The sequence below is a fragment of the Actinomadura oligospora ATCC 43269 genome, assembly GCF_000518265.1.
GTDB lineage: Bacteria > Actinomycetota > Actinomycetes > Streptosporangiales > Streptosporangiaceae > Spirillospora > Spirillospora oligospora.
The window spans coordinates 1-57,671 of the sequence record NZ_JADG01000023.1 but is presented as its reverse complement, the minus strand read 5'-3'; the positions used below and the strand labels follow the sequence as shown (position 1 = coordinate 57,671).

Here is a 57,671-nt window from a genome sequence, read left to right as displayed (position 1 = left end):
GCGCGCCGAGCGCGAGGCCCATCAGCGCGTACACCTCGCTGTACCGGTAACCCTGCTGGACGGCCAGACGGCGTGAGCGTTCGTGCAGGTCGTGGGCGCGGCCCCAGTCGCGCGCGAGCAGCGCCAGGCGGCCGAGCCCGGACAGCCGCTCGGACACCTCGGCGCGCAGCCCCAGGTCGGCGGCGATGCCGAGGCCCTCGTTCTGGAGCCGTCCGGCCTCGTCGTAGTCGCCGCGGACCTCGGCCAGCGTCGCCAGCGGCAGGACGGTCTGGAGCTCGCCCCAGCGGTCGCCGAGGTCGCGGAACAGCGCGGCGGCGCGTCCTCCGGCCTCGGCGATCTCGCCGAGGGCGCCCGCGTTCATCGCGTGGATGGCGCGCAGGGCCAGGGCGGCGGCGGTCCCCCAGCGGTCGCCGGTCTCGGTGAACAGCTCCTGCGCACGCGCGTTGACCTCGCGGCTCGCGTCAGGGCGTCCGGCGTGGAACAGGCCGTACGCGTAGAGCCAGACGGCGCGTCCGGAACCGTGCGGTCGAGCGGCGATCGTGTCGCCGGTGAGCGGAGCGCACGCCGTGTGGTCGCCGGTGAGCAGGGCGAACGCTGTGTGCAGCAGGCCGCCGGGCTCGTGCTCGGCCAGGACGCCGCGGGCCTCGTGGAACCGGCCGCGCAGCAGCCACCACCAGGTCAGCGCGGTCGCCAGGCGGCGGGCGTCGTCAGGGGACGCACCGTCCAGCGCGGCGCGGAGGTTGGCGGCGTCGGCGTCGAGGCGGGCCAGCCACGCGCGCTGGCCGGGGCCGCGCAGGAGGGGCTCGGCGGTCTCGGCGAGGGCGAGGTAGTGGCGGAGGTGCCGGTCGCGGGTGGCGGCGAGTTCCTCGGCCTCGTCCAGGCGCTCGAGCGCGTACGCGGCGACCGACTCCAGGAGCCGGTAGCGCGGGCCGTCCGGGCCTTCGGCCATGACGACGAGCGAGCGGTCCACCAGGCGGGTGACCAGGCCGAGCACCTCGTCCGGGTGGACGCCGCCGCCCGCGCAGACCGCCTCGGCGGCGGCCGGGTCGCAGCCGTCGCGGTGCACGGCGAGGCGGCTCAGCACGATCCGCTCGGACGGGGTGAGCAGCTCCCAGCTCCAGTCGATCACGGCGCGGAGGGTGCGCTGCCGGGCGGGCACGCCGCGCCGCTCGGCCGCCACGACGCGGAACCGGTCGCCGAGGCGGGCCGCCAGCTCGCGGGCGCCGAGGGCGCGGACACGGGTCGCGGCGAGTTCGAGCGCGAGCGGGATGCCGTCCAGGCGGCGGCAGATCTCGGCGACGGCGGCGCGGTCCCGGTCGAGCGAGAAGCCCGGCGCGGACGCGGCGGCGCGCTCGGCGAACAGCCGGACGGCGTCGTCCTCGGCGAGCGGTTCGACCTGGTAGACGGTCTCGCCGTCCACGGCCAGGGGTTCCCGGCTGGTCGCGAGGACGCGCAGGCCGGGCGCGGCGGCCAGCAGGGACGCGACGAGGCCGGCGGCGTCCTCGACCACGTGCTCGCAGTTGTCCAGGACGAGCAGGACGCGCCGGTCGCGCAGCGCGGCGGCGAGCCGTCCGGCGGGGTCGGCGGCGGCTCCCCACGCGCCCGCCGTGCCCGGGAGCTCGTCCCGGACGCCGAGGACGGCCGCGATGTGCTGCGCCAGGTCGGCGACACCGCCCTGCTGCGCGGTCAGCTCGATCAGCCAGGTGCCGTCGGGCTGCGCCGCGCCGCGGGCGGACTCGACGGCCAGGCGCGTCTTGCCGACTCCGCCCGGCCCGACCAGCGTGACCAGGCGCGTCGTGTCGAGGAGGCGGACGACGTCGGCGAGGCACTCGTCGCGTCCGACGAGGCCGGTGAGGTGGCCGGGCAGGTTCGTCGCGGCGGGGGTCCGGTACGGGGTGGGCGCGAGGGACGGGTCCTGCTTCAGGATCGCCTCTTGCAGGGCCGTCACGTCGGGGCCGGGGTCGACGCCCAGCTCGTCCGCGAGGAGTTCGCGCAGGCCGGTGAGGGACGCGAGGGCCTCGCCTTGGCGTCCGGCCAGGTACAGGGCCTTCGCGTGGACGGCCCGCAGGCGCTCCCGCAGCGGATGCCGCGTCACCAGGTCGGCCAGTTCCCCGGCGAGGAGGAGGTGTTCTCCGGCGGCAAGGCGCGCCTCGGCGTGCTCCTCCAGGACGTCGAGCCGCTGATCGTCGAGGCGGTCGGCGGCCGTCCGCGCGAACTCCTCGTCCGCGACGTCGGCGAACGCCGGGCCGCGCCACAGGCCGAGGGCTTCGGAGAGGACGGCCGCCCGTTCGCGTGGGTCGTCCATCGTGCGCGCGCGTTCGGCGAGGGAGGTGAAGCGCTCGGAGTCCACAGAAGCGGAATCCAGGTTCAGCCGGTATCCGGCCGCCTCGCGGACGACCCGTTCCCGCCCCAGCACGCGCCGCAGCATCGACACCTTCGCCTGGAGGGCGTTGGCGGGGTTCCCGGGCGGACGGTCGCCCCAGAGATCGTCGATCAGCCGGTCGGCGGAGACCGCCGTGCCCGGCCGGACGAGCAGGTCGGCGAGCAGCGCCCGCACCTTCGCCTCCGGGATCGCGACGGGCGTCCCCGCGTCGTCCCACACCGCTACCGGACCAAGCACCCCAAACTGCACCTCAGCACCCTATTCGGATCGGCCATCAGCCGTCCGTCAGCGCTCCCGAAGTCGCCCCGGGCACTGTCGTCACGTCCACCTGAGGAGGCGACGACATGGTCAACACACAGACGAGCGCACCGCTCACCGAACTGGCGCCCGCCGCGCGGCGGCTGCCGATGTCACCCCTGCTGGCCCTGGCCACGGCGGTCTTCATCACCAGCCTGACCGAGACGCTGCCCGCCGGGCTGCTGCCCGCGATGGGCGCGGGACTCGGCGTCGGCGAGTCCGCCGCCGGGCAGACCGTGACGATCTACGCGCTCGGGACGGCCCTGACCGCCGCGCCCCTCACCGCCGCCACGGCGGCCTGGCGGCGCAAGCGGCTGCTGCTCACGACCGTCGCCGGGTTCGCCGTCGCGAACGGCGTCACGGCGGTCTCGTCCGACTACACGCTGACGATGGTCGCCCGGTTCGCGGCCGGGATCGCGGCGGGCCTGGCCTGGGCGCTGCTCGCCGGGTACGCGCGCCGGCTCGCGCCGCCCGGGCAGGAGGGCCGCGCGATCGCCGTCGCGATGGCCGGGATCCCGGTCGCGCTGTCCCTGGGCGTCCCCGCGGGCACGTTCCTCGGCTCGGCGCTCGGCTGGCGGACGGCGTTCTGGACGATGACCGCGCTCACGGTCGTCCTGGTCGGCTGGATCGCCGCGTCCGTGCCGGACGCCCCGGGACGGCGGCGCGGATCCGGGGAGCCGGGGCAGCGGGTGCTGCGCGTCCCGGGCGTCGCGCCGGTCCTGGCCGTCACGCTGGTCTACGTCCTCGCGCACACCGTCCTGTACGCCTACGTCTCCGCCTTCCTGGACCGCCTGGGCATGGGCGGCTCGACCGACGCGGTGCTGCTGGTGTTCGGCGGCGCGTCCCTGCTGAGCATCGCGGTCGTCGGGGCCCGGATCCACCGGCACCTGCGGCTGCTGTCGATCGCGAGCGTGCTGCTGGTGGCCGTGGCCGCCGCCGTCCTCGCGCTGCTGTCCGGCTCGGCCGTCCTGGTCTACGTCGCGGCGGCCCTGTGGGGCCTCGGCTGGGGCGGCGCGCCGACGCTGCTCCAGACCGCCGCCGGGACCGCTGGCGGCAAGGCCGGGGACGGCGCGGCCGACGCCGCCCAGGCGCTGCTGGTCACCCTCTGGAACGTGGCCATGGCGGGCGGCGGCGTCGCGGGCGGCGTCCTGCTCGACCGGTTCGGCGCGGCCGCGCTGCCCTGGACCGCCCTCGTCCTGCTCGTCCCGGTGCTCGCGGTGGTCGTCATCGCCCGCCGGGACGCCTTCCCCACCCGCTGACACGGAACATCAACGAAAGGCATCAAGGCCATGCTGAACGACACCCTGCTCTCCCCCGCCCGCGTCGGCCGCACCAGCCTGCGGAACCGGCTGGTCATGGCCCCGATGACGCGCAACCGCGCGGACGCCGACGGCGTGCCCGGCGCGCTGATGGAGTCCTACTACCGGCAGCGCGCGACCGCCGGGCTGATCGTCGCCGAGGCCGCCACGCCGAACGCGGTCGGGCTGACCTACCCGAACATCCCGGCGATCCACGGCCCGGCGCACGTGACCGGCTGGCGCGGCGTGACCGGGGCCGTCCGGGACGAGGGCGGACGGATGTTCCTGCAGATCCAGCACGGCGGACGCGTCGGGCACCCCGACAACAGCGGCCTGCACCCGATCGCGCCCTCACCCGTCCCGCTGCCGGACACGATCCACACGCCGTCCGGGCCGCAGCCCGCCGTCGTCCCCCGCGAGATGACCGGGGACGACATCCGCCGCACGGTGGAGGACTTCGCCGCCGCCGCGCGCAACGCGATCGACGCGGGGTTCGACGGCGTGGAGGTCCACTCGGCGAACGGCTACCTCCTGCACCAGTTCCTCGGCTCCAACACCAACCTGCGGACCGACGGGTACGGAGGCCCGGTCGAGAACCGGATCCGGTTCACGCTGGAGGTCACCCGGGCCGTCGTGGACGCCGTCGGAGCCGACCGCGTCGGCGTCCGGATCTCCCCCGGGGTCACCGCGAACGACCTGCGCGAGGACGACACCGGCGAGCTGTACCCGGCGCTCGTCCGGGAGCTCGCCGCGATCGGCCCGGCCTACCTGCACGTCGTGTACGCCGACCCGGACGCGCCGGTCTTCCAGGCCGTCCGCGAGCTGTGGCCGACCGTCCTGATCGCGAACCCGCAGCTGGGCGAGCTCACCACCGAGGAGGTCACGGCGAAGGCCGAGCGGCTCGTGGCGGCGGGCGCCGACCTGGTCGCGCTCGGCCGTCCGTTCCTCGCGAACCCGGACCTGGTCGAGCGGCTGCGCCTCGGCGCGCCGCTCAACCCGGTCCGGGACGCCTACCTCATGTACACGGGCGGGGCGACCGGTTACACCGACTACCCGGCCCTCGCGGAGATCCCCGCCGCGCTCGCGGGATGACCCCACGCCGCGCGGGCGGCGGAGGTCACGCCGGACGGGCGAGGCAGAGCGAGAAATCGCCCGCCTCGTCCGTCCAGAACTCGGCGAGCCGCAGCCCGGCCGCGCCGAGTTCGGACTCCAGGCGCTCGCGGCGGAACTTGGCGGAGATCTCGGTGCGCATCTCCTCGTCCTTCGCGAACGCGCAGGTCAGGTCGAGCGCGCCGATCCGGACGGTCTGGTCGTGCACCGACCGCAGCCGCATCTCGATCCACTCGTCCGCCGCGTTCCAGACCGCGCGATGCTCGAACGCGTCCGGGTCGAAGTCGGCGTCCAGCTCCCGGTTGATCACGCGCAGGACGTTCTTGTTGAACTCCGCCGTCACCCCCGCCGCGTCGTCGTAGGCGCGGACGAGCCGCTCCTCGTCCTTGACCAGGTCACAGCCCAGCAGCAGCGCGTCGTCCGGCCCCATGGTGGCGCGCAGGCCGCCGAGGAACCCGATGCGGGCGGCGGGCGGCATGTTCCCGATCGTCCCGCCGAGGAACGCGATCAGGCGGCGTCCACCGGTCGGCAGCAGGTTCAGGTGGTGCTCGTAGTCGGCGACCACGGGCCGGACGGTCAGCCCTGGGTAGTCGGCGGCGATCGCGGCGGCGGCGTCGCCGAGGAAGTCGCCGGACACGTCCACCGGGACGTAGCCCTCCAGCGTCCCGGCGAGCGCCGTGAGCAGCAGCCGGGTCTTCTCGCCCGAGCCCGCGCCCAGCTCCAGCAGCGTCGTGGCGCCGGTCAGGGAGGCGATCTCCCCGGCGCGCGCCGTCAGGATCTCCCGCTCGCGGCGGGTCGGGTAGTACTCGTCGAGCCGGGTGATGTCCTCGAACAGGGCGCTGCCGCGCTCGTCGTAGAACCACTTCGGCGGCAGCGTCCTGGGGCTCGCGGCGAGCCCCTCGGTGACGTCCCGGCGCAGCGACTTGGCGAGGTCGTCGGGCGTGAGGAACAGATCCACGGAATCTCCAGACTTGTGGGAGCGGGAAGCGAAGGTCACAGGGGCAGGATCCGGACGCCGGACGCGAGGTCCGCGACGACCAGCGAGCCGTCCGGGACGCGCTGCCAGGAGGGGTCGGCGTCCAGCGGCTCGGACGCGATCCACAGCGCGTCCGGCCTCTCACCGGCGGACTCGGCGCGGACGAACAGGGAGTCGCCCCGCGCGGTCGCCGCGAGCGACGTCCCGTCGGACGCCAGCAGGTTGAACCGGCCGGACGTGAGCCCGTTCACGGCCTGGACGGTCGAGGCGAGCCCGTCCGCGAGGGACGCGCCCTCCCGCCAGTGCCGGGCCGCGAGGGCGAACAGCAGGGCCGAGTCCACGGGGGCGCGGGCGTCGGGGACCTCGGCGAGGTCCCCGGCCAGCTCGCGCAGCTTGGCCTCGACCCCGTCGAAGCCCTCGACCTTGCCGTTGTGGCTGAACAGGCGCGTCCCGGCGCGGAACGGCTGGGCGCACGACTCGTCCACGGGGAAGCCGGTCGTCGCCGACCGGAGCGCGACGACGGCGCATGATGACGACACCGCGCGCGCGACCTCGCGGAACGAGGCGTCGGTCCAGATGGGCTGGGACCGGCGGAACCGGAACGCCTCATGGGCATGGCCCTCATGGGCAGGACCGTCGTGCGAAGGGTCTTCGCCCGCCGGGCCCGGCTGGTACCAGCCGATGCCGTAGCCGTCCGCGTTGAGCAGGTTCCCGCTCGTCATGCGCGGCGCGTACGACTGGTGCTCCATGCTGTGCTCCCCCGCGTACACGAGGTCGTGCAGCGGACGGGCCGGGCCGAGGTATCCGAGATGACGGCACATCAGAGGGACCTCGCACAACGGAAGCCGCTGAAGATCTGGCGGCGGATCGGGTAGTCCCAGTTGCGGAACGTCCCGCGCACGGCGAGTGGGTGTGTCGCCCAGGAGCCCCCTCGCAGAACCTTGTAATCAGGCCCGAAGAAGACTTCTGAGTACTCCTTGTAGGGGAACGACTCGAAACCGGGGTAGCCGTGGAAGTCCGAGGACGTCCACTCCCACACATCCCCGAGGAGCTTGCGCACGCCGTAGGCGGACGCACCTGACGCGTAGGTTCCGGCCTCGGTCGGGTGCAGAAGCCGCTGACCGAGGTTGGCGCGTCCCTCTTCCCATGAGTCACCCCACGGGTAGCGGCGAGACCGGCCCGCTTCGGGGTCGTGCCTAGCGGCCTTCTCCCATTCGGCCTCCGTGGGCAGTCGCTTGCCCGCCCATCGCGCGTACGCGTCCGCCTCGTACCAGCACACGTGCTGGACGGCCTCGTTCGGCGGGACGGTCTCGACGCGTCCGAAACGGCGTCGCACCCAGGAGGAACCTTCGCGCGTCCAGAACGCGGGCGCGCGTTTGCCGGAGGAGTTCCGCCAGTCCCATCCGGCGTCCGTCCACCAGCGGCGCTCGTCGTACCCGCCGTCCTCGATGAACCGCTGGTAGTCGGCGTTGGTGACCGGCTCGGTGTCGATGTAGTAGGCGGGCAGGTCCACGACGTGCCCGGGACGCTCGTTGTCGTAGGCCCACGGATCGTCCGAGGCGCCCATGACGAACGGCCCCGCCGGGACCAGCACCTCCGCCGCCGGGACGAGCGAGACCGGCAGGTCCGGGGCCGCGCGGTCGAGCAGCGCGCCGTCGCCCTTGCGGAGCTGGTGCGTCGCGAGCATGGTCTCGTCGTGCTGGTGCTCGTGCTGGACGACCATCCCGTACACGAACCCGCCCGAGGTCAGCGGGTTCGCCGGGTCGAAGGCCACCTTCTCCAGCGAGTCGAGCACCTTCGTCCGGACCTGGGCGATGTACGCGCGCGCGTCGTCCGGCGACAGCAGCGGCAGCGTGGGCCGCTCGGAGCGCGGGTGCTCGAACGCGTCGTACAGCGTGTCGATCTCGGGGCGCATCGGGGTGATCCCGGCGGTGGCGCGCAGCAGCCACAGTTCCTCGTAGTTGCCGACGTGCGCCAGGTCCCAGACCAGTGGCGACATCAGCGGCGAGACCTGCTCGACCAGCTCGCCGTGGGTCAGCGCCCCGGTCGTCAGGCCGAGGCTGCGGTCGCGGGCGGCGGTCAGCTCGGTCGCCACCAGCTCCTTCAGGGCGTCCTCGTCGAGGGCGGCGCCGGGGGCGGTGAGTGGGGTCAGCATCGGGAGGTCTCCTCGGCGAACGCGGGGCTCAGGCCCCGCTCGACGTAGCGGTCGGCGTAGTCGGCCACGACCGGGACCAGCGCGGACGCGCCCATCCGGGGCAGCGCGGACAGCGCGGCCTCGAAGCACGCGCGCGCCGCGTCCGCGATCACCGGCTCGGCGAGCCCGCGCCGCGCGGCGGCCCCCCACCAGTCGGGTCCGGCCCCGTTGAGACGGGCGGTCCTCTCCGGAACGCGGGCGGCCTCGGCGAAGCGGGCCGTGGCGGCCTCGGCGGCGGCGGACGCGCGCGGGTCGTCCAGCAGCGCGGTCGCGACGGCGACCGGAACGGTCCAGTACGGCTCGGGCAGCGCGTCGATCATCCGCAGCTCCAGCCAGCCGCGCGGGCGCACCGGCGGGAACAGCGTGGACAGGTGGTACTCCAGGTCCCGCAGGGTCGGCTCGCCCTTGTCGAGCCACTCGCCGAAGGTCAGGCCGGGGTCGCTGGTCCAGCTGTCCCCCGGCCCGCGCACGAGCATGACCCGCGCGGCCAGCGCGTACCGGGTCCAGGCGTCGGCGGGGCTCTCGGCGGCGTCGCGCAGCACCGACGCGGTGCGGCACGGGTCCAGCTCGGCCCAGATGGCCTGCCGGGTGGACGCCCAGCCGGTGCGCCGCCCGGCGCGTCGCGGCGAGTTGGCGAAGGCGGCGACCAGCACCGGGCCGAGCGCGTGCACCAGCCGCCAGCGCCGGGCGGCGTCCGCCTCGTCCGCGCCGATGTCCAGGTTGACCTGCACGGACGCGGTGGAGCACATCATCTGCGGGCCGGCCTCGGTGAAGCCGCGCGCGATGTAGTAGTCGCGCTGGCAGAGGTACCGGGGGTGCTCGGCCTGGAACCCGGGCGGCCGGTGCGGGTCGACGCCGTGGCCGGTGAGGACCAGCCCGGCGGGCGCCAGCGCGTCCCGGATGTGGGCGATGTCGGCGGCCAGCGCGTCGTGCAGGGACGCGAGGCCGGGGAAGGGGGCCGAGCTGAGTTCCAGCTGGCCACCGGGCTCGTAGGTGACTTTGCTGCCGCCGGGCGGGGGCCCGGACCCCTCGACGGCGGCGCGGACGGACGCGGCCGGGACCGGGGCCCCGGGATCGCGCGGATCGGTGACGAACCATTCGGTCTCGGCCCCGACGGTGCCGGGGGGCCCGGTCTTGAAGCAGGTCCCGACGACGTGCCGTCGGACGTCGTCCGGATGCAGGCGGCGGAAATTCTCGATCACAGGTTCGAATCCTTCCCTGCTGAAACGGATCAGGAATCATGTGATTCAGGTAACAATCCCCAAACCGACACCAAACAGGCAGGAAGCGCCGCCGTGCACGGAGATCGGAAGCCGCCCCGCAGCCGCCCCGGCCGCCCCCAGCCGCCCCTGGAGCGGTTCCGCGACACACCGGACCCCCGCATCGCACCCATTTCCGGAATGCACTAGAGTCCCGACTCCCACCGGTCCGTCCTGAGCCACTGCCCCCTTCGCCGGACGGCCGCCGGTCGGCTCCCATCGGCTCGCCAGAGCCTGCCCACCAGGGCGGCCCACAACGGAGGTCACATGCGCGGGGATCCCGGTTCCCTGTACGACGCGCACGCCGCCCGCCTGTACGCGCACGCCTGGTCGCTCCTCGGCGACGACGCGGCGGCGGCGGTGAACGACGCGTTCGTGGCCGCCGTCCGGCATCCGCCGCGCGGCGACGTCGTGCTCTGGATGTACGCGCTGTCCCGCACGGCGGCCCGGTCCCGCGGCGCGTTCGACCGGCCCTGGCATGTCGCGGCCGGGGCCGCCGACCCGCTGCTGCGCGCCGCCGCCGCGCTCCGCGCCGAGCAGCGCGAGGCGCTGCTGCTGGACGCGGACGAGTGGCTGGAGATCCCGGACATCGCGCACGTCCTCGGGCTCGCGCCCGACACCGTCCGGCAGATGCTGCACACCGCCCGCGCCCGGCTCGAACGCGGCGTCCTGGACGCGCTGATGCGCGGCGAGATCGGCGACGGCACGGCCGCGGCCGAGGTGATCGCGGCGTTCGAGAAGGGCACGCTGCCCCGCCTGCTGGCCCGCCGCGCCCCGGAGGGCCTGCCCGGCGCCCTGCGCGACGAGGTGCTGGAGTCCTACGAGCGCGAGGCGGACGAGCCGTCCCCGACCACGACGTCGCCGAGCCCGCTCGTCGTGATCGGCCCGGCCGCGCTCGGCGCGCCCGCCGAGGGCACCGACGCCCACCGGACGGCCACCGCGACCAGGCGGCGTTCCCGCCGGACGTTCGGCGTGGTCGCGGGCATCGCGGCCTCGGCCGCCGCCGTGTCCGGCCTGTTCGCGTCCTGGTCGTCGGTGCGCGGCCACGGCGACGGGACGATCGTCCCGTCCGCGCGGACCGACCGCACCGCCTCGGTGACCAACGCGACCGGCCCGTCCGCGAGCGGGACGGCCCCCGGCCCGAACGGCACCGAGCGGACGATCGGGACCAGCCCCTCGGGAGCACCCGAGGACGGCACTACGGGCACCGCGTCCGTGCCGCCGCAGGCGGGCGGATCGCCGTCCACGCCCGCGACGCCTCCGGCCGACGGCCGAGGGCGCAGTGACACCCCGTCCAGCCCGTCCGGGCCGGGGACGGGTGGCACGCCTCCGCAGACCACCCCGCCGTCCACGCCGCCGGACGGCAGCACCCCGCCGACCGACCCGGGGACGACCGGCCCGACCACGCCGCCGTCCTCACCGCCGGACGACCAGCCTGAGCCGAGCCCCGCGCCCAGCCCCGACACGCCCACCCCGGCCCCGGACGCCGACTGACCCACGCACCGAAAACGCCCCCGCCGACCGGCGGGGGCGTTCGGCGTTCCCAAGGTCAGGCCGCACAGAACGAGCAGCACGACCCGGCGTTCGCAGGCCCCACGGTCACCGGAACGGCGGTCCGGCGCGGCGGGGGCGTTCGCGTTTCCGGAGGTCAGGCCGGGGTGGGGACGGGGAGGGGGGTTCGGCGGGCGGCGTGGCGGCGGCGGGCGTAGGCGGCGGAGGTCGCCGACATCGCGGGGCCGGGGCCGATCTTGGCGAGCGCGGGGAGCGTGAACCGGAGGCGGCGGTCGCGCCGCGCCATCAGCGCGCCCAGCGTGATGCCCGTGCCCATCGCGACGACGTGGCCGACGGCGGCCACGTCCAGGCTGGTCAGGCCCTCGAACAGGTACGGGGACAGGGTGGCCAGGGCACCGGCGGCCAGGATGCGCCGCACCCGCCCCGGGCCGAACAGGATCGTGGCGACCAGCGCGGCCGACAGCACATAGGACGGCCCGACGTCGCTGATCTCGCGGACCGAGGCGCCCACCGAGCCGAGCGCCAGCCGGACGGCCGCCATCCCCTCGCTGACCAGCGTCCCCGCCACGTGCGCGGCGACGACCAGCAGGACGGCGCGCAGGTTGCCGAACCGGCGCGCGAGGGGGAAGAGGCCGAGCGCCATCGTCACGAGCTGGACGATCTGCGCGGACCGTTCGCCCTCGGCGACGAAGGCGGAGGTGAGCAGCGTGCCGACCGGATTCCAGGACAGGTTGTCGAGGTTGGTGCTGGCCCACGCGATCAGCGACGCGCGAGCGGGCTCGGTGAGCAGGGACACCTGCACGAACCCGGTCGAGGCGAACAGGACGAGGAACAGGAGCGGCATCGGGTACCGCCGGAGGAAGCCACCCATCACGCTCGGCAGGCTAGTTCCGCCGCGCCGGTGGTACGGCCCATACCGGGAAAACCTCCGCACGAACGCACCGCGCGGCCAGTCCCGCCTCCCTGATCCCGCCACGGTCACCGCACCCCCGCCGACCTCGCGCGTCGTGCCGCGTCCCCTCCGAGGGCGGAGGGGGAACGCGGCACGGACGCGCGGATCGTCCAGGGTTAGGAGGCTGTGGCGATCCAGATAGGTTTCCGGCGGGATCAGCCGACGGCGACGCCCTCGACCGGGCTCTCGCCCTTCCGGACGGCCAGGGCGGCCAGCACCGCGACGGCGGCCACGATGCCCGCGACGGTCAGCGAGCTCTGGAAGCCGTCCATGAAGGCCAGGTGGCTGCCGTTGGTGATCGCGTGCGCGGCCGGTTCCGGAGTGCCCGGCGGGACGGGCGCGACGCCCTGCGAGACCAGGCCGGTCTGGCCCGCGAGCTGGTGCGCCGCCGGGGCCGGGACGCCCGCGCCGGTCAGCCGGTCGGTGAGCACGTTGCCGACCTTGGTGGACAGCAGCACGCCGAGCACCGAGGTGCCGAGCACGCCGCCGAGCTGCGAGGCGGTCTGCTGGAGGCCGCCCGCGACCCCGGCGAGGTGCGCGGGGGCGTTGCCGACGATGGCCTCGGTCCCCGCGACGATCACCATGCCGAACGCGAGCCCGACCAGGACGAACCAGGGCCAGATCTGGTTGTAGGGGGCGTCCACGCCGATCCGGGAGAGGCCGAACATCGCGGCGGCGGTGAACGCCATGCCGAGCGCCAGCGGCACCCGGGGACCGAACCGGCTGGTCAGGAACCCGGCGATGGGCGAGGCGACGATGAAGATGCCGGTCATCGGCAGCATCCGGACGCCGGACTGGACCGGGGTCATGCCGTGCACGGCCTGCATGTAGAGCGTGATGAAGAAGATCGTCCCGAACATCGCGAAGAAGCCGAGCACGATCAGCAGGGTCGCGGCCGACAGCGACACCGAGCGGAACAGCGAGAGCGGCAGCACCGGGCTCTTGGCGCGCAGCTCGTTCACCACGAACGCGACCATCAGCACGGCCGCCGCGCCGAACGACGCGAGCGGGGTGGTGTGCCCGAAGCCGTGCTCACCGGCCTTGATCAGGCCCCAGACCAGGAAGAACAGGGACCCGGTGAGCAGCGCGACGCCGGGCAGGTCGAACGACCCGGCGGCCTCCTCGTCCTTCGACTCGCGGATCACCCAGAGGCCGGTCACCAGCGCGATCACGCCGAGCGGGGCGTTGAGGAAGAACACCGACTCCCAGTTGACGTGCTCGACCAGCAGGCCGCCGACGATCGGGCCGCCCGCGATGGAGATGCCGACCGTGGAGCCCCAGATGCCGATCGCGGCGTTCAGCCGCTCGGGCGGGAAGGTGTTGCGCAGCAGGGCGAGGCTGGCCGGTTGCAGGAGCGCCCCCGCGAAGCCCTGCACGACGCGCCAGAACACGACCATGCCGAGCCCGCCGGACAGCCCGATGGCGAGCGAGGCGACGGCGAACCCGACCACCCCGGCGAGGAAGGTGCGCTTGCGGCCGAACCGGTCGGCGATCTTCCCGGCCGGGATCAGCGAGACGGCCAGGGCGAGCAGGTAGGCGTTGGTGACCCACTGCAGGCCGGACAGCGAGGCGTGCAGGTCACGGGCGATGGCGGGGTTGGCCACCGAGACGACCGTCGCGTCCAGGCCGACCATCATCACGCCGAGCGCGACCGCGACCAGCGTCAGCCAGGGGTGGCCGTGGCCCGGACGGGCCCGGGCCGGTGTGTCGACCGGTGGACGGAGGATTTCGGCGCTCGATGTCTGTGCCATGAGGAGTCCTTGGTGAGGAGGTTGGTAGCGTTAAACTGTCATGATGTGACACATGTCGTCAAGCGCCATGCTTCACCTCATGACGTAAGACACATGCTGACACAATCCTGGACGGAGGTCGGATGTCCCGCTACAATCCGGCCATGACCGCGCCCGCTCCCGAGACCCACCCCACCCCGCCTCCCGGACGGCGCGAACGCAAGAAGCAGGCGACCCGCGAGGCCCTCCTGGACGCGGCGTTCCGGCTGTTCGGCGAGAAGGGGTACGAGGCCACCACGGTCGAGGAGATCGCCGACGCCGTGGACGTGTCGGCCCGCACCTTCTTCCGCTACTTCGCCTCCAAGGAGGACGTGGCGCTGACCTCGCAGGAGGAGCAGTTCTACGCGGTCCTCGACGCGTTCGCCCAGCGTCCTCCGGAGGAGTCGGTGCTGACCGCGATGCGGATCGCCGGGACCCTCCTGGTGGAGGCCCTGGAGGCCGAGGGCGGGGCCGACCGGCCCATGTCCCGGTTCGACTGCCTCATGCGGCTCACCGAGGAGAGCCCCGGGCTGCGGGCCGGCAGCATGGAGCGCACCCGCCGCAAGAACGACGAGATGACCCGCGTGATCGCCGCCCGGATGGGCGCCGACCCCGAGACCGACCTGCGGCCCCGGATGTTCGCCGCGATGGTCTCGACCGCGTTCATGGTCTCCGCCGACGTCTACCGCACGGGCCTCGACGGCTACGGCTCGTTCACCGAGGTCCTCGACGCCGCCTTCGAGGTCCTGGAGAAGGGCTTCGGGAACTGCTGATCCCTCGGGCCCGCGCTCGGTGATCCCACGGGCCCGCGTTCGGTGATCCGCTGGTCTCGCGCCCGGTGCCGCCGAACCCGGGGCCCGCTGTCTCTGGGGATCGCTACGATCGCGCCCCATGCGCGTTGATCGTCACGATTTCTCCGAAGAGACCATCTCGTCCGCGTTGGCGGCCGTTCCGGACGACCTGGACCGGGAGACCAAGCTCGCCCAGTACGGCGGCCCGACCGGCATCGAGATGCTCGCCGACTCCCTGCTGGACTACGCGGCGGCGCGGACGGCCGGGCTCGACCCGCGCGTGGAGACCCGCGAGACCTGGCTCGCGTTGTCCTCGGCCGCCGAGCTGTACCGGGACTACGCGCGCGCCCAGACCGTCCCGGTCGGCGGCTCGGTCCGCGCCTGGGTCGAGTACCTCGGTGTCGGGTTCGGCTTCACGCAGGAGTACGAGGAGTCCCTGAGCGCCGTCGACTGGGTCCAGGCGTACCGGGTCGCGGTCGCCGCCGGCGACGACGGCCTCCTCGGCACGCTGTACGGGCTGGTCGAGGCCCTCCCCGAGAAGGAGGACGAGTTCCCCTTCATGCGGGCCCTCCGCGTCTTCTGGGACGAGGGCCCGGCCGAGGACTACCCGGACACGCCCGAGGGCGCCATGCTGCGCGCGATCGCCGAGGGCGACGCCGCCGCGTTCAACGCCGCCCTGGTCACGGCGCTGGAGAAGCACCGCGAGCTCGCCGGGCGGAGGCCGCGCGACCTGATCGCCTGGGGCCCGCTGGCCCTGGCGGCGCTCGCGCACGAGGCCGGTCTGCCGATCGAGGTCGAGTCCGGCTACCTGCCCGTCCGGCTGATCACGCGCGCGGGGCCGAGGAAGCCCGGCGCGGACGGCCCGGTCGCGCGCCCCGACTTCGACGCCGACCGTGCCGCGAAGTGGCTGGAGGGCCGCGAAAAGCGCGCCCGGAACCGGGTGGAGCACGCGTTCAGCCCGTCCGTCCTGGTCCAGTACCGCTTCAAGGCCATGGAGGACGCCGGGAGCGGCGAGCTGCTGGCGCTCACGTTCCGCTCTGTCCTCGACCCGCGCGCCGAGGACCCCGCGTACGCGAAGGCGCTGGTCCTGGCGAGCGAGGCTCACGCGGCGGCGTTCCGGCTGGCGTCGGTGCCGCAGGGCACGCCGATCGCGGTCACACTCGACGGACGTACCGACGAGCTGCCCGCGTCCGGACCGGTCGATGACGCGAACGACTGGACGTACGCGCGGGCCGTCGCGCTCGCCTGGACCGTCCGGTCGCAGGCGGATCTCGCGATCCTGGCCGCCTTCGACTCCGGCGACCTCCGCACCAGGGTCCAGCACACGGGCTCGTACGCGCGCGCGTGTCACGCCGTCCTGCGGGGCGAGGACCCGCGTCCGCACATGCGGACGGCACTGGCGAAAACGTCCGGCGACGACTGGTGGGAATGCCTGTCCAACCCCCGGTTCCGCCTGCTGGACCGCATCCTCGAAGACGACGCGGACGGTTTCAACGCCGTCCTCGCCGAGGCGCTCGGGCTCTTCGCCGACTTCTACAGCGCGGGCGACCGCATCGGCGATCCGGACGGGCAGCTGAACTTCGAGGCGCTCGGGCTGGCCTGCCTCGCGCACGACCGGGGCATCCCGGTGCGGGTCGAGTCCGACTTCCTCCCGCGCGCCGTCGTCGAGGGCCTCAGCCCGCGGTGAGGACCAGGCCGCTGGTCGGGACGCCGGTCCCGGCCGTGACCAGCACGTTCGTCACGTCCGGGACCTGGTTCACCGAGGTGCCCCGGACCTGGCGGACGCCCTCGGCGATGCCGTTCATGCCGTGGATGTAGGCCTCGCCGAGCTGGCCGCCGTGCGGGTTCACCGGCAGCCGTCCGCCGAGTTCGATGCCGCCGTCCTTGAGGAAGTCCTTGGCCTCGCCGCGTCCGCAGAACCCCAGCTCCTCCAGCTGGATCAGGACGAACGGGGTGAAGTGGTCGTACAGGATCGCGGTCTGGACGTCGTCCGGCCCGAGTCCCGCCTGCCGCCACAGCTGCTCGCCGACCCTGCCCATCGCGGGCAGGGTCGCGATGTCGCCGCTGTAGTAGGAGAACATCATCATCTGGCCGGGGCCGGTGCCCTGCGCCGCGCCCGCGATCAGGACGGGACGGTTCGGCAGGTCACGGGCGCGTTCGGCGGTGGTGACGACGATCGCCTGCCCGCCGTCCGACTCCTGGCAGCAGTCGAGCAGGTGCAGCGGCTCGACGATCCACCGGGACGCCTGGTGCTCCTCCAGGGTGATCGGACGGCCGTGGAACCACGCCTTCGGGTTCGTCGCGGCGTGCCCGCGCATGGCGACGGCGACGCGTCCGAAGTCCTCGCTGGTCGCGCCGTACTCGTGCATGTAGCGGCGGGCCTGCATGGCGACCCACGCGGCCGGGGTCGCGAACCCGTACGGCAGGTGCCAGGAGAACTCCATGCCGAGCGAGCCCGCGCCGCCGCCCTTGTTGGCCTGCCCGAACCGGTGCCCGGACCGTTCGTTGAACGCCCGGTAGCAGACCACGACGTCCGCCTGCCCGGTCGCGACGGCCATCGCGGCGTGCGCGACGGTGCCGCAGGCCGCGCCGCCGCCGTAGTCCACGCGGGAGAAGAACCGCAGGGACGGGATGCCGAGCTCGCGCTGGACGGCGATCTCCGCGTTCGCGTCGGCGGTGAAGGTGACCAGGCCGTCCACGTCGGCGGGGGTCAGGCCCGCGTCGGTGATCGCGGCGAGGCACGCCTCGGCGGCCAGGCGCAGCTCCGAGCGGCCGGAGTCCTTGGAGAACTCGGTCGCGCCGATCCCGGCGATCGCCGCCTTGCCGGACAGGCTCACCGCGCCTCCCCCTCTGTGAACGTGACGGTCGCGGTCAGGTGGTCGCCGAGGCTGACCGCTCCGCGCACCGTGAGCGTGCGGTCGTCGGCGCGTTCGCCGGTGAGCGTCAGCGTGTCGCCCGCGTAGGCCGGGACGCCGAGCCGCACGCGGATGCTCTCCAGCTCCCCGCCCGGGACGGTCTCCAGCGCGAACCGCTGGACGAGTCCGATCGACGTCAGGATGTTGACGAAGATGTCCTTCGAGCCCTGCGCGCGGGCCAGCTCGGTGTCGTGGTGGACGGGTGTGAAGTCGCGCGTCGCGAGCGCGGTCGCGATGACGAACGTCGGGGTCAGCTCGATACGCAGCCCGTCCGGTTCCGCCTCCTCCGCCGGTGGTTCCGGGTCGGGGGCGTCCGACGGGGTCCATTGCGGGAGGACGAGTTCGTCGTCCATGTGCTGGAAGACGACGCGGACGGGCATGTCCACCTCGACCTCGGACGGCTCGCAGCCGATCACGTTGCCGAGGATCCGGACGCCCTCCTCCAGTTCGACGACCGCGACCACGTAGGGCGGGGTGCGGCCGGGGACGGGCGGATGGTGGTGGACGACGAAGCTGTGCACGACGCCGCGTCCGCTCGCCTTGGTGTACGTCCGGTTCGTGGAGTGGCACTCCGGGCACATCGGGCCGGGCGGATGCCGCAGCGCGCCGCAGTCGGCGCAGCTCTGGACACGCAGCTCGCCGTCGTCCACGCCGTCCCAGAAGTACCGGGTGTCGAGGCCGATCGTGGGCCGCAGCGGGTACTTCCCGGGCTTCGCGCCGGACGGCCTGCCGCCCCCGCCGCGTCGCTTCGGCTGGAACTTCAGCACCCGGAACAGCATCTCGGCGACGCGCCGGTCGTCCTCGTCGTACCAGGACTGGAACCACGTCACGAAGTAGCCCTCGCCCATGGCGGTCCGCTTCGGCCCCGCGACGCCGCCGAACCGCATGGTCGAGCGCAGCCGCTCACCGACCTTCACATACCGGTCGTAGGTCTGGTCGCAGTTGGTAGCGACGACGCCGGTGTAGCCGTTCTCGTTGAGCAGGCGGAGCGGGTCGTCCGCGACCGATCCGGCCTTCTTCGCGCCGAGCCCCGGCATCGACCAGACCTGGATCATCGCGGGCGGGGCCACGTCCTCCCAGGCCCCGGACGCGTCGCCGAGCGCCTGCGTCCAGTGCCGGACCATCGCCGCGTTCACCGCGTCCGGGCACGGCGGCGCGGGCTGCTCACCGGCCGCGACCAGCCGCTCGGCGAGCGCCATCAGCTCGTCGTGGACCGCCGGTTCGCCTTGCACTGTCGGTTCGCCTTGCACAGGGCTCCTCACCGGGGTGCGCGGGGCAGGCCGAGGCCGATCATGGCGATCAGCTCGCGCTGGATCTCGTTCACGCCGCCGCCGAAGGTCAGCACGATCGCGCCCTTCACGCCGTGGTCCAGGATCTCGAGGAACTCGGCGGTCGCCGGGTCGCCGGGATCGCCGTACCGGGCGAGGGTGTCGCCGACGATCCGGCCGACGTCCTGCATCCGCTCCGAGCCGTAGATCTTGGTGGCGGACGCGTCGGCCGCGCCCAGCCAGCCGAGGTCCATGTTCGCCGCGACCTGCCAGTTCAGCAGCTCGTTGACCCGCAGGTAGGCGTACACCTGGGCGACGGCGCGGCGGACGGCGGGCTCCTCGATGAGCGGGCGTCCGTCGCGTCCGGTCGCGGTGCGCGCCCAGGCGGCGAACCGGTCGTAGGTGTGGCCGATGTTCCCGGCCGGGCCGAGCGTGACGCGCTCGTGGTTGAGCTGGTTGACGATGAGGTCCCAGCCCTTGTGCTCCTCGCCGATGAGCATGTCCGCCGGGACCCGGACGTCCTGGTAGTAGGTCGAGTTCGTGTGGTGGCGGCCGTCCATGGTGACGATCGGCGTCCAGGAGAACCCGGGGTCCTTGCAGTCGACGATGAGCATCGAGATGCCCTTGTGCTTCTTCGCATCAGGATCGCTGCGGGCGGCGAGCCAGACGTAGTCGGAGTAGTGCGCGCCGGACGTGAAGATCTTCTGGCCGTTGACGACGTAGTGGTCGCCGTCCCTGACGGCCGTGGTGCGCAGGGACGCCAGGTCGGTGCCCGCGCCCGGCTCGCTGTAGCCGATCGCGAAGTGGCACTCCCCCGCGAAGATTTTCGGCAGGAAGAACGCCTTCTGCTCGTCCGTCCCGTACTGCAGGATCGTCGGGGCGACCGAGTTCAGCGTGATGATCGGGTACGGGACCTCGGCGCGCGCGATCTCGTTGGCGAAGATCTGCTGCTCGACCGGGCCGTAGCCGCGTCCGCCGTACTCCTTCGGCCAGGCGACACCGAGCATGCCGTCACGGCCGAGGCGTTTGCAGTGCTCCATGTAGTGCTCGCCGAACGGGTCGTCCGCGATGCGCCTGCGCTGCGCCTTGGTGAGGCAGCCCCGGAAGTAGTCGCGCAACTCGGCGCGGAGCTTCTTCTGCTCGCCGGTGAGGTCGATGAACATCGGCTACTGAACCTCCTGAGCGGCGACGAGCGCGCCGAGGGTGTCGAGCTGGTCCTCCGCGCCGCCGAGCAGGTGCCCGGCCTGCTTGGCCCAGGCGAAGTAGCGGTGCAGCGGGTAGGTCACGTCCAGGCCGATGCCGCCGTGCAGGTGCTGGCAGGTGTAGAGCGCCTTCACCACCGGGTCGGACGCGTTGTACGCGGCGATCGCGAGGACCTCGTCGGTGTCGTCCGCGCCGGTCGCGAACCGCCACGCGCCCGCCCAGACCGCGACGTCCAGCGCGCGCTTGGCGATGTACACGTCGCCGATCTGCATGGTCACGGCCTGGAACTGGGCGAGGGCCCGGTCGAACTGCTCGCGCGTCTTGACGTACTCGGTGGTCAGTCCCAGCGCGCCCTCGATCACGCCGGACGAGAGCGCGACGGCGCCGGTGACCGCGGAGCGGCGGAAGGCGTCCCAGCCGCCCGCGCCGAGCGGGGTGCCGCGCGCGCCGTCCAGCTCGACCCGCGACAGCGGCTCGGACGTCGCGGACGGCTGCGGCACGACCGCCACCTCGGACCGCTCGACCACGTGCACCTGGATCGTTCCGTCGTCCGTGCGCGCCGGGACGAGCAGGTGCGACGCCTCGTCCGCGTACGGGACATAGGTCTTGACGCCGGTCAGCCGCCCGCAGCGCGCGGTCGTCTCCACCGTGCCGGACGGCCCGACCTCCCGGTACGCGCCGGTCAGGACGGTCTCGCCGGACGCGACGCCCGCGAGCAGCTCCTTCTGCGCGTCCGTGCCGGTCAGGGCGATCGGCAGGGCGGCCAGCGCGAGCGTCGCGTACGCCGGGACGGGCGCGACGTGCGCGCCGATCTCCCGCAGCAGGACGGTCAGCTCGACCGGGCCGAGGCCCGCGCCGTCCTGCCGCTCCGGCACCACGACGCCGAGCAGCCCGGCCTGCGCGAGCGCCTTCCAGATCGCCGGGTCGTAGGCCGCGCCGGCCTTCTCGAACGCTTCGAGGCGCTGCGGCGCGGCCTCCCTGCCGAGCAGGTCGGCGGCGAGGCTCCGCAACTCGCGCTGGGCCTCGTCGAGGTCGAATTCCAACTCAGGCGCTCCCTTCCAGGAGGTGCTGGCGTCCGCGCCGCCGGAACTCGGCGGCGAGCGCCGCGGCGTCGACGGCGGTCATCCGGCGGTAGGCGAGGTCGCGGCCGGGCCGCCACCACACCGGGTCGTCGGTGCGCCAGCCGTCCTTGGCCAGCGCACGTTTGAGGATCTTGTTGGACGGTGTGGCGGGCAGTTCCCGCGCCACCCGCACGTACCGGGGCGGCCACTTCGGGCCGAGGTCGTCGCGCTGTTTCAGGAAGGCCGTGAAGGCGCGCGGGTCGAACTCGCCGGTCTCGGTGACGAGCGCGGCCATCACCTGGTCGCCGGACGCCGCGTCCGGGACGCCGAACACCGCGAGCTGCCGGACGCCGGGGAACGCGGCGAGCACCCGCTCGACCTGGACGGCCCCGAAGTTCTCGCCGTCCACGCGGAGCCGGTCGGCGGCGCGCCCGGCGAAGAAGACGTAGCCGTCCTCGTCGCGGTAGACGTGGTCGCCGCTCCAGAACATGCCGTCGCGGAGCCGGTCGGGGGCGTCTTCCTTGTAGTAGCCGTCGAACAGGCCGTCGCCGGTGGTATTGACGAGCTCGCCGATCGCCTCGTCCGGGTTGGTGACGCGTCCGGCGGCGTCGAGGCGCGCGGGCGGGCACTCCCCGCCGGTGTCCGGGTCGAGGATCTTGATCCCGGGGGCGAGTCTCCCGAGCGCGCCGGACGGTCCGAAGGGGTCGGGCGACAGGCTGATCGCCGTTTCCGTGGAGCCGTACGCGTCGACGACGAAGCAGCCGAAACGCTCGCCGAACGTCTTCTGCTCCAGCGGCGCGGCCTCGTTACCGAACGCGATCTTCAGCGGGTTGTCGGCGTCGTCCGGCTTGGTCGGCGTAGCGACCACGTACGACAGGGCCTTGCCGACGTAGTGCAGGTACGTGCACTCGTGCGCGCGCACGTCCGGCAGCAGCCCGGACGCGCTGAACCGCGACCGGACGACCAGTTCCGCCCCGGCGGCCAGGGCGGGCGCGAACGCCGCCATGATCGCGCCGGAGTGGAACAGCGGCATCGGGCAGTACACGACGTCCTCGGGCTTGAGCAGCCGTCCCGCCAGGTTCTCCCCGGGCACGACGACCTTGCGGTGCGTCACCCGGACGGCGCGCGGCCGTCCCGACGTGCCCGAGGTGAAGATCAGCATCATCAGCGTGGCGTCGTCGATCCCGGCCGTGTCGGGCAGGCCCGCCCCGGCGTACTCGGCGATGGCGCGCTCGTGTTCGGACAGTTCGGCGACCTCGCGGGTGCGGTCGGCGAAACCCCTGGTCCGGACGGCCGTCCCCTGCGCGAGCGTCGTGTACTCGGGCTGGTGGACGACCAGGTCGCAGTCGGCGCGGCACGCGTCCCCCGCGAGTTCGGCGGCCCCGCGCGTCGGATTCAGCGCGACCACGACGTTCCCGGACAACGCGGCCCCGCATAGCAGGAACACGAGTTCGGGCAGGTTGTCGAGGAGCACGCCCACGTGCAGCGGACGGTCGCCCGGGCGGCGGGCCGCCATCCACGCGGCGCGGGCGGCGGACTCGGCGACGACCTCGCGCCAGCTCCAGCGCCGCCCGTCGTCGGCGCAGGCGAGCCCCGGACGGTCGTCGGCGGCGCGGGCCGCGAGCAGTTCCGCAACGGTCACGGGCGTCACCTCCCGGCCGCAAAACTAGAACAGATTCTAGTCAGTGTCCAGAGGCGTCCTCACCCCCTCCCACCGCCGTGAGCCGCCGCCGGGCCGCCAAACCGAACCGCGTTCAAATAACACGTTCCTGTCTTACCTGTAGGCTGGTCCGGTGAGCGCAGAACAGGCCGTGACCGGCGACCAGCCGACCGAGGAACCCGCCGTCCCCGCGGTGGACGAGGCCCCGGGCGGTGACGCGCCCCGGGGCGGGGCGCGGTCGCGCAGCCAGCACCAGCGGCGCCGCCGGATCGTCCAGGCCGCCGCCGCGCTCGCGTCCCGCGGCGGCGTCGAGGCGATGCAGATGCGCACGGTCGCCGAGCGCGCCGGGGTCGCCCTCGGCACCCTCTACCGCTACTTCCCGTCCAAGATGGACCTGGTCGTCGCGGTCGTCAGCGAGGAGCTCGACCTCCTCGAGGGCAGCATCGAGCGCCGTCCGCCGCGCACCGACGCCGCGCACCGACGCGCCGTCGACGTCCTCATGCGCGCGACCCGCGGCCTCATGCGCGAACCCGAACTCGCCGAGGCCCTGATCCGCTCCCTGCTGCTCTCGGACGTCAAGACCGACTTCGGCGACCGCATGGCCGGGCTGCTGCTGCGCGCGTCCGTCGGCCGCGACGTCGCCGTCCCCCCGGGCGACCGCCGGTACGTCCTCGCGAAGGCCCTGGCCAGCGTCTGGACGATGGAGATGATCGAGATGCTGCGCGGCCACGCCACCGCCGACGAGGCCCAGGCCCGCCTCGAGGTCGCCGCCGCGCGCCTCCTCCACGACTTCTAGACGGGGCAGCCGCCGCGGCGTTCGCGGGCCCGCCGGAGGGCCGCGCGTTCTAGGCTGGGGGCGTCCGCGGACCGGCCTCGAAGGGGTGGCAGTGAACAACCAGGAACCGATCGTCACCGATGGCGTCATCATCGAGTTCATCGATGGCAAGGACGTCCCGGTGAACCACAAGGAGTTCGGTGAGCGGGCCGTCGTGATGCGTTCGGCCAAGGACGACGACGGCCCCGTCCTCTACTTCACCGAGGCCGAGTGGGACGCGTTCGTCGCGGGCGTCAAGGACGGCGAGTTCGACGACCTCCTGGAGGAGGAGCCCCCGGCCCAGGCCTGACCTCCCGGGACGCGTCGAAGGTGCGCTCATGGGGCCGCCGTCCGGTTTGACCCGGACGGCGGCCCTCCGCGAGGATGGCGCCCTCTACCGATCACCAGGGAGAGTCGTCTCGTGACCGAACCGAACCACGGGGGCACGGCGCACGACCACGAGTTCACCCGGGGAGCGGCGGCGCTGCTCCGCCGCGAGCTCGCGCGCCCGAGCGGGCCGGGATCCCCGGCCGACGTGACCGTCCGGACGAACACCCCCGCCGCCGCGTTCGGCGGCTGGGACGCCGCCCGCACCCTGGCCGAGACGGCCGGCCGCGGGCACGCCGAGTTCAGCGCGGCCTACCGGCTGCTCTTCACCGAGATCCTGGCCGCCGCCGAGGCCCTGGAACGCACGGCCGACACCGTCCGGGACGCCGAGGACGACACCGTCGACCGCGTCGGGCGCGTCCGCGAACTCCTGGACGGCGGCCCGCAGGAGACCCCATGACCGACCCCCGCCACGCTCCCATCCGCACGGGCAACCCCCCGGCCGACACGGCCGGCGGGCACGCCGACCCCGACAAGGTCCGCGACCTGCTCCGCGGCACCGACCCCGCGGACGTCGCCACCGCCGCCGCCTCCTACGAGGACGCGGCCCGCCGCCTGGCCGAGCTCCGCGACCTGCTCTTCCACCTCGTCCGGCGCCATGCGGAGGACCCGGAGGCCGAAGCGTCCCCGTCCCTGGCCGCGCTGCGCCGCCTGTTCGCCGACTCCGAGCACCTGCTCGCGGCGGCCCGCACGATGGGCGAGGCGCTGCGCGCCTACGGCGGCGAGATCCTGCCCTGGTACGTCGAGCACGCCCCCGACCACGGCACCGCCCCGGACGACGTCGACCAGTACATGCGGCGTCTGAACGCCCGCATCGCCGAGCTCTGGCACGCGTTCCCGGAGAAGATCGACGGCGCGGCCGACGCCCCGCCGCCTCCCCGGCGCCGCGGTGTGCGGCTGGCCTCCGCCGATCCGTCCTCGACGCCGTCCGAGAACGACAAGGACGGCGACGGCAAGGACGACAAGCCCTCCGACCACAACGGCAACCAGTCGAACCAGACCGTCGTCCCGATGATCGGCATCCCGATGGGCGGGATGGGCGGCGGCGGGCGCGGCGGGGGCCCGGGCGGCCGGTCGCGGTCCCGCAGGGGGGCCCGCCGCAAGATGGACGTCCCCTCGCCCGCGATCAAGCCCGCGCCGGGTCTGATCCCGGAGCGCGAGCCCCGCATCCTGACGCCGGGGAACGAGGCCGGCCCGCGGCCCGCCGCGGCGGCGGCACCGAAGATCACGGCGCCGTTGAAGCCGTCCCTGCCGTCGATGCCCCCGGCTCCCGAGCCTGGCTGGGTGCCGCCGGTCTCGGTCGCCGAGTCGCTGACGTCCAAGGCGCCGGAGGCCGCGTCGCAGGCCCCACCGCCTCCGCAGAGCCCGATCGCGGAGGCCCTCTCGACTCCGAAGCAGGACGCCGCCAAGGACTGACCCTTGGATCGGCGGCACAAGGCCCCGCAGCCGGATCGGCTGCGGGGCCCTCCCTTTTCGTATGACGCAGGTCACATTCGAAATCTGTCACGCGAGAAGGGGCTCCGGCATCTTCATGGCGAACCGTTCATGGAGATCAGGGAGTAAGAAGATGCCTCGCTTGGATCTGTTCGCGAACCCGGTCGCCGCCAAGGCGCTGAAGCACTTCGGCGCGGCGAGCATGGCCATTATCAAGGAGTCGACGCTTCCGGCGGCCACCCGCGACATGGTGATGCTGCGGGCCAGCCAGATCAACGGCTGCGGATACTGCACCGACGCGCACGGCAAGGACCTGGCGCACGGCGGCGAGAGCGCCACGCGGATCAACCTGGTCGCGGCGTGGCGGGAGTCGAACGTCTTCACCGACGCCGAGCGCGCGGCGCTCGAACTGGCCGAGGAGGGGACGCGGATCGCCGACGGCCGGGGCGTCCCGGACGAGGTGTGGGAGAACGCCGCCAAGCACTATGACGAGGCGGAACTCGCCGACCTGCTGGTGATCGTCTCGCTGATCAACGCCAGCAACCGGATGGGCGTCATCAACAGGCAGCTCGGGGGCGACTACACGCCCGGGCAGTTCGGGTACTGACCGCGGCGGGACGTCCGGGCCGGTCTCGGTCCGGACGTCCGCTCAGGCCAGAGCCTCGCAGCGGTCACGGACGGCAGCTCAGGTCAGCGCCTCGTAGCGGTCGCGGACGGCCCGTTCTCCGGCCGGGGTGAGGACGCCCGGGAGGCGGAGGCGGGCCAGGCCGCCGTCAGGGTGGACGTCGACCCGGACGTAGGCCGCCTCGGCGTCCGAGTCGAGGCGGAAACGGTGCCGGGTGTCAGGCTGGAGACGCGTTCTCGGCAGGATCTCCCGCCACTCGGAAGCGTCAGCGCTGACGGAAAGGGAGACCTCGGCCGGGGCGTTGAATTTGAGGTTCGTGGTGTCGAATTCGGCGACGGTGATTCTGCCGGGCGCGGCCAGTCTCACGACCACCCAGTCGTTTCCGCCGTCGCGTCGGCGTGCCGTTTCCCAGCCCTCGGCCTGGTTCCGGGCGAGGCCGGGGAAAAGCATGTTGTCGGGCGACGAATAGAACCTGTCGCTGCATTCGATGACGCGCGCGCCGTTCTCCAGCGCGGCCAGGTCGACGGTGAGGCCGGTCAGGAAGGACGGGTCCGGGACCACCTCGCCGTGGACGCGCAGCCGGGCGATCCCGCCATCCGGGAACATGTGCAGCCGAACGTGGGTGAAGCGGCGTTCGACGTCCACCGGGAACTCGTGGACGGCGTCGCCGAGGAGCGGGCTCCTCGGGACGATCTCCGTCCAGTCGGCGTCCGCCAGTTCGGACGGGCTCGGGTAACCGCCCGCCGCGCAGGCCTCGACCGAGGCGTGCGGCGGGTAGTTGCCCTTGAACCAGGCGGTGTCGATCACCACGCCACGGATCACGCCCGGTAGTCCGAGCCGGACGAGCGCCTGGTCGTGGCCGAGACCGCCGTCCGGGCCGGGGCGGCGGCGGGCGGTCTCCCAGCCGTCGTACTCCTGCCCCTTCGCGCCGAAGGTCCGCGGCGAGAACCCGGGCGTCCACGGGTTGATCAGGTTCTCCTTCGCGGCGAACGACTCGTCGCTCGCCGCGAGCACCGATCCGCCCAGGGTGCGCAGGGCGAGGTCCGGGAGGGCGGAGAAATCGGTCATGTCGCGGCTCCGTTCGACGGTCGGGGACGGCTCAGCAGGACGCCCCGCGGAGCGCCGTCCTGAGCTCCGGTCACGGTCTCGCCGCGCAGCCAGGTCGCCTGGACGACCCCGGTGAGCGTGCGGTCCGCGTAGGGCGTCACGGGGTGGCGGTGTTCGAGGTCGCCCGGGACGACCGTGAAGGACTCGTCGGGGGCGAACGCGACCAGGTCGGCGTCGTTGCCGACGGCGACGCGTCCCTTCCGGGACGTCAGCCCGGCCAGCGCGGACGGCCCCTCGGCCATCCACCGGACGACGTCGTGCAGCGAGTGGCCGCGCTCGCGGGCGGCCGTCCAGACGGCGGGCAGGCCGAGTTGCAGGGACGAGACGCCGCCCCACGCCGTCACGAAGTCGCCGCGTTTCAGTTCGGGTGTGCAAGGCGAGTGGTCGGTGACGACGCAGTCGATGACGCCGTCGGCCAGGCCCTTCCAGAGCGCGTCGCGGTTGGCGGCGTCGCGGATGGGCGGACAGCACTTGTACGCCGTGGCGTCCGCCGACGGGACGTCCGCCGAGCAGAGCGTGAGGTAGTGCGGGCAGGTCTCGGCGCTGATCGGGAGGCCGCGCGACCGGGCCTCGGCCAGCGGTTCCAGGCAGTCGGCCGCCGACAGGTGCAGGATGTGCGCGCGGACGCCCGTCCGCTCGACGAGCCGGATGACCTGCTCGACCGCCGACCGCTCGGCCGACGGCGGGCGGGACGCCAGGAAGTCGGCGTACTCGCCCGACGACGGCTCGGCGAGGACGGCGGGGTCCTCGGCGTGGACGATGACCAGGCCGTCCAGCGCGGCGATCTCGCGGAACGTTTCATCCATCTCCCCGGGCGGCAGCGGCGGGAACTCCGGGACGCCCGAGTCGGCGGTGAAGCACTTGAAACCGAACACCCCGGCCACGTGCAGGGGGCGCAGCTCAGGCAGGTTTCCCGGCACCGCGCCGCCCCAGAACCCGACGTCCACGTGGACGGCCCCGGACGCCGCCGCGCGTTTCACCTCCAGCGCGGAAACGTCGACCACCGGCGGCAGGGAGTTGAGCGGCATGTCGATCAGCGTCGTGACGCCGCCGCGCGCCGCCGCGCGGGTCGCGGTCGCGAAACCCTCCCACTCCGTCCGGCCGGGTTCGTTGACGTGCACGTGCGTGTCCACGAGTCCGGGCAGTAGCGCGAGGTCACCGAGATCGATCTCCGCTCCGGCGCGCAGCGGGGCGTCGTGCGCCGCGATCGCGGTGATCCGCCCGTCCCGGACGGCGACGACGGCGGGCCGCTCCCCGTCCGGCAGGACGGCGCGGCGCGAGCGGATCACCAGGTCATCGGTCACGTTCGCCTCTCCTCACTCGGTCAGCCAGGCCGGAGCGATCCGCTCGGCGGCGAGGCGCTCCAGCAGCGGTCCCGCCTCCGCCATGCAGCGGACGGGGTCGGGTTCGATATCGGTGAGCGCGAAAACGTCCTGGATGCGGGCCTTGCGGAGCTGTTCGCCGGTCAGGGCGCGGCGTCCGGCGACGGCGATCGTGTCGACGCCCTCGCGCGCGGCGGCCTTCGCGACGCCGACCGGGGCCTTGCCGCGCAGCGACTGCCGGTCGAGCGAGCCCTCGCCCGTGACGACCAGCCGCGCGCCGCGCACCGCGTCCGTGAAACCGAGCAGGTCGAGCAGGAAGCCGATCCCGGGGCGGACGGTCGCTCCGAAGAACGCCATCGCGCCGAACCCGACGCCTCCCGCCGCGCCCGCGCCCGCCCGCTCGTGCGCCGCCCCCTGCCGAGGGGCAGCGGCCATGTCGGCCACGGACGCCAGCCGGACAAGGCCCTGTTCCAGCTCCCGGACCTGCGTCGCGGACGCGCCCTTCTGCGGCCCGAACACGGCCGCCGCGCCGTCCTGGCCGAGCAGCGGGCTGTCGACGTCGCTGGCCACGACCACCTCGACGTCCGCGATCCGGGACGGCAGCGGGCCGGGGTCGATCGACGCCAGCCGCCGCAGCGCGGCCCCGCCCGGCGGCAGGTCCGCGCCGTCCTCGTCCAGGAACCGGACGCCCAGCGCCGCCGCCATCCCGGCTCCGCCGTCGGTGCAGGCCGAGCCGCCGAGGCCGAGGACGATCCGCCGCGCGCCGCCGCGCAGCGCCACGTCGACCAGCTCGCCCGTCCCCCGGCTGGACGCGGTGAGCGGCGCGGGCTCGCCGCCGGGAAGCCTGCGCAGCCCGGACGCCTCGGCCAGCTCGACCACGGCGGTCGTGCCGCGCACCGCGTAGGACGCGACGACCGGTTCCCCGGTCGGCCCGGTCACGGCCGTCCGGACCCGGGAGAAACCGGCCGCGACGGCGGCGTCCACGGTGCCGTCGCCGCCGTCCGCGACGGGCAGCAGGGTGAGCGGGACCCCGGGACGGACGCGCCGCAGCCCGGCGGCCACGTGCGCGGCGGCCTCGGCCCCCGTCAGCGAGCCCTTGAACTTGTCGGGCGCGATCACCACGTGGTCCCGCATCGTCACACTCCCTCGGCGTCCGGCTTGAGCCGACGATCCATCATGATCGCGGCCGGACCGGCCGGGAAGCTCCCCGCAGCGCTCGTTCCGGGCGCGCGGCGTCGCGCCGCCCGTTTCGTCCCCATCGCTCACGCCACGATGTGCTCCGGACGGACCGGAACCCGGCTCAGCGCCCTGCCGGTGGCGTCGCGGATGGCCGCGACGATCGCCGGGGTGGACGAGAGCGTCGGCGGCTCCCCCGCGCCCCGCAGCCCGTACGGCGCGGCGGGGTCGGGGTTCTCCAGGATGTCGATCCGCATCGGCGGCATGTCGAGGATGGTCGGGATGAGGTAGTCGGTGAACGACGGGTTCCGGACGACGCCGCCGGAGACCACGATCTCCTCCATCAGCGCGAGGCCGAGCCCCTGCGCGGAGCCGCCGTGGATCTGCCCCTCCAGCGACAGCCGGTTCATGATCTTCCCGACGTCCTGGACGGCGGCCATCTCGACCACCTTGACCAGCCCGAGCTCGGTGTCGACGTCCACGACCGCGCGGTGCACGCACAGCGCGAGCTGCGAGTGGGAGTTCCCCTGGCCGGTCACCGGATCCATCTTCTGCGTGGGCCGGTGGTGGAACTCGCGGGTCTCCTCGATCACCGCGTCCCCGAGGGCCTCCTCGATCGTCGCCAGCGGCCCGGCCTCGCGTGACACGACCTTCCCGCCGACCAGCGTCAGGTCGTGGCGCCCGAACCGCCCGGCGGCCCGCTCCAGCAGGACGCCCCGGACGGCCTCGCACGCGGCCTTCACCGCGCCGCCCGTCATGTACGACTGGCGGGACGCCGACGACGACCCGGCGTCGCCGACCCCGGTGTCGGCGGGCGCGATCGTCACCCGCCGGACGCCCAGTTCCGTCCGCGCGATCTGCGTCTGGAGCGTCACCAGGCCCTGCCCGACCTCGGCCGCGGCGGTGTGGACGAGCGCGGTCGCCTCCCCGCCGATCACCTCCAGCCGGACGCGGGCGGTCGAGAGGTCGTCGAAGCCCTCGGAGAAGCAGATGTTCTTGATGCCGACGCCGTACCCGACGCCGCGCACGACGCCCTCGCCGTGCGTGGTCTGGGAGACGCCGCCCGGCAGGTTCCGGAGGTCGGAGGTGTCGGCGTCCGGGGGCATCGGCATCGCCTCGAGCCGGGTCAGCATCTCGGCGAGCGGCGCGGGCGAGTCGATGACCTGCCCGGTCGCGAGCCTGGAGCCCTGGGAGACGGCGTTGCGGCGGCGGACCTCGAGCGGCGACAGCCCGCAGGCGGCGGCGACCTTGTCCATCATCGCCTCGTACGCGAAGCACGCCTGGACCGCGCCGAACCCGCGCATCGCCCCGCACGGCGGGTTGTTCGTGTAGACGCCGTAGGCGTCGATCCGGATGTTCGGGATCTCGTACGGCCCGACGCCGAGCGACGCCGCGTTGCCCGTGACGTTCAGCGTGGAGGAGGTGTACGCGCCGCCGTCCAGGACGATCTCGACGTCGGCGTAGACGAGCGTGCCGTCCGCCCTCGCGCCGTACTCGTACCGCATCATCGCCGGATGCCGGTGGACGTGCCCGAAGAACGACTCGTACCGGTTGTAGGACATCTTCACCGGACGTCCTGTGTGCAGCGCGAGCATGCCCGCGTGGATCTGCATCGACAGGTCCTCGCGTCCGCCGAACGCGCCGCCGACGCCCGCGAGGGTCATGTGGATCCGGTCCTCGGGGAGGCCGAGGCAGGGCGCGATCTGCTTGAGGTCGTTGTGCATCCACTGCGTGGACACGTGCAGGTCGAGCCCGCCGTCCTCGGACGGGATCGCCAGGCCGGACTCCGGGCCGAGGAACGCCTGGTCCTGGATGCCGACCTCGTACTCACCGGAGACGACGACCTCGGCGTGGGCGCGCGCCGCGTCCACGTCGCCGACGCGGACGGGCTGGTGGCGCGTGATGCCGCCGAGCGGCTGGACCTTGAGGTTCTCCGGGTCCGCGATCACCGCGCGGGCGTCGGTGATCGGCTCCAGCACCTCGAACCCGACCGCGATCTTCCCGAGGGCCCTCCGCGCCGTCTCCGGATGGTCGGCGGCGACCAGCGCGATCGGCTCCCCCTCGTGCCTGACCTGGTCGATCGCCAGGACCGGCTGGTCGCCCGCGCCGTCGATGCCGTAGAACCGGCTGCCCGGCACGTCCTCGTGGGTGAGGACGGCCCGGACGCCCGGCACGGCCAGCGCGGGCCCGATGTCGAGCGACACGATCCGGGCGCGCGGATGCGGGCTGCGGAGCGTCGCGCCCCACAGCATCCCGTCGATCCACAGGTCGGACGCGAAGGCGAACTCGCCCGCGACCTTGAGCGTGCCGTCCGGCCGGACCGGGCTGTCCCCCACGCCTCCCTGGCCGTGGGTCTCCACGTGTCCCGGCGACTTCACGGGAGTGGCCGTGCTCCTGGGCGGCATCGCTACAGCACCTCCTCGGCGAGGTCCATGAGGCGGCGGTGGGCGGCGGCGCCGCGCCGTGCGGCCTCGTCCTGCGGGACGGAGACGAGCGTGTCGTCGCGGACGATCGTCCGGCCGCCGACGAGCAGGCGTTCCAGCGGCGGCGTCGCGCCGTGGGCGAGCGCGACCACGGGGTCGTCGATCGCCGCGTGGAAGCCGTCGACCCGCCACAACGCGACGTCGGCGAGCTTGCCGGGCTCCAGCGAGCCGATCTCGTCCTGGCGTCCGAGGCAGCGCGCGCCGCCCAAGGTCGCCATCTCCAGCGCCTGCCGGGCGGTCAGCGCGGTCGGCCCGTTCTTCGCGCGCTGCATATAGACGGCCTGCCGGATCTCCCCGGCGAGCGGCACCATCTCGGCCGACGCCGCGCCGTCCACGCCGAGGCCGACCGGCGCGCCCGCCTCCAGCAGCGCCGGGACCCGGGCGACGCCCGCGCCGAGCCGCGCGTTGGACGACGGGCAGTGCGCGGTGCCGGTGCCGGTCTCCGCGAGCCGCTTGACGTCGGTGTCGTGCAGGTGGACGCAGTGGGCGAGCCAGACGTCCGGGCCGAGCCAGCCGATCGAGTCCATGTACTCGACCGGGGTCATGCCGAACTGCTCGCGGGTGTGCTCCTCCTCGTCCAGCGTCTCGGCGAGGTGGGTGTGCAGCCGGACGCCCTTCGCGCGGGCGAGCCCGGCCGACCCGACCAGCAGCTCCTTTGAGACCGAGAACGGCGAGCAGGGCGCGACGGCGATCCGCAGCATCGAGCCCGGGGACGCGTCGTGGTACCGGTCGATCGCGGCCTCGGTCTCGGCCAGGATCGTGTCCAGGTCCTCGACCACCTCGTCCGGCGGGAGGCCGCCCCGCGAGACGCCCCGGTCCATCGAGCCGCGGCACGGATGGAACCTGACGCCCAGCTCGCGCGCCGCCTCGATCTCCGCCGCGAACAGGTCACCGCGTCCCTTGGGGAAGACGTAGTGGTGGTCGGTGGACGTCGTGCAGCCCGACTTGGCGAGCCAGCCGAGCCCGGCGGACGCCGCGCCCGCGACGACCTCGGCGTCCATCCGCGCCCACACCGGGTAGGACGCCACGAGCCACTCGAAGAGCGTGTGGTCGGGCGCGATCCCCTGCGACGCCCACTGGTACAGGTGGTGGTGGGAGTTGACCAGGCCGGGCGTGACGAGCAGGCCCGTTCCGTCGATCCGCTCACCGCCCTCCGCGACCGGGGCCGGGCCGGGGCCGACGGCGGTGATCCGGTCGTCCTCGATCACCAGGTGCCCGCCGGGGTGCTCGTCCCCGGTGACGGTCACGACGTGCGCGTTCTCGATGACGATCACTGCTTCGCCTCGGCCTTCCGCCGCGCCGCCAGGCGCACCGCGTCCAGGATCTTCTCGTAGCCGGTGCAGCGGCACAGGTTCCCGGCGAGCGCCTCGCGGATCTCCGCGTCGGACGGCTCGGGCACCCGTTCCAGCAGGTCGTGCGACTGGACGACCAGGCCCGGCGTGCAGAAGCCGCACTGCACCGCGCCCGCCTCCAGGAACGCCTGCTGGACGGGGTCCAGCTCCTCCCGGTCCGGGTCCGGCGCGAGGCCCTCGACGGTGCGGACCTCGCGGCCCTCCGCCTGACCGGCCGCGACCAGGCACGCGCAGACCGGAACGCCGTCCAAATACACCGTGCAGGAACCGCATTCGCCCTGCTCACAAGCGTTCTTCGAGCCCGGGAGGCCCATCCGCTCACGCAGGACGTACAGCAGGGACTCGCCCTCCCAGACATCGTCCACGGTCTTCTTCGCGCCGTTGACGGTCACGTTCACCCGCATCAGGACGCCTCCTCCCGGTCCGCGCGGTAGTCGTTCCAAGCCCACGTCAGCGTGCGGCGCGCCAAGACCGACAGGGCGTGCCTGCGGTAGTCGGCGGTTCCTCGGACGTCGTCGATCGGGGCAGCCGCCTCCCGGACGAGGTCGCCGAACCGCCGCGCGGCCGAGATCGACAGCGGTCCGCGTCCGTCCCAGTCCAGCTCGCCGGACAGGAACTCCTCGGCGGCCGTCGCGCGGCGCGGCGTCGGCGCGGCCGACCCGATGCCCGTCCCGACCCGGCGCTCCGCCGGGTGCAGGGCGATCGCGAACGAGCAGACCGCGATCACCATCGCGTTCCGGGTGCCGATCTTGGCGAAGTACTGCGGCCCGGACGCCGGGGCGACGCGGATCGCGCGGATCAGCTCGTCCGGCTCCAGCGCGTTCCGCTTCACCCCGGTGAAGAACTCCGCGACCGGGATCAGCCGGGTGCCGCGCGCGGACGACTCGACCTCGACGATCGCGTCCGAGGCGAGCAGCGGCGGGTGGCAGTCCCCGGCGGGCGAGGCCGCGCCGAGGTTCCCGCCCGCGGTGCCCCGGTTGCGGATCTGCGGCGAGCCGACCGTCCGGGACGCCTGGGCGAGGCCGGGCAGCCGGTCCCCCAGCTCGGAGATCAACCGGACGTACGGGACGCCCGCGCCGACGCGGAGCGTGCCGTCCGGCAGGGTCTCGTGCTCCGCCAGCTCCCGGACGGGGTTGAGGTCGAGCAGCGCCTCCGGCCGCCGCGCGTCGAAGTTGATCTCGACCATGACGTCCGTGCCGCCCTGGACCGGCGTCGCGCCGGGCTGCGCGGCCTGGGCGGCGAGCGCGTCCGCCCAGGTCAGCGGCCTGAGGAAGTCCATATTTCCCAGACTCTCACTTCCATGCCGAATTCGAACCCGGCGCTTCGTCGTCCAAGACCGTCCCCTCGATCAGCCCGTACGGGCGGTCGGCGGCGAAGAAGACCTCGTTGGGGTTGTCGAGCCCGAACGGGGAGAGATCGACGGCGAAGTGGTGCCTGTTCGGCATCACCAGCCGCACCTCGCAGACCTCCGGGTCCTCGGTCAGGACGCGGCGGCCCATCGCGTACAGCGTCTGCTGAAGCGACAGCGAGTGCGTCCCGGCGAACGCGTCCAGAAGGCTCTTCCTGGCCTGCCTGTAAGAGGTCGCCCAATCCGCGTCGAGGCCCCGGTGCCGCCATCGGGCGGTCACGGCCGTCGCGAGGATCCGGTCGTCGGTCTCGGCGAGGGTCGTGTACTCGTCCTTGATGAATCCGTGGAACTCGCTGCCGGTGCTGTTCAGGACGACCAGGTCCGTCAGCCCCGAGACCACCGACTCCTCGCCGCCGGTCCCGTCGCTGTGGACGAGGCAGGTCCGCGTCTCGGCCCCGCTCCGGACGAACGAATGCCGTTCGCCGGGCGGGCCGTCCTCGACCGGGACGCGGTCCCAGCCGTACTCCTCGATCTCGACCCGCGCGTGGTGGATCGTCGGCTGCGAGTCGACGAAGTGCCGCGCGAGCAGCAGCGCGAACTCCTCGATCTCCCCGACGCCGTGCTTCTTGGCGAACGCGAACACCGTGTTCTTCTGCGCGTCCGTGGTGAGCACGGCGGCGTTGTCGCCGGACAGGTGGACCTCGTCCATGTCCCCGGACAGCGCGATGCCGACGTTCAGGTCCTTGATCCGGTGGATCCCGCCGTCCCGGGTGACCCGGACGACACGCACCTCCGCCTTCCCGTAACGGTTGGGGCCGAGAACGATGCCCATCGGCTAGCTCCCTCGGTAGGTCGAGTAGGCGAACGGGCTCAGCAGCAGCGGCACGTGGAAGTGCCGTCCGGGATCGTCGATCACGAACGCCACCGCGACCTCGGGAAAGAAGTCCGAAAACTCTTCGGTCTCGAACACCAGCCGGTACGTCCCGGCCCCGACCTCCGCGCCGCCCCAGTCCCGGACGCGCCCGTCGGCGTCCGTCCGGGCCTCGGCGATCTCGCGGTAGCGGCCGTCCTCGCGGCGTTCCAGCCGGACGGCGACGCCCGCGGCCGGACGGCCCTTCGCGGCGTCCAGCACATGCGTGGAGAGCGACATTCACGCCCCTTCGATCAGCTTGGCCAGCCGCAGCGCGGTGATCGCGGCCAGCTCGGACCGGACGACCGCCCGCTCACTCCCATCGTCGTTCCCCAGGCGAACACGCAGGTCAGCGAGGATCTCCTCAGCGGTCTTCCCGGTCGCGCAGATCAGGAACACATGCCCGAACCGCTCCTCGTAGGCGCGATTCCCCTCGACCAGCGCCCGCCTGACGGCGTCCTCACCCGCCACGGCCCCGGCCTGCTCCCCCCGCGACCAGCGCGCCTCACGCTCGTCCCCCGTCGCCCGCTCCCCGATCCGCGGATGCCCGCCGAGCGCCTCCAGAACGTCCGCCCAGCCGAGCCCCTCCAATGCCTTCGCGGACGCGCCCATCAACTCGTCCCGCCCGGCATACGGCCGCCCCGCAGCGACTTCGACGGCCCAGCGCCGCGAAGCGCAGCAGGTCAGCAACTCGGCCTCCGCCGCGTCCGCCGACAGCGCGTTCAACCGATCCAGCACTCGGCCCCCTTGGGTGGATCACCACGAGTACACACAGCCACACCCCGCCCGGTCGAGACACAGGACGTCCGAAGCCCGCCCCCGCCCGCCGGGCGGTTTTCGTGCTTTGCTCCAATAACCGCCGGTATTCGCCGGACGAGAACCGTGGGTTACCGTTCGCCCCTATGAGGCTGCGTTCCCTCCTGGCGATGCCGGAACTCCATCTGGCGCTGGTGACCGGCGACGACGAGCTCGACAGGGTGATCCGCTGGGTGGTGACGACCGACCTGCTCGACCCGTCCCGCTACCTGAGCGGGCGGGAACTGGTCCTGACCGGGATCATGTGGCGGACGGAGCCCGCCGACTCGGAGGTGTTCGTCCGGACGCTCGCCAGGGCCGGGGTGTCGGCGCTGGCCGCGTGGGACGCGGTGAAGGGGACGATCCCGGACGACCTGGTCGAGGCGTGCGCGCGACACCGGATCCCGCTGTTCCGGGTGCCCGAAGACGTGGCGTTCGCGACGGTGACCGAGCAGGTCGTCCGACGCCTGTCCGGGGCAAGAGCCGCCGACCTGACCGCCGTCCTGGACCGGCACCGGCGACTCGTCGCGGGGGTGACCGAGGGCGCGGGGCTCGGGCCGGTGCTGGAACTCGTCGACCGCGACCTCGGCATGCGCTGCTGGGTCCTCACCCCCACAGGACGCGTCGTCGCGGGCCCAACGCCCCCCGCCGCCCCGGAGGACCTCGCGCGGGCGTTCCTCACCGCCCCCCGCTTGCCGCACCGCCTCGCCCCAGCGGAGCTGTCGCTGTTCCCGGTCGCGCCGGACACGACCGCCCGGGTCGCGGACTGGTTCGTGGCCTGCGCGGGCGACCTCGCGGAATGGCCCGCCGAGCGGCGCGCGCTGGTCTCGGAACTGACCGCGATCGTCGCGCTGGAGCGGGCCCGGCTGGACGACCGCCTCAGCGTCCCCGGACGCCTGACTCAGGAACTCGTCCGGCTCGTGGTGTCAGGGGCGGCGGCCGACGAGGTCGTCCCCCGCCTGGAACTGACCGGCCTGAACGCGTCGGCGAGGTTCACCGTCGTGTCGGCGACCTCGTCCGGACGGCTGCGTCCCGGGGAGCTGCGGACCGTCCTGCGCGAGGTCCTGCCAAGGACGCCCGGCCCTGTCGTGAGCCTCCTGGACGACGAGGCGGTCGCGGTGGTGCAGGTCGAAGCGGGTCACGACGTCGCGGGCGAGGTGCACCGGGCGCTGCTCTCCCTCGCCCCCGGTCTCGGCGGCGACCGGCTGGCGGTCGGGGTCAGCGACGTGGTCACCGCCGGGGAACTGCGCGGCGCGGTCGAGGAGGCCCGCTACGCCCGGCGGCTGTCCGCCGGGCGCGGCGACGCGGTGTCAGTGGTCCGGCATGACGAACTGGCCACGCACGTCCTGCTGCTGGCGTCCGTCCCCGACGACGTCCGCCACATGTTCAAGGTCCGCCTGCTCGACCCGCTGCGCACCTACGACGAGGAGCACCGGGCCGACCTGGTCCTGACCTTGGAGACGTTCCTCCAGCACTCCGGCTCATGGACGCGCTGCGCCGAACGGCTGCACCTGCACGTCAACTCCGTCCGCTACCGCATCCAGCGCATCGAGGAGCTGACGGGGCGCGACCTGTCGCGGCTGGAGGACCGCGTCGACTTCTTCCTGGCCCTCCGCCTCGCCTAACGCCTGTCCTGGACCTTGATCCGGTACAGCCAGAGGACGACCGACAGGGCGAGGACGCCGAGGGCGATGCCGAGCTCCTTGTAGCCGCCGTACCCGGTGATCGAGAAGCCGGTCGCGCCGACCACGAGGACGACCAGCAGGAACGCGGTGAGCAGCCAGGCCAGCGGGACGAAGAAGCCGGGCAGGCGGATCGGGCGCGGCGCGTCCGGGCGGTCCTTGCGGAGCAGCGCGAACCCGGAGATGGCCAGGATGTGGGTGAGGATGTAGCCGAAGTTGCCGGTCACGATGATCGCCAGCGGCGTCTTCAGCACGACCAGGACGAACGCGTTGATCACGAGCGCGACGACCAGCGCCCGCGCCGGGACGCCGCGCTTGTTCAGCTTGCCGACCTGCTTGAGCGTGGTGCCCTCGGCGCCCATGGTGTAGAGCACGCGCGAGCCGTCCGCCAGGCCGGTGATCATGATGAGCAGCAGCGAGGCGATGAGGAAGACGACCATGAGGTCGGCCGCGCCGCCGATGAGCTTCTGGAACGCCCCGACGTAGAACGTGGTCGGCTCCGCGCCGATCTTCTCCTCGCCGACGTAGCCCGACAGCGACAGCGGCAGCAGGACGAAGATCCCGAGCGAGAACAGCACCCCGGCGCGCAGCGCGCGGGAGGTGTCCCGGACGGTGTCCTTGTACTCGGGCGCGAAGGTCGCGCAGACCTCGACGCCGAAGGACGTCCAGGCCATGACGTACAGCCAGACCAGCGCCTCGCGGACGCCGCCCATGCCGTGCAGGTTCCAGTGCAGGCCGGAGGTGTGCCAGTCGCCGGTCACGAACGGCCCGACGATGAACACCGCGAGCGGGATCAGCAGCACGCCGCCGGTCACGTACACGACCCACATGGCGGCGTGGAGGCCGACCATCGCGGCGCAGAACAGCAGCGCGATCACGCCCAGCCCGACCATGATCGGGAAGGTCAGCTCGACCGGGCCGAGCGTCCACGTCCAGTCCTGATCCGGGAACCACTGGGCCTGGACGAGCGAGCCGATGATCCCGGCGTAGACCGAGAGGGCCGTCGTCCAGGGGAACCAGTAGCCGATGCTGGCGATCGGCCCGACGACGGGCGCGCGGCGGCGCCAGCCCTCCGTCGCGTAGTGCGCGATCCCGCCGGACGACTCGGGGAACATCGCGGCGAGCTCGGTGTAGATCCAGTTGGTGGCGGTGGCGAGCACCATCGACAGCGCCCAGATCGCCATGGCGCCCCAGGCGCCGAGGCCGCCGATGGACGCGCCGAGCGAGGCGATCAGGGCCGCGGGCATGGTCAGGGACATCGCGAACCCGTCCCACCAGCGCATCTTCTTCTGCAGCGCGGGCGGGTCTGCGGCGGCGTTCTCGGGGTGTGCGGTCATGCGGGGGCCCTTCGGCGCGGGGTGGTGGGGCTCGGCGCGGAACGGCGTTGAGCCCGGGACGGGGAGGCGGGAGCCCGGCACCCGGAGGCGAGCGCTTCCGGTGTGAGCGGTGCCACTGGTTATAGATCCGACAAAAGAACCGCGTCAAGACTGAAGATTCCGCACAAGATCAAGTTCAGAGATGTTGGATCGTGAGCCTTGACAGGAATCTTCTGCTGATTGCAGGGTGGGGAACCACCCCGAGCAGGAAGGGTCATCCCATGACGACCACCAGCAGCTTCTTCGTCAACGGCGCCTACGTGTCCGGCCAGGGCGCCGGGATCGTCGAGGTGGTCAGCCCGGCCACCGGCGAGCGCGCGGGCGCGATCCCCGAGGCCGTCGCCGCCGACGTGGACGCCGCCGTGGCCGCCGCCCGCGCCGCGCAGCCCGCCTGGGCCGCGACCAACGTGTGGGAACGCGCCGCCCTGTGTCACCGGATCGGCGACGAGCTGGCCAAGCGCGTGGACGAGCTGGCCCGCCTGCAGACCCTGGAGCAGGGCAAGCCGCTCGCCGAGTCGGTCGCCGACATCGAGGAGGCCGCCAAGCTGTTCCACCTGCACGCCGAGGACGCCGTCCGGCTGCACGGCGAGACGCTGCCGTCCACCGACTCGTCCAAGCGGATGTTCACCTTCCACCGGCCGGTCGGCACCTGGGGCATCATCACGCCCTGGAACTTCCCCCTGCTGATGCTCGCCGAGTTCGTCGCGCCCGGCCTCGCCACCGGCAACGCGCACGTCGTCAAGCCGCCGGAGAACACCCCGCTGACCGTCCTCGCGGCGATGGAGGCGTTCGTCGCGGCGGGCGTACCCGCCGGTCTGGTCAACGTCGTCCCGGGCGGGGGCGCCACCGGCGAGGCCCTGGTCACGCACGCCGGGATCGACGCGATCGGGTTCATCGGATCGTCCGCCACGGGCGCGCGGATCCAGAAGATGGCCGGGCTCAAGCGGTCGGTCATGGAGTGCTCGGGCAACGGCCCGGTCGTCGTGCTCGCCGACGCCGACCTCGCCGCGGCGGCCCGCGCCGCCGTCGACGGCGCGTACCTGTGCGCCGGGCAGGTCTGCTGCGCCACCGAGCGCGTCATCGTCCACGCCGACGTGCACGACGCGTTCGTCGCCGAGGTGCTGCGCGCCGCCGAGAAGGTCGTCCTCGGCGACCCGTTCGACGCCGCCGTCAACCTCGGTCCGCTGAACAACGAGGGCGTCGCCGCCAAGATGGACCGGCACATGGCCGACGCCCGCGAGCGCGGCGCGAAGATCCTCCTCGGCGGGCAGCGCCGCTCCGACGCCCCGACCGGCCTGTACTACGAGTTCACCGTCGTGGACGAGGTCCCGGTGGACAGCCTGCTGTCCCGCGAGGAGTCGTTCGGCCCGGTCGTCCCGATCATCACCGGCCGGGACGACGACGAGCTGCTGCGCATCGCCAACGACGACGCGCTCGGCCTCCAGGGCGCGGTGTTCACCAAGGACATGACCAAGGCGTTCCGGTTCATGGAGGAGATGGCCGTCGGCCAGGTCATCGTCAACGACTCCAACTCCTGGTGGGACGTCAACATGCCGTTCGGCGGCGCGGGCGGCCGGGGCACCGGCTGGGGCCGCATCGGCGGCAAGTGGACGCTGCTCGACATGACCGACACCCGGACCGGCGTCATCTCCCTCTGACCGTCCGGCAGGCCCCGGGCGCGCGTCGCGTCCGGGGCCCCGGCAGCCCGCTCTTCCGCCCGCGAAGGATCCGCATGAGCCACCGCTCCCTCCTCGGCCGCACGGCCTCCGTCCCGTTCTGGCTCGACCGGGACCGTCCCGCGCCGCTCCCCCGGCTGACGTCCGACACGCGCTGCGACCTGGCGGTCGTCGGCGGCGGCTACACCGGCCTGTGGACGGCCCTGCTCGCCAAACGCCGCAAGCCGGACCTGGACGTGCTGGTCGTCGAGCAGGAGACGTGCGGGCACGCCGCGTCCGGACGCAACGGCGGGTTCTGCTCGCCGAGCATCACGCACGGCCTGGCGAACGGCGCGGAGCGGTGGCCCGCCGAGATCGGCGACCTCCAGCGGCTCGGCATGGCGAACTTCGACGCGATGGAACGCGACCTCGACGTCCTCGGCGTCGACTGCGACTTCCGCCGCGCGGGCAAGGTGTCGCTCGCCGCGACGCCCTGGCAGGAGGACGGCCTCCGCTCCGCCGCCGCGCTCGCCGCGAAGCACGGCGAACGCGTCACCCTGCTGGAGGGCGACGACCTGCGGAGACACATCGACTCGCCGCTCTGGTCGGTCGGCCTCCTGGTGCACGACTACGCGACGCTCGACCCGGCCCGCCTGGTCTGGGGACTGCGGGACGCGTGCCTGCGCGCGGGCGTCCGCATCGCCGAGCGGACCGAGGTGACCGGCCTGGTCACCCCCCGCACCGGACGCGTCCGGCTGCGCACCCCCCACGCCGAGGTCTCGGCCGTCCAGGTGGCCCTGGCGACCAACGTGTACCGCCCCCTGCTCCGCCGCCTCGCGCTCAGCTGGATCCCGGTCTACGACTACGCCCTGGTCACCGAGCCCCTGTCGGACGACCAGCTCGCCGGGATCGGCTGGACGGGCGACCACGGCCTTTCCGACGCGGGCAACCAGTTCCACTACTTCCGCAAGACCCCGGACAACCGGATCCTGTGGGGCGGCTACGACGCGATCTACCACTGGGGCAACCGCGTCGACGAGGCCCTCACCCAGCGTCCGGAGACGTTCGAGAGGCTCGCCGCGCAGTTCGCCGAGGCCTTCCCGTCCCTCACGGACGTCCCGTTCAGCCACGCGTGGGGCGGCGTCATCGACTCCACGACCCGGTTCTGCATGTTCGCCGGAACCGCGTCCGGCCGCCGGATCGGCTACGCGCTCGGCTTCACCGGCCTCGGCGTCTCCGCGACCCGGTACGGCGCGGAGGTCATGCTCGACCTGCTCGCCGGACGCGACACCGAACGCACCCGGCCCGCGATGATCCGCCGCCCGCCCGTCCCCTTCCCACCCGAACCCGTCCGCTACCTGGGCGTCCAGGCCACCCGGTGGTCCCTGAACCGCGAGGACCGCACCGGCCGCCGCAACGCCTGGCTGCGTCTCCTGGACGGCCTCGGCCTCGGCTTCGACTCCTGACCCGGCATCATGGGTCCGCCCGGACCCCTCGACGGCAGAAACGGAACCCCGGATGAGCACGGCTTCCCTGGACGACATCGACCGCCGCGTCATCGCCATCCTGCAGGCGGACGGCCGCCGTCCCTACGCGCAGATCGCCGAGGAGCTCGGCATCCCGGCGTCCTCGGTCCGGTACCGGGTGCAGCGCCTGGAGGAGTCCGGGGTCCTCCAGGTCGTCGGCATCGCCAACCCGCTGAACATCGGCTTCGACCGGCTCGCCATGATCGGCATCAAGGTCGCCGCGGGCGCCGCCCCCCGCGTCTGCCGCGCCCTGCGGGACCTCCCCGAGACGTCCTACGTCATCATGACCGCGGGCGGCTACGACGTGATGGCCGAGGTCATCTGCCGCGACACCGGCCACTTCACCGACCTGCTCAACCATCGCCTCCACCAGATCGACGGCGTCGTCTCCACCGAGTCCTTCTTCGTCCTGGAGGTCCACAAACTCGCCTACGGCTGGGGCGTCCCCGGCGTCGACGCCGTCCTTGCCGCCCCCGAAGCACCCCCCGGCTCCGGCCTCGACCAACGCTGACCGCGGCGCGCACTGACCGGGGCAGGCCAAGCACCGCGGAAACCCGCGGGCCGCCCCTGGGCGTCCCACCCACGTGGACGACCTGACCGCGCCCGAACAACGCGTCTGGAACGCCTTCCCCCACTCCCGCCCCGCCGACCTCGCCGGAGCCCCCGTCCGCGCCGAGGTCCTGGCGGCCCTCGCCCTCGGCGTCCGCCCCGGCGCCCCCGGCCGCACCCCCGCCATCCGCCTCTTCAACGCCCGGATCACCGGCCTCCTCGACCTGTCCCTGGCGACCGTCCCGCATCCGCTGATCCTGGTCGACTGCGCCTTCGAGCAACCGCCCACCCTGGACGGCGCCCACCTCCCCGCCCTCACCCTCGTCAACACCCGCCTCCCCGCCCTCCAGGCCGTCGGCACCCACATCAACGGCGGTCTCAGCCTCCGCGGATCCCACGTCGAAGGCCCGCTCCGCCTGAACGTCGCCAAGGTCGGCGGCATCCTGGACCTCTCCGGCACCCGCCTCGCCAACCCCGGCGGCGTCGCGTTCGACGGCGACGGCCTGACCGCCGAGGACGGCCTGTTCGCCCACCGCCTGGAGTCGTCCGGCGAGTTCCGCCTCCAGGACGCCGGCATCGGCCGCCGCTGCGACCTCACCGCCGCCCGCCTCGGCAACCCCGGGAAGGTCGCGTTGTCGCTGTCCGGCGCGTCCCTGAACGGCCCCCTGATGCTGAAGGAGGCCGAGGTGACCGGCGAGATCGTCCTCACCGACGCCCAGGTGGGGGGCACCATCAGCTTCAAGAACGCGCACGTCTCCAACCCCGGCTCGGCCGCCGTCAGCGCCGCGCGCATCAGGACCGACGGCAAGGTGGACTGTTGCGAGGGGTTCGTGGCGGCCGGGCGGGTCTCGTTCACGTCCGCTGAGATCGGGCGCGACCTGTGTTTCGACGGAGCGCGTGTCGAGGGGAATCTGGAGCTCAAGCGGTCGCGGTCCGGCGTTCTGCGGCTGGGCGAGACGACGAGGATCCTGGGCAGGGCGGACCTGCGCCATGCCTCGACCGGCGTCCTGGCGGATTACCCGAGTGCCTGGCCCGGATCGGTGCGTCTGGACGGGTTCGCCTACGACTCTCTGCACCGGCCCATGCCGGTGGCCGGTCGCCTGCAACTGCTGATGCGGGACACCGACGGATACATTCCGCAGCCCTACGAGCACCTGGCTGCCGTGTATCGGCGGACGGGACATGACGCAGCCGCCCGGGACGTTCTGCTAGCCAAACAGCGACGGCGTCGGGGCATCCAACAGGTTCCGCTGCGGATCTGGGGGTTTCTGCAGGACTGGACGGTCGGCTACGGGTATCGGCCGCAGCGCGCCGCTGCGTGGCTCGTCGCCCTGCTGGCTCTCGGGACGGTCGTGTTCGCCGGGCACCACCCGCCGTCGCTGAAGAAGGACGAGACGCCAGGGTTCAACCCGTTCCTCTATGCGCTTGACCTGCTTCTGCCGATCGTGAGCTTCGGGCAGGAGAGTGCGTTCGCGCCGCGCGGCGGGTACCAGTGGCTGGCCTCGGCGCTCACGGCGTCCGGGTGGATCCTGGCGACGACGATCATCGCCGGGGCGTCACGGGTGCTGTCGCGGCAGTAGGCCGGCGGGTCAGGGGACGCGGGCGACGGCGCCGTGCATGGAGACCTGCTTGACGGACGGGCCCTGCTCGCGGGCGGCGTCGGGGCGCCATTCGATGACCGAGCCGACGCCGGGGTCGACGAGGTCGAGGCCGTCGAAGAAGCGGGCGAACTCGGCGCGGGAGCGGTTACGGAAGGGGATGCCGCTGCGCTGGTTCGCCTCGTCCACCGCCGCGCGTTCCTCGGCCGTGAGGTGGTCCTGGGTGGCGTTGGTGATGACCACGAAGCTGCCCGGGGCGAGGGCGTCGACGAGGGTGCGGACGGTGCCGTACGCGTCGTCCTCGTCGGTGAGGAAGTGGGTGATGGCGACCAGCATCAGCGCGACCGGCTCGGTCAGGTCCAGGGTTTTGTGGAGGGCCGGGTCGGCGAGGATGCGCTCGGGTTCGCGCAGGTCGGAGTCCAGGTAGGCGGTAGCGCCCTCGGGCGAGCTGGTCAGCAGGGCGCGCGCGTGCACGAGGACGATCGGGTCGTTGTCCACGTAGACGATGCGGCTCGCCGGGTCGATCTCCTGGGCGATCTCATGGACGTTGCCCGCCGAGGGGAGGCCGGTGCCGACGTCCAGGAACTGCCGGACGCCCGCCTCCTCCGCGAGGTACCGGACGGCCCGCTGCATGAAACGGCGGTTCTCGATCGCGGCGTGCCGGATCGTGGGGAACCCGGACGCGACGGCCTCGCCGGAGACGCGGTCGGCCTCGAAGTTGTCCTTGCCGCCGAGCCAGTAGTTGTAGCGGCGGGCCGGATGCGGCTTGCTGGGGTCGATCCCCCTGGGGGCGCGCTCGACGCTCACGGTGCACCTCGTTTCGAGCGGGGTGATGCGTGATCAATTGTGCCGGATGCTGAGGTGTTCACGCGTTGCGGGGTGGATCGCGGGGGATTTTCCGGCCATGATCGTCTCCTTCGGTCGCGACGACGCGGAAGGCCCTTCCCCATGAGTGTCCGCTACAGCCCCTTCGACTTCGACGTCCAGAAGGACCCGTACCCGATCTTCGCGCGCCTGCGCGAGGAGGCCCCCGTCCACCGGAACGACGAGGACGACATCTGGGTCCTGTCCCGGCACGAGGACGTCGAGGCGGCGCTGCGCGACTCGGCGCGGTTCTCCAGCGTGAACGGGCTGCGCATCGAGCCCGCGTTCTGGGGCCCGGACGCCGAGCGCTTCTTCTCGTTCGTCGCGATGGACCCGCCGAAGCACACCCGGATGCGCGGCCTGGTGTCCCGGGCGTTCACGGCCAAGCGGGTCGCCGCGCTGGAGCCGCGGCTGCGCGAGATCGCGCGCGGCCACCTCGCGCCGCTGCTGGAGGCGGGCGAGTTCGACCTGATGAGCGACTTCGCCGCGCGGTTCCCGACCGACGTGATCTCCGAGCTGGTCGGCGTCCCCGAGTCCGACCGGGACCGGGTCCGCGACCTCGGCTCGGCGATCATGCACCGTCCGGAGGACGTGCCGGGCCCCGTGACCGACCTGCCGCCGGAGGCGCTGCAGGCGATCGGCGAGCTGGTCGGCTACTACACGCAGCTGACGATCGAGCGCGCCAAGGAGCGCCGCGACGACCTGCTCTCCGGCCTGCTGGACGCGACCGAGGGCGAGGACCGGCTCACCCCCGAGGAGATCGTCGGGGTGCTGATCCTGCTGGTCGGGGCCGGGATCGAGACGTCCATGCTGCTGCTCGGCAACTGCTGGCACGCCGCCTGGACGCACCCGGACGCCCGCGCCGCCGCGCTGCGCGACGGCCGGGTGGACGCGTGGATCGAGGAGACCCTGCGGTACGACACGCCCTCGCAGGCGCTCGCGCGGACCGCGACCGAGGACGTCGAACTGCACGGCGTCACCATCCCGAAGGACGGCCGCGTCCTGTCCCTGCTGGGCTCGGCGAACCGCGACCCGCGCGTCTTCGACGACCCCGACACCTTCGACCTCGACCGTGACACGGGCAGGGCGCTGTCGTTCGGCATCGGCCGCCACCACTGCCTCGGCTCGGCGCTCGGACGGCTGGAGGCGCGCATCGCGCTGACCGAGATCGCCGCCGCGGTCGCCGACTTCGAGCTGGACGAGTCCGGCGTGAAGCGCATCTACTCGTCCAACGACCGCGGCTTCGCCGCCCTCCCGACCCGGATCACCGCGCGCCGGTAGCCCGCGCGCCCCGGGGAAGGGCTCAGTGGTCGGGGTGCAGGGCGCCGCCGATGTAGGACGCGGCGAGCAGCGTGAAGATGTACGCCTGCAGGACCTGCACGAAGATCTCGAACGCGGTCAGCACCACCGACATCAGCACCCCGACCACGCCCAGCCCGAACCCCGCGACCGTGGGCTTCTCCAGGAGGAACCACCAGGCCACGGTCGCGAAGAAGGCCAGCAGGATGTGCCCGGCGAACATGTTCGCGAACAGCCGCACCGACTGCGTGAACGGCCGCAGGACCAGGTGCTGGAGCAGTTCGATCGGCGCGTAGAAGACGTACACCCAGACCGGCAGTCCGGGCGGGAACATGATGTTCCGGAAGTATCCGGCGAACCCCTGCCGCCGGACGCTGATCACCAGGTAGAGCGCGTAGCAGACCAGCGCGAGGAGCAGCGGCATCGCGAAGTGCGAGGTCGCGGGCAGCTGCAGGACGGGCACGTCCCCCATGAGGTTCATGGCGAGGACGAACAGGAACAGCGGCAGCAGGAACGGCATCCACCGGTCGCCGTCCTTGCCGATCATCGGCCGCGCGATCTGGTCGCGGACGAACAGGTAGCCGATCTCGCCGACGTTCTGGACCCCGCGCGGGACGAGCTCCGGACGGCCGAACGCGCGCCAGGCGAACACGACGACCGCCACGGCCGAGAGCACGATCAGCAGCACCGGCTTGGTGATCCAGTCGGGCAGGACGCCCGGCCAGAGCGGCCCCCACTCGAACAGCTCCCCGCCGGGGGCGCGGAACTCCCCGGACCCCGATGCGAGCGCTGACACGGACGGTGCGGACGACGCGGTCGGCATGCGACCCTCCCGGAACATGATGATACGCCTGTACCACTTAGAGATGGTACAGGCGTATCACTAACGCCGGAACAGCCGGTCCAGGTGGTAGACGAGGATCTCGCGGGCCTCCGCGCCGTCCCGGTGTCCGGCCATCACGCCGGAGCCGAGCCCCTGCGCCATGGTGAAGAGACCGGCGGCCGTGGTCAGGGCGTCCAGCTCGGGGTCGATCTGCCCGGCCTCCTGCGCGCGCGTGATGTGCTCGGCGAGGAAGCGGTCGGTCGCGCTGTGGTGCGGCGAACCGACGCGTGCGGCGAAGTCGGGATCGTCCAGGACGAGGATGAAGTAGGCGTTGTAGGTGCGCCAGAGCCGTCGGCCCTCGTCGTCCAGGGGCATGACCGCGGTGAGCGCGCCCTCCAGAACCGCGCGCGGGGACGGCGGGGACGCGCCGCCGCTCTCCTCCCCGATCCGCGCGACCATGCGCGCCGACATCTGCTCCCCCAGGAACGGCACCGCGCCGAGGAGCAGTTCGAGTTTGCTGTCGAAGTAGTACTGGACGAGCCGGACCGACACTCCGGCCTCGGCGGCGACCTCCCGCATCGTGGCCGCCTGGAGCCCGCGCGCGCCCGCGATCCGCAGCAGCGCCTCGGCGATCTGCCTGCGGCGCTGCTCGTGGTCGACCTTCTTCGGCACGCGCCCTGGCCTCCGTCGTTCTGTGGGAATCCGACCGGGCCAGATTACGGTCGAGTCGGGTACGGTCGGCGGCATGTCAGGGTCAAACACGGGTTCGAACACCCCGCGTCAGCCACGTCGGCCGCGTCCGCCGCGTCTCCCCCAGGGGCTCTCCCCCGCCGGACGCGACCACGCCGAACTCGTCCACGACGCCAAGTTCCTGTCCCTGGAGTACGGCGCCCTCGACCTGTTCACCCCCGAGGACGACCCGGAGGACGTGACCTTCGAGCGCTGCCGCTTCACCGACACGCGGCTCGCCGGGCTGACCCTGCACCGCGCGGGCTTCGCGGACGTGGCGTTCCACGGCTGCGACCTGGCGAACCTGCGGCTCTTCGACTCCCGGTTCTTCACCACGGCGGTCACGACCTGCCGGATGACCGGCACGCAGTTCACCGAGGCGGGCCTGCGCGACGTGACGTTCGAGGGCTGCCGCGCCGACCTGGCCGGATTCCGCTTCGCGGTGCTCCGGAACGTCGTGTTCCGCGACTGCAACCTCACCGAGGCGAACTTCCAGAACGCCGAACTGCGCGACGTCCGGTTCGAGGGCTGCACGCTGGTCGCCGCCCAGTTCAGCCAGGCGTCCGTCCGGGACGTCCGGTTCGAGGGCTGCGACCTCTCCGGCCTCGGCGGCGTGGACGGCCTGGACGGCGCGACCGTCGGCGCGTCCGACGCGCGCACGCTCCTGCCGTCCTTCGCCGCCGCGCTCGGCGTCACGATCGAAGACTGAGCCTCTCGGTCACGGACGGTCGACGACCGAGTCTCTCGGTCACGGACGATCGACGACCGAGTCTCTCGGTGACGGACGCCCGCGACTGAGCCTCCTCAGTCAGGGGCCCTGGATGCCTCGCGGGCGACGAGGCGGCTCAGGCGGCGGCCGAGGTCCTCGTCGAGCGGGGCGTGGCCGAGCATGAGCCGGTACCAGAGGACGCCGTAGACGATGTCGCCCAGCAGGTCGAGGTCGACGTCCGGCGCGACCTCGCCGCGGGCGGCGGCGCGTTCGAGGATCGAGCGGAACACCGCGCGCCGGGCGAGCAGGAACCGTTCCTTGAACTGGGCCGCGAACGCCGGGTCGAGCAGCGCCTCGGCCATCAGCCCGACCAGGACGGCGCGCTGCCCGCGCTGGTGGAAGGTCGCGGCGAGGAAGGCGTCCAGGTCGGCCTCGAGCGACCCCTCGTCCGGGACGGCGACCATCTCGTCCGCCATCCCGGCCATGGCCTCCAGCACGACGTCCGCCTTGGACGGCCACCACCGGTAGACCGTCTGTTTCCCCACGCCCGCGCGGGCGGCGATGCCCTGCATGGTCAGCGCGGCGTAGCCGCGCTCCTGGAGCGCCTCCATGGCCGCGTCGAGAATCGCCCGCCGCGCCGCCTCGCTGCGCGGACGGCCCGGGCCGCGTTGTCCGGTCATGCCCGGCAGTTTACAAGACGGTGCGTCTCGAATAATATCGAGACATAGCGTCTAGAAAAGGGAGTGCGCAGATGCGCGTCGTCATCATGGGTGGCACCTCCGGAATCGGCCGCGCGGCGGCCGAGCGGCTCGCCGGGGAGGGCGCCGAGGTGATCGTCACCGGGCGGGACCCGGAGCGGCTCGCCGAGGTCAAGGCGACGGTGTCGGCCGCCGAGCAGGTCGACGGCACCGACGAGACGCAGGTCCGGGAGTTCCTCGAGCGGACGGGCGAGTTCGACCACCTGGTCCTCGCCTTCAGCCCCGGCGGGATCGCGATGGGCCCGGTCGCCGAGGTCGGCGCCGACGACGTCCGGCGGATGTTCGAGGGCAAGCTGTTCGCCTACCTGGCGGTGATCAGGCTGGCGCAGGGCAGGGTCAGGGGCTCGATCACGATGGTGTCGTCGGCGTCGGCGCGGGCGGCGAACCCCGGGACGGCCGTGCTCGCGGCCGTGAACGGCGCGATCGAGCGGACCGTCCCGCCGCTCGCCGCCGAGCTGGCGCCGGTTCGGGTGAACGCGGTCGCCCCCGGGCTGATCGACACGCCGTGGTGGTCGTTCGTCCCCGAGGACCAGCGTTCCGCCACGTTCGGGCGGTTCACGAGGGAGCTGCCCGTACCGCGTGCCGGACGTTCCGAGGAGGTCGCGGACGCGATCGCCTACCTGGTCTCGTCCGGCTACGTCACCGGGACGATCCTCCCGGTGGACGGCGGCGCCACCATTTCCTGACCTTCCGTACCGGCCCCGGACCGCGCTGCCTGCGCCGTCCGGGGCCGTCTCATGAGGCTGGGGTCAGGACCAGCGTTCGCGGCGGACGAGTTCGTCGATCGGCTTGCGGCGTGAGCGGAGGCGGGCGCGGTCGGCGGGGTCGCGTTCCACGGGCTCGGCCGAGTAGCCGACGGCCATGATGCCGACGATCGCCACGTCCCCGGGAAGGCCGAGCAGGTCCTTCAGGTCGTCCGTCCGGTGGACGATGGCGAAGCCGGTGGCGAGGCCCGCGTCGATGGCGGCCGTCTGGAGCAGCATCATCAGCGCGCCCGAGTCCACCCACCAGTACGGGGTGGGCCAGTTCATCTCCTCGCCCTCGTCGTTCACCTTGTCGGCGCTCCGGTAGCGCTCGTGGTAGTCGTCCTCGCGGACGCCGAGCACGAGCAGGACGGGCGCGACCGACAGCCACGGCCCGAACCCGCGTTCCAGGTACCAGTGCTCCCCGGCGATCTCCGCGATGCTCGCGCGGGTGTCGGCGTCGGTGACGGCGACGACGCGGCAGCCCTGGCTGAACCCCGCGCTCGGCGCGCGCCGGACGACGCGGAGAACGTCGTCCAGGACGTCCTTGGGCACGGGATCGCGCTTGTAGGACCGGACCATCCGGCGTCGGGACAGCACGTCACTGAAATCCATCAGTTCACCTTCTCTCTCGGGACGAGGGGGTAGCCGTACGCGGGGAGCAGCGGCAGGGCGACGGCGGTGGCGAGCCTCCGGTCGCGCGGCGGCTGCGTGCCGAGCCAGCGGTCGTCGCGGCGGATCCGCACCGGGCCGCGCCGCAGCCTGTCCGGATTGCCCGTCACGGTGTGGTTGACGTGCAGGACCGCCTCGCCGCCCGCGTCCACCGGCGGTTCGCCGGTGAGGCCCGCCATCCGCATGACGCGCGCCAGCGCCGCCCGCGGGTCCCGGGTGAAGTCCTCGTAGCGGACGCGCAGGTACCGTTCGGGGAAGGCCCGCCCGACCAGCTCGGACGCGAGGTTGAACCCGACCCAGTAGCCGGTGCTGCGCAGCGGCGGCATGGGCGGGATGTACTCCTTGGCCGTCCGCCACGACTCGGCCGTGGCGCGCGGATCCCGGACGACGTGCAGCACGCGGGCGTCCACGCCGCGCGCCCCGCACAGCGCGGCGGCCTCGGCGGGGAACTTCCCGCTGTCCACGATCACCGGCGCGCCGGACTCCGCCGCGATCGCCTCGTACAGCCTCACCATGTCGTCCACCGCCGGGGGGACGGCGAGCGAACGGGCGCGCGCGGCGGTCAGGCGAGCGCGGGTGTGCCGGGTGCGCAGCGACGCGTCCTGCCTGCGGACGGCCCGCTCGGCGAACTCGCGCCGCCGCTCCGGATCGCCGCCCGCGACGCGGGTGAGGACTCCCGACCAGAGCGGGCACTCCTCGATCCTGGCCCCGCAGCCGCACGACTGGTTCGTCCCGGTGCCGAGGACGCCGTTCGTCCAGAGGTAGCGCAGCTCGCCGACGTGCGTCACGCCGTCCAGCTCGGCGAGCAGGTTGCCGATCAGTGTCGTCCCGCTGCGGCACCAGCCCGTCACGTACAGGACCTTGATCACACGCGCCTCCCGTCCCGGGCGGACAGCACCTTGTGGACGGCCCGGACCAGCTGGTCGCAGTCCTTCTCGCCGAGGTTCGCCGACAACGGGACGTCGATCGCCTCGTCCAGGCGGGCGGCGGTGACGGGGAACTCGGCGCGGGCCTTCGCGGCCTCGGGGAACAGGAACCTCCAGTTCCAGAACGCCCGCACGTTGGTGTCGCCGGGGTCCCCGAGCGCGCGCGCGGCGATGCCCTCGGCCCGGAGCGCCGCCGCGATCCACGCGCTCTGCGCGGAACTCGCGCCGGGCACGCGGAACACCAGCGCCTCCCCCAGGTAGGCGTGGTCGGCGACCGGCCGCCGCAACGCCACGTCCGGGTTCTCGGCGAGCCCGGCCGCCACGTGGTCGTAGTTCCGGTGGTGCGCCTCCAGCCGTTCGGGCAGGCGGCGCAGGAGCCCGCGGGCGAGGGCCGCGCGGATCTCGTCCATCCGCAGCCCGAAGATCGGCATGGCGAGGTCGTCCACGGGCGGCGGATCCCCGTCGAAGTGCCGCGCCATCCGTCCCTCGTACGCGCCCGCGTACACGATCGCGCGCGCGTGCAGGGCGGGGTCGTGGGTGAGCAGGAAGCCGCCCTCGCCCGTGTTCAGCGACTTGTCGGACTGTGTGCTGAACGCGCCGACATCGCCGAACGTGCCGAGTTGGCGTCCGCGCAGCCGCGCGCCCAGCGCCGGGACGGCGTCCTCGACGACCGGCACCCCGAACTCGCGCGCGACCTCCAGCACCGCGTCCATGTCGGAGGCGAAGCCGCGCATGTGGACGACGACGATCGCCCTGATCTCGGGCGTCATGCGGCGGCGCAGGTCCGCGACGTCCAGGTGCAGGTCGTCGTCGCACTCCACCAGCACGGGCCGGTGCCCGGCCAGCCGGATCGCGCTCGGCGTCGCCGCGAACGTGAACGCCGGGCAGGCGACGGCCGAGCCGGGCGGAAGGTCCAGCGCGAGCAGCCCGAGCGCGATCGCGGTCGTGCCGCTCGCGCACGCCAGGGCGTGCCTGACCCCGAAGAACGCGGCGAGGTCCCGTTCCAGGCCGCCGGTCTGGGTCAGCTCGTGCGGACGGTGGTCGTAGCGGAAGTACAGGCGGGCCCGGATCGTCTCCAGCACGAGGTCGAGATCCTCGTCGTCGATGAAGACATCGCCCTTGTCATAGGTCGGCCAGGGTTCGGTGCGCACGGGGTGTGCGCCGTCGATGGCGAGCTGGTCCGGCTCAACGTCCACGGACATGTGGGGTCCTCCAGGGAAGGGGCGGGTCGTGGGCGGGGCGACGGGGCTGCGTTCTCGCGGACGCCGGGCCGCCGGGCGTCGCGGGCGTCGGCCGGCTGGGCGGCGCGAGCGTCAGAAGGCTGGGCACGAGATCGGGACGAGCCCGTCGAAGCACCCCGAACCCAACCCCGGCAATCCCCGCGAACAACCCGGGCAGGGTCACGGAGGCGGGCACGGCCCCGGACGCGGACGTCGAGGCGGGCGCGGGAGTAGGCGGGCACGGCGCGAACGCGGAGGCGGGCACGGAAGAAGGCGTCAGCGCGTGCGCGAACCCAGGCGCGGTCGATGAGGCAGACGGAGAATCAGCCGTCCGCTGTCCGCGGCCTTCCGCCGCCACGTCGCGCCCGGGTTCGACGGGCAGCGGAAGCTCAAGGCGCGAGAGCGCGCCGTGGCAGAGCGAACCCGCAAGTTGGAGGCCACCCCAGGCGGCAAGCGCACCAGCGTCGTCGAGCTCATCGGCCGGGGACGGGCCCTCGCCGAGCAGGTCAGGGAACTCTGGTGCGTCGTCCCCGGACATCCTCCCCTGAACAGCGAGAAGGGCCCGAGCCAGAAGCCCCTCAAGCCCGTCGTCCAAGAGAAGGTCATCCAGGCCACGGCCGTCGTCCTTCTCACCGTCCGGAACTCTCGCGTCGGCGAAGGCAACGAGGGCGGTGGCGGTGCCTTCAGCGCCTCGGCACCAGCCGACGCCCTCCTCTGGATTCACGGACAGCATGAGCCGTTTCGCCTGGTCGAGGAATCGCGGATCGGGGACGAGCCGATGCAGCCGTGCCAAGGCGACGGCCGCGCCCGGCGCGCCGTATCCGAACCCGGGCCCGGACGGGGCATCGTGAAGCAGCCGCTCGCCCGCGGTCCTCGCCAGGTCCAGGATCTCGTCGTCCGGCAGGACGGTGTGGAGCGCGAGCGCCGAGAAGACCGTGCCCGCCGTCCCGTCCAGCACATCGCTCTCCGACGCGTCGCCCTGCTGCCGCAGCAACACGGCACGAGCACATTCGGCCAGCTCAGGGCGCTGGTGGACGGCCGCCGCGTGCGCCAGGTAGTAGACCGCGCCGAGCCCGTGCGGTTGGAAGCGATGGTCCTGGGCGGGCAGTTCGGCGGCGAGTTCGCAACGTCGCGCGACTTCGTACCCAACGTTCTGGGCCAGTCGCTCGTTGTTACCAGTGAGAGCCGAGAAGTAGGAGAGGAACAACCCGATGCCAGGCAGCCCGCCGTACAGGTCGAGCCCAGCCGCCGCGACCCGGCGCGTCGTCCCGTCCACGGACTCGGTGGTCACCCACCCGATCCGCCCGCCCCCGTCCCGAACCGCACAACCCTCCAACTCCGCAACCACCGACCCCGCCACCCGACCCGCCACGTCCACGTCCACCCTCGACGCGAGGCCCGCCGACAAACCCGACGCAGACCCAGCCGCCAAGTCCCAACGAGACGTCCAAGCCCCGGTCGCCCCCAAGGCCGAACCCGAACCCGACCCCGAGCCCGAAGCCGGGGCCGAGGCTGGGCGCGAGTCCGAGGCCCGGCGCGAGTCCGAAGCTGGGCGTGGCTCTGCGCCTCGAACCGGGGCCGGGACCGCAGCCGGGCGGGGAGCCGGGCGCGGTGCCGGGGTCTGTGCCGGGGTCACCCTCGGGTCCGGTGTCAGGGCCTGGTCCGATGTCGGGCTCTGGGCGGGGGCCAACCTTGGGGTCAGGGCCGGGGCTGGGGTCGGGGTCGGGATTGTGTCGAGGGCGGCGTCGATGATGCGGGACTGGAAGAGGAGGTCGTCCTCGTCCAGGCCGTCGAGGCGTTCGGTGATCTCGGCGAGCGGCGTGCTCGGGAGGACGTCCCGGAGCACGGTGCCGTCCTCGAGCCAGATGTGGCGGTGCCCCGGCCGGAGTTCGAAGACGGGAACCTCGCCACGCCAGAGGGCGTCCCGCTCGACGCCGATCAGTCGCGCACGCTCCGGAACGCCGGGCCAGCCCGCGTCCAGCCGGGCGAACCCGCGTTCCCGCTCCTCCGCGAGGCGCATCGCCTCCGGACGCCAGCTCTCCAGCAGCAACCGCATGTAGAGGAAGGTCGAAAGTTGAACGAGTCGAATCGACACATCACCGCATCCCGCCAGCGGGCCGTCCCGGCCGTCGCGGGAGGTCACCAGCGCCGGGCCCGCCTCCGCGAGAAGGCGGTACGCGAAACGGTGCCCGTCGTGCAGCGCGTCCCGGTGCGGGCGCGGGTCGAGCGGCGTGCCGTCCTCGTTGCGGGCCCGCCCGGGAGGCGCGGGGACGGTGCGGTAACCGCGCCCGACCCGCATCCGGTCGGTGCCGGGGTCGTCGACCTTCGGTATGGGGATCAGCGTCCGGCGCTCGGCGGGCCCGAACGGGCTGATGTCCACGCCGAACGGACGCTCGGTGAACACGTCCGGCATGACGAGCGGGCCCGGCAGCAGGCCGGTCCGCAGAACGGACGTGGCGAGTCGGTCCGCCGCCGGATCACCCAGCCGCGCGCGCCGGACGAGCGGCTGGGTGAGCCCGGTGTGGAACAGCGCCTCCAGGTCGATGACGACCGGGTCCGCGCCGTCCGAGATGACGTTGTCCGCGTGCAGGTCGAACCCGCCGACCGCGTGCATGAGCGCGAGCAGCGCCCCCGTCCGCCACAGCAGCGCGGGCGCGTCCCCCACACTGGTGGGCGCGGCCTGGACGAACTCGCACCAGCCGTGATCGCCCCGGTCGAGCAGCCTCAGCCGCCGCAGCGCGAACCGCGGCCCGCGCTCGTTGAACCAGCCCAGCAACCGGTCGAAGGCCAGGTCGATGCCCAGCCCGCGCGGCTTGTACACGACGGTCGCGCCGGCGAACCGCACCAGCGCCACCGTCCGTCCACCCCGATGCGTCTCCGCCGACCCGAACATCACCTGCCGGAGGTCACCCAGCTCAGGGCCGAACGCCTCACGAAGCGCGGGCAGATCGTCCACCAGATCCCGCGCGAACGCACGCCGAGCCCCGACCCACCCGTCCAGTACGTCCACGACCTGCCGGGCCAGCACCGGGTACCGCGCCCATACCGCGAGCCCCCGTTCCGGCTCCCCCAGCGAGCGCACAAACCTCCGATACCCCTCTTCCCCCGTCCCTCGGGTCCCCTCGCCCAGGCCCCGAAGCTCCCCCGCAAGGGACGGCTCGACGGCCATGGAGAGCCAACCGAGCGGCAGATCCGCAGCCAGCGCGTCCACAAGCTCGTCGGGCAGGGTGGCGACAAGAACCTGACGCGCGGCGATCAACAGTGGCCGCGCCACCTCAAGAAGCCCCAGGTCAACAGGCAGCCCGTCCCCCGGCTCCGCCGCCTCCTCGTCAAGAGACGCGAGAGCCTCGTACGCGGCGCGGAACCTGCGATGCCAGTCCGGCTCCACCGCCTCGTCCTCACCAGCCCGCAGCGCATCCCGCCAAGGAATCCCCCACCCACGCGCCCCCGCGCGCCCACCACCGCCATCCAGGCCCCCGCTGTTCACTCCCACAGCTTCGGCAGCGCCGGAAGGAACCAGTGGCTGCGAGGGGGTGCTCTGGCCAGGGCCGCTCGCTGACGCCGCAGGAGACGTGGCGACGAGCGGGCAAGCGGGCGCTGGATGATGAGCCAGGCGGGGCCCCGTACCAGTAAGCGGGTCGAGCACCGGATCCGCGTAGCGGGACGCATCCGGCTCCGGCGGCTGTGAGGCATGCGGAGGCAAAGGCACATCCGTATCTGGGGAGAGAGGATCAGATCGAGGCACAAGCTCGTCCGTCGACGCCGGAGACCCCGAGCCAGCCCCAGCCACGCCCACCCCAGCCGCGCACGTGTCCGCCTCGGAATCCGCCTCCGAGCGCCCGCCAGCGTCCCCTTCGGGACAGAGCGCACAGGCGCCCGCCTCAGGGCGAGGCCCGGCGGCATCCGCTTCAGAGCGTGGCTCGGCAGCGTCCACTCCCGAACTGGGCGCGACAGCGTCCGCCGCAGAGCGCGGACCGCTGGGGTCGTCTTCGGGAGAGAGCGCACAGGTGTCCACCTCAGGGCCGGGTCCGGCGGCGTCCGCTTCCGAACGAGGCGCGGCGGTGTCCGGCTCGGAGCGGGGTGTGTTGGTGTCCGGCTGGGGGCGGGGTGGGTGGGTGGCTGGTTCGGGGCTGGGGGGAGG

General features: G+C 73.1%; 49 protein-coding genes (1 of these 49 running past the window's edge). 18 read left to right on the top strand and 31 right to left on the bottom strand.

Features of this window, described 5'->3' with window-relative positions; all coding sequences use genetic code 11:
- Positions 1-2,620: the 5' portion of an ATP-binding protein gene (locus P696_RS49050; protein WP_245627871.1), read on the bottom strand. Its footprint begins 542 nt before the window's first position; 2,620 of the gene's 3,162 nt are visible here — the first part of the coding sequence; the start codon lies at positions 2,618-2,620; the stop codon falls past the left edge of the window.
- 107 nt (positions 2,621-2,727) lie between these two features.
- Between P696_RS49050 and P696_RS0129955 the strand changes: the two genes are divergently transcribed.
- Positions 2,728-3,939 (top strand): MFS transporter, encoded by a 1,212-nt coding sequence (locus P696_RS0129955; protein WP_026415221.1) that lies wholly within the window; start codon positions 2,728-2,730, stop codon positions 3,937-3,939.
- A gap of 30 nt (positions 3,940-3,969) precedes the next feature.
- On the top strand, positions 3,970-5,070 hold the full coding sequence (locus P696_RS0129950) for an alkene reductase (protein ID WP_026415220.1): 1,101 nt from the start codon (positions 3,970-3,972) through the stop codon (positions 5,068-5,070).
- Between the two features lie 25 nt (positions 5,071-5,095).
- On the opposite strand, the gene egtD is transcribed toward P696_RS0129950, so the two are convergent.
- From egtD to egtA, 4 genes are read right to left on the bottom strand one after another with little or no spacing between them, the layout of a single operon-like run.
- A complete protein-coding gene (gene egtD, locus P696_RS0129945) occupies positions 5,096-6,046 on the bottom strand; it encodes an L-histidine N(alpha)-methyltransferase (protein WP_026415219.1) in 951 nt (316 codons plus the stop codon).
- A gap of 35 nt (positions 6,047-6,081) precedes the next feature.
- Complete coding sequence (egtC, locus tag P696_RS0129940; RefSeq protein ID WP_026415218.1) at positions 6,082-6,885, bottom strand: ergothioneine biosynthesis protein EgtC; 804 nt, start codon at positions 6,883-6,885, stop codon at positions 6,082-6,084.
- The gene (egtB, locus tag P696_RS0129935) at positions 6,885-8,219 is read right to left on the bottom strand and encodes an ergothioneine biosynthesis protein EgtB (protein WP_051468354.1); all 1,335 of its coding nucleotides are present in this window, start codon (positions 8,217-8,219) and stop codon (positions 6,885-6,887) included. The genes egtC and egtB overlap by 1 nt, the downstream gene beginning before the upstream one ends.
- Positions 8,213-9,460 carry an ergothioneine biosynthesis glutamate--cysteine ligase EgtA gene (gene egtA, locus P696_RS0129930; protein WP_245627870.1) on the bottom strand — a complete coding sequence of 416 codons (1,248 nt, stop codon included), beginning with the start codon at positions 9,458-9,460 and terminating at the stop codon, positions 8,213-8,215. Before egtA ends, egtB begins: the two co-directional genes overlap by 7 nt.
- Positions 9,461-9,784: 324 nt before the next feature.
- On the opposite strand from egtA, the gene P696_RS0129925 reads away from it, so the two are divergent.
- On the top strand, positions 9,785-11,011 hold the full coding sequence (locus tag P696_RS0129925; protein ID WP_026415215.1) for a sigma factor-like helix-turn-helix DNA-binding protein: 1,227 nt from the start codon (positions 9,785-9,787) through the stop codon (positions 11,009-11,011).
- Between the two features lie 154 nt (positions 11,012-11,165).
- Here P696_RS0129925 and P696_RS0129920 read toward each other — a convergent pair whose 3' ends face one another.
- Positions 11,166-11,900 (bottom strand): rhomboid-like protein, encoded by a 735-nt coding sequence (locus tag P696_RS0129920; RefSeq protein ID WP_026415214.1) that lies wholly within the window; start codon positions 11,898-11,900, stop codon positions 11,166-11,168.
- Between the two features lie 236 nt (positions 11,901-12,136).
- Positions 12,137-13,732 (bottom strand): MFS transporter, encoded by a 1,596-nt coding sequence (locus tag P696_RS0129915; RefSeq protein WP_034487769.1) that lies wholly within the window; start codon positions 13,730-13,732, stop codon positions 12,137-12,139.
- Positions 13,733-13,875: 143 nt separating this feature from the next.
- On the opposite strand from P696_RS0129915, the gene P696_RS0129910 reads away from it, so the two are divergent.
- The gene (locus P696_RS0129910) at positions 13,876-14,523 is read left to right on the top strand and encodes a TetR family transcriptional regulator (RefSeq protein ID WP_026415212.1); all 648 of its coding nucleotides are present in this window, start codon (positions 13,876-13,878) and stop codon (positions 14,521-14,523) included.
- 118 nt (positions 14,524-14,641) lie between these two features.
- Positions 14,642-16,228 carry an immunity 49 family protein gene (locus tag P696_RS0129905; protein WP_157429995.1) on the top strand — a complete coding sequence of 529 codons (1,587 nt, stop codon included), beginning with the start codon at positions 14,642-14,644 and terminating at the stop codon, positions 16,226-16,228.
- Here P696_RS0129905 and P696_RS0129900 read toward each other — a convergent pair.
- From P696_RS0129900 to P696_RS0129880, 5 genes are read right to left on the bottom strand one after another with little or no spacing between them, the layout of a single operon-like run.
- A complete protein-coding gene (locus P696_RS0129900) occupies positions 16,215-17,378 on the bottom strand; it encodes a lipid-transfer protein (RefSeq protein WP_026415210.1) in 1,164 nt (387 codons plus the stop codon). The two genes, P696_RS0129905 and P696_RS0129900, sit on opposite strands and share 14 nt — an antisense overlap.
- The gene (locus P696_RS0129895) at positions 17,375-18,688 is read right to left on the bottom strand and encodes an OB-fold domain-containing protein (RefSeq protein ID WP_026415209.1); all 1,314 of its coding nucleotides are present in this window, start codon (positions 18,686-18,688) and stop codon (positions 17,375-17,377) included. Before P696_RS0129895 ends, P696_RS0129900 begins: the two co-directional genes overlap by 4 nt.
- 26 nt (positions 18,689-18,714) lie before the next feature.
- Positions 18,715-19,887 carry an acyl-CoA dehydrogenase family protein gene (locus P696_RS0129890; protein WP_026415208.1) on the bottom strand — a complete coding sequence of 391 codons (1,173 nt, stop codon included), beginning with the start codon at positions 19,885-19,887 and terminating at the stop codon, positions 18,715-18,717.
- A 3-nt stretch (positions 19,888-19,890) separates the two neighbouring features.
- Complete coding sequence (locus P696_RS0129885) at positions 19,891-20,970, bottom strand: acyl-CoA dehydrogenase family protein (RefSeq protein WP_026415207.1); 1,080 nt, start codon at positions 20,968-20,970, stop codon at positions 19,891-19,893.
- Position 20,971: 1 nt separating this feature from the next.
- Positions 20,972-22,630 (bottom strand): AMP-binding protein, encoded by a 1,659-nt coding sequence (locus P696_RS0129880; protein ID WP_084338398.1) that lies wholly within the window; start codon positions 22,628-22,630, stop codon positions 20,972-20,974.
- Between the two features lie 211 nt (positions 22,631-22,841).
- Between P696_RS0129880 and P696_RS0129875 the strand changes: the two genes are divergently transcribed.
- The 5 genes from P696_RS0129875 to P696_RS0129855 all read left to right on the top strand — a co-directional run bounded on the left by P696_RS0129875 (position 22,842) and on the right by P696_RS0129855 (position 25,890).
- Positions 22,842-23,444, top strand: coding sequence for a TetR family transcriptional regulator (locus P696_RS0129875; protein WP_026415205.1), 603 nt, complete (start codon positions 22,842-22,844; stop codon positions 23,442-23,444).
- A 91-nt stretch (positions 23,445-23,535) separates the two neighbouring features.
- Positions 23,536-23,772, top strand: a complete 237-nt coding sequence (locus P696_RS57590) for a DUF397 domain-containing protein (protein WP_026415204.1) — start codon at positions 23,536-23,538, stop codon at positions 23,770-23,772.
- A gap of 111 nt (positions 23,773-23,883) precedes the next feature.
- Positions 23,884-24,249 carry a hypothetical protein gene (locus P696_RS53105; protein ID WP_026415203.1) on the top strand — a complete coding sequence of 122 codons (366 nt, stop codon included), beginning with the start codon at positions 23,884-23,886 and terminating at the stop codon, positions 24,247-24,249.
- Positions 24,246-25,265, top strand: coding sequence for a hypothetical protein (locus P696_RS49045; RefSeq protein ID WP_026415202.1), 1,020 nt, complete (start codon positions 24,246-24,248; stop codon positions 25,263-25,265). Before P696_RS53105 ends, P696_RS49045 begins: the two co-directional genes overlap by 4 nt.
- A 151-nt stretch (positions 25,266-25,416) precedes the next feature.
- Complete coding sequence (locus tag P696_RS0129855) at positions 25,417-25,890, top strand: carboxymuconolactone decarboxylase family protein (protein WP_026415201.1); 474 nt, start codon at positions 25,417-25,419, stop codon at positions 25,888-25,890.
- 78 nt (positions 25,891-25,968) lie between these two features.
- Here P696_RS0129855 and alc read toward each other — a convergent pair whose 3' ends face one another.
- The 10 genes from alc to uraD form a co-directional block, all read right to left on the bottom strand.
- Positions 25,969-26,976 carry an allantoicase gene (gene alc / locus P696_RS0129850; RefSeq protein WP_026415200.1) on the bottom strand — a complete coding sequence of 336 codons (1,008 nt, stop codon included), beginning with the start codon at positions 26,974-26,976 and terminating at the stop codon, positions 25,969-25,971.
- Positions 26,973-28,319, bottom strand: a complete 1,347-nt coding sequence (gene allB, locus P696_RS0129845; RefSeq protein WP_026415199.1) for an allantoinase AllB — start codon at positions 28,317-28,319, stop codon at positions 26,973-26,975. The genes alc and allB overlap by 4 nt, the downstream gene beginning before the upstream one ends.
- Positions 28,320-28,331: 12 nt before the next feature.
- Positions 28,332-29,471: a glycerate kinase gene (locus P696_RS0129840; protein ID WP_084338418.1), complete on the bottom strand. Its 1,140-nt coding sequence runs from the start codon at positions 29,469-29,471 to the stop codon at positions 28,332-28,334.
- Positions 29,472-29,599: 128 nt separating this feature from the next.
- Positions 29,600-31,918, bottom strand: coding sequence for a xanthine dehydrogenase family protein molybdopterin-binding subunit (locus tag P696_RS0129835; RefSeq protein WP_084338396.1), 2,319 nt, complete (start codon positions 31,916-31,918; stop codon positions 29,600-29,602).
- A gap of 2 nt (positions 31,919-31,920) precedes the next feature.
- On the bottom strand, positions 31,921-33,270 hold the full coding sequence (locus tag P696_RS0129830) for an 8-oxoguanine deaminase (RefSeq protein ID WP_245627869.1): 1,350 nt from the start codon (positions 33,268-33,270) through the stop codon (positions 31,921-31,923).
- Positions 33,267-33,752 carry a (2Fe-2S)-binding protein gene (locus P696_RS0129825; protein WP_026415195.1) on the bottom strand — a complete coding sequence of 162 codons (486 nt, stop codon included), beginning with the start codon at positions 33,750-33,752 and terminating at the stop codon, positions 33,267-33,269. The genes P696_RS0129830 and P696_RS0129825 overlap by 4 nt, the downstream gene beginning before the upstream one ends.
- Entirely contained in the window at positions 33,752-34,627 is an 876-nt protein-coding gene (locus P696_RS0129820) for an FAD binding domain-containing protein (RefSeq protein ID WP_026415194.1), read from the bottom strand. Before P696_RS0129820 ends, P696_RS0129825 begins: the two co-directional genes overlap by 1 nt.
- Positions 34,628-34,640: 13 nt before the next feature.
- On the bottom strand, positions 34,641-35,528 hold the full coding sequence (pucL, locus tag P696_RS0129815) for a factor-independent urate hydroxylase (protein ID WP_026415193.1): 888 nt from the start codon (positions 35,526-35,528) through the stop codon (positions 34,641-34,643).
- Positions 35,529-35,531: 3 nt separating this feature from the next.
- Positions 35,532-35,846, bottom strand: coding sequence for a hydroxyisourate hydrolase (gene uraH / locus P696_RS0129810; protein WP_026415192.1), 315 nt, complete (start codon positions 35,844-35,846; stop codon positions 35,532-35,534).
- The gene (gene uraD, locus P696_RS0129805) at positions 35,847-36,344 is read right to left on the bottom strand and encodes a 2-oxo-4-hydroxy-4-carboxy-5-ureidoimidazoline decarboxylase (RefSeq protein WP_211245891.1); all 498 of its coding nucleotides are present in this window, start codon (positions 36,342-36,344) and stop codon (positions 35,847-35,849) included. It abuts the gene before it with no gap.
- A 164-nt stretch (positions 36,345-36,508) separates the two neighbouring features.
- On the opposite strand from uraD, the gene P696_RS0129800 reads away from it, so the two are divergent.
- Entirely contained in the window at positions 36,509-38,026 is a 1,518-nt protein-coding gene (locus P696_RS0129800) for a PucR family transcriptional regulator (RefSeq protein WP_026415190.1), read from the top strand.
- On the opposite strand, the gene P696_RS0129795 is transcribed toward P696_RS0129800, so the two are convergent.
- Positions 38,023-39,420 carry an APC family permease gene (locus tag P696_RS0129795; protein ID WP_034487781.1) on the bottom strand — a complete coding sequence of 466 codons (1,398 nt, stop codon included), beginning with the start codon at positions 39,418-39,420 and terminating at the stop codon, positions 38,023-38,025. The genes P696_RS0129800 and P696_RS0129795 overlap by 4 nt on opposite strands.
- A gap of 260 nt (positions 39,421-39,680) precedes the next feature.
- Here P696_RS0129795 and P696_RS0129790 point away from each other — a divergent pair, with 260 nt between their 5' ends.
- The 4 genes from P696_RS0129790 to P696_RS0129775 all read left to right on the top strand — a co-directional run bounded on the left by P696_RS0129790 (position 39,681) and on the right by P696_RS0129775 (position 44,769).
- A complete protein-coding gene (locus P696_RS0129790; RefSeq protein WP_026415188.1) occupies positions 39,681-41,117 on the top strand; it encodes an aldehyde dehydrogenase family protein in 1,437 nt (478 codons plus the stop codon).
- A 74-nt stretch (positions 41,118-41,191) separates the two neighbouring features.
- Complete coding sequence (locus P696_RS0129785) at positions 41,192-42,580, top strand: NAD(P)/FAD-dependent oxidoreductase (RefSeq protein ID WP_026415187.1); 1,389 nt, start codon at positions 41,192-41,194, stop codon at positions 42,578-42,580.
- Between the two features lie 52 nt (positions 42,581-42,632).
- On the top strand, positions 42,633-43,151 hold the full coding sequence (locus tag P696_RS49040) for an Lrp/AsnC family transcriptional regulator (RefSeq protein WP_064744155.1): 519 nt from the start codon (positions 42,633-42,635) through the stop codon (positions 43,149-43,151).
- Between the two features lie 73 nt (positions 43,152-43,224).
- Positions 43,225-44,769, top strand: a complete 1,545-nt coding sequence (locus tag P696_RS0129775; protein WP_026415186.1) for a hypothetical protein — start codon at positions 43,225-43,227, stop codon at positions 44,767-44,769.
- A 9-nt stretch (positions 44,770-44,778) separates the two neighbouring features.
- Here P696_RS0129775 and P696_RS0129770 read toward each other — a convergent pair whose 3' ends face one another.
- Positions 44,779-45,594 (bottom strand): SAM-dependent methyltransferase, encoded by an 816-nt coding sequence (locus tag P696_RS0129770; RefSeq protein ID WP_026415185.1) that lies wholly within the window; start codon positions 45,592-45,594, stop codon positions 44,779-44,781.
- A 141-nt stretch (positions 45,595-45,735) separates the two neighbouring features.
- Between P696_RS0129770 and P696_RS0129765 the strand changes: the two genes are divergently transcribed.
- Positions 45,736-46,932, top strand: a complete 1,197-nt coding sequence (locus tag P696_RS0129765) for a cytochrome P450 (protein WP_026415184.1) — start codon at positions 45,736-45,738, stop codon at positions 46,930-46,932.
- A gap of 22 nt (positions 46,933-46,954) precedes the next feature.
- On the opposite strand, the gene atpB is transcribed toward P696_RS0129765, so the two are convergent.
- On the bottom strand, positions 46,955-47,773 hold the full coding sequence (atpB, locus tag P696_RS0129760; RefSeq protein ID WP_026415183.1) for a F0F1 ATP synthase subunit A: 819 nt from the start codon (positions 47,771-47,773) through the stop codon (positions 46,955-46,957).
- A gap of 60 nt (positions 47,774-47,833) precedes the next feature.
- Positions 47,834-48,445 (bottom strand): TetR/AcrR family transcriptional regulator, encoded by a 612-nt coding sequence (locus P696_RS0129755; protein ID WP_026415182.1) that lies wholly within the window; start codon positions 48,443-48,445, stop codon positions 47,834-47,836.
- Positions 48,446-48,518: 73 nt separating this feature from the next.
- On the opposite strand from P696_RS0129755, the gene P696_RS0129750 reads away from it, so the two are divergent.
- Complete coding sequence (locus P696_RS0129750; RefSeq protein WP_026415181.1) at positions 48,519-49,211, top strand: pentapeptide repeat-containing protein; 693 nt, start codon at positions 48,519-48,521, stop codon at positions 49,209-49,211.
- 95 nt (positions 49,212-49,306) lie between these two features.
- Here the strand turns inward: P696_RS0129750 and P696_RS0129745 are convergent, their stop codons facing one another.
- Positions 49,307-49,891 (bottom strand): TetR/AcrR family transcriptional regulator, encoded by a 585-nt coding sequence (locus P696_RS0129745; RefSeq protein WP_026415180.1) that lies wholly within the window; start codon positions 49,889-49,891, stop codon positions 49,307-49,309.
- A gap of 71 nt (positions 49,892-49,962) precedes the next feature.
- Between P696_RS0129745 and P696_RS0129740 the strand changes: the two genes are divergently transcribed.
- Positions 49,963-50,655 (top strand): SDR family oxidoreductase, encoded by a 693-nt coding sequence (locus P696_RS0129740; RefSeq protein ID WP_026415179.1) that lies wholly within the window; start codon positions 49,963-49,965, stop codon positions 50,653-50,655.
- Positions 50,656-50,718: 63 nt separating this feature from the next.
- On the opposite strand, the gene P696_RS0129735 is transcribed toward P696_RS0129740, so the two are convergent.
- Genes P696_RS0129735 through P696_RS0129720 form a run of 4 tightly spaced genes read right to left on the bottom strand, consistent with a single transcriptional unit; the run spans position 50,719 to position 56,612 of the window.
- Positions 50,719-51,327, bottom strand: a complete 609-nt coding sequence (locus P696_RS0129735) for a nitroreductase family protein (protein ID WP_026415178.1) — start codon at positions 51,325-51,327, stop codon at positions 50,719-50,721.
- Complete coding sequence (locus tag P696_RS49035) at positions 51,327-52,253, bottom strand: sulfotransferase (protein WP_034487760.1); 927 nt, start codon at positions 52,251-52,253, stop codon at positions 51,327-51,329. Before P696_RS49035 ends, P696_RS0129735 begins: the two co-directional genes overlap by 1 nt.
- Positions 52,250-53,512: a DegT/DnrJ/EryC1/StrS family aminotransferase gene (locus P696_RS0129725; protein ID WP_026415177.1), complete on the bottom strand. Its 1,263-nt coding sequence runs from the start codon at positions 53,510-53,512 to the stop codon at positions 52,250-52,252. The genes P696_RS49035 and P696_RS0129725 overlap by 4 nt, the downstream gene beginning before the upstream one ends.
- Positions 53,496-56,612 (bottom strand): DUF4135 domain-containing protein, encoded by a 3,117-nt coding sequence (locus P696_RS0129720; protein WP_170026609.1) that lies wholly within the window; start codon positions 56,610-56,612, stop codon positions 53,496-53,498. Before P696_RS0129720 ends, P696_RS0129725 begins: the two co-directional genes overlap by 17 nt.
- Positions 56,613-57,671 lie beyond the last annotated feature (1,059 nt).

Bases quoted from the DNA above. Each gene is read 5' to 3' on its own strand.
- P696_RS0129920 (WP_026415214.1), bottom strand. From the start codon at position 11,900: ATGGGTGGCTTCCTCCGGCGGTACCCGATGCCGCTCCTGTTCCTCGTC.
- P696_RS0129800 (WP_026415190.1), top strand. From the start codon at position 36,509: ATGAGGCTGCGTTCCCTCCTGGCGATGCCGGAACTCCATCTGGCGCTG.
- alc (WP_026415200.1), bottom strand. From the start codon at position 26,976: ATGACCGATTTCTCCGCCCTCCCGGACCTCGCCCTGCGCACCCTGGGC.
- P696_RS0129825 (WP_026415195.1), bottom strand. From the start codon at position 33,752: ATGCGGGTGAACGTGACCGTCAACGGCGCGAAGAAGACCGTGGACGAT.
- atpB (WP_026415183.1), bottom strand. From the start codon at position 47,773: ATGCCGACCGCGTCGTCCGCACCGTCCGTGTCAGCGCTCGCATCGGGG.
- P696_RS0129745 (WP_026415180.1), bottom strand. From the start codon at position 49,891: ATGACCGGACAACGCGGCCCGGGCCGTCCGCGCAGCGAGGCGGCGCGG.
- P696_RS0129785 (WP_026415187.1), top strand. From the start codon at position 41,192: ATGAGCCACCGCTCCCTCCTCGGCCGCACGGCCTCCGTCCCGTTCTGG.
- P696_RS0129925 (WP_026415215.1), top strand. From the start codon at position 9,785: ATGCGCGGGGATCCCGGTTCCCTGTACGACGCGCACGCCGCCCGCCTG.
- P696_RS0129790 (WP_026415188.1), top strand. From the start codon at position 39,681: ATGACGACCACCAGCAGCTTCTTCGTCAACGGCGCCTACGTGTCCGGC.
- P696_RS0129765 (WP_026415184.1), top strand. From the start codon at position 45,736: ATGAGTGTCCGCTACAGCCCCTTCGACTTCGACGTCCAGAAGGACCCG.
- uraH (WP_026415192.1), bottom strand. From the start codon at position 35,846: ATGTCGCTCTCCACGCATGTGCTGGACGCCGCGAAGGGCCGTCCGGCC.
- P696_RS0129955 (WP_026415221.1), top strand. From the start codon at position 2,728: ATGGTCAACACACAGACGAGCGCACCGCTCACCGAACTGGCGCCCGCC.
- P696_RS0129890 (WP_026415208.1), bottom strand. From the start codon at position 19,887: ATGTTCATCGACCTCACCGGCGAGCAGAAGAAGCTCCGCGCCGAGTTG.
- P696_RS49040 (WP_064744155.1), top strand. From the start codon at position 42,633: ATGAGCACGGCTTCCCTGGACGACATCGACCGCCGCGTCATCGCCATC.
- P696_RS0129740 (WP_026415179.1), top strand. From the start codon at position 49,963: ATGCGCGTCGTCATCATGGGTGGCACCTCCGGAATCGGCCGCGCGGCG.
- P696_RS0129725 (WP_026415177.1), bottom strand. From the start codon at position 53,512: ATGTCCGTGGACGTTGAGCCGGACCAGCTCGCCATCGACGGCGCACAC.
- P696_RS0129915 (WP_034487769.1), bottom strand. From the start codon at position 13,732: ATGGCACAGACATCGAGCGCCGAAATCCTCCGTCCACCGGTCGACACA.
- P696_RS0129905 (WP_157429995.1), top strand. From the start codon at position 14,642: ATGCGCGTTGATCGTCACGATTTCTCCGAAGAGACCATCTCGTCCGCG.
- egtB (WP_051468354.1), bottom strand. From the start codon at position 8,219: ATGCTGACCCCACTCACCGCCCCCGGCGCCGCCCTCGACGAGGACGCC.
- P696_RS0129840 (WP_084338418.1), bottom strand. From the start codon at position 29,471: ATGCGGGACCACGTGGTGATCGCGCCCGACAAGTTCAAGGGCTCGCTG.
- P696_RS0129855 (WP_026415201.1), top strand. From the start codon at position 25,417: ATGCCTCGCTTGGATCTGTTCGCGAACCCGGTCGCCGCCAAGGCGCTG.
- pucL (WP_026415193.1), bottom strand. From the start codon at position 35,528: ATGGGCATCGTTCTCGGCCCCAACCGTTACGGGAAGGCGGAGGTGCGT.
- P696_RS0129735 (WP_026415178.1), bottom strand. From the start codon at position 51,327: ATGGATTTCAGTGACGTGCTGTCCCGACGCCGGATGGTCCGGTCCTAC.
- P696_RS0129835 (WP_084338396.1), bottom strand. From the start codon at position 31,918: ATGCCGCCCAGGAGCACGGCCACTCCCGTGAAGTCGCCGGGACACGTG.
- P696_RS0129795 (WP_034487781.1), bottom strand. From the start codon at position 39,420: ATGACCGCACACCCCGAGAACGCCGCCGCAGACCCGCCCGCGCTGCAG.
- P696_RS49045 (WP_026415202.1), top strand. From the start codon at position 24,246: ATGACCGACCCCCGCCACGCTCCCATCCGCACGGGCAACCCCCCGGCC.
- P696_RS0129750 (WP_026415181.1), top strand. From the start codon at position 48,519: ATGTCAGGGTCAAACACGGGTTCGAACACCCCGCGTCAGCCACGTCGG.
- P696_RS0129950 (WP_026415220.1), top strand. From the start codon at position 3,970: ATGCTGAACGACACCCTGCTCTCCCCCGCCCGCGTCGGCCGCACCAGC.
- egtC (WP_026415218.1), bottom strand. From the start codon at position 6,885: ATGTGCCGTCATCTCGGATACCTCGGCCCGGCCCGTCCGCTGCACGAC.
- P696_RS0129910 (WP_026415212.1), top strand. From the start codon at position 13,876: ATGACCGCGCCCGCTCCCGAGACCCACCCCACCCCGCCTCCCGGACGG.
- P696_RS0129820 (WP_026415194.1), bottom strand. From the start codon at position 34,627: ATGGACTTCCTCAGGCCGCTGACCTGGGCGGACGCGCTCGCCGCCCAG.